Source organism: Paraniabella aurantiaca, from assembly GCF_050309965.1.
Lineage (GTDB): Bacteria > Bacteroidota > Bacteroidia > Chitinophagales > Chitinophagaceae > Niabella.
This window is the reverse complement of sequence record NZ_JBLOSY010000001.1, coordinates 115344-173014: the sequence shown is the minus strand read 5'-3', so window position 1 is coordinate 173014 and position 57671 is coordinate 115344. Positions and strand designations below refer to the sequence as shown.

The 57671-nt window shown below is 42.4% G+C and carries 49 protein-coding genes and 1 tRNA gene (2 of these 50 cut by a window edge); 34 read left to right on the top strand and 16 right to left on the bottom strand.

The annotated features are described in order from the left end of the window. Positions 1–500, top strand: the final stretch of a protein-coding gene (locus tag ACLOAU_RS00725) for a HigA family addiction module antitoxin (protein WP_427859897.1). 589 nt of this gene lie to the left of the window's left edge; the window shows 500 of its 1089 coding nt (coding positions 590–1089); its start codon lies beyond the left edge, outside the window; it ends in the stop codon at positions 498–500. 142 nt (positions 501–642) lie between these two features. Continuing rightward, positions 643–1974, top strand: a complete 1332-nt coding sequence (locus ACLOAU_RS00720) for a PIN domain-containing protein (protein ID WP_427859896.1) — start codon at positions 643–645, stop codon at positions 1972–1974. Between the two features lie 140 nt (positions 1975–2114). Here the strand turns inward: ACLOAU_RS00720 and ACLOAU_RS00715 are convergent, their stop codons facing one another. From ACLOAU_RS00715 to ACLOAU_RS00705, 3 genes are all read right to left on the bottom strand, one after another. Beyond that, complete coding sequence (locus ACLOAU_RS00715; protein ID WP_427859895.1) at positions 2115–2612, bottom strand: hypothetical protein; 498 nt, start codon at positions 2610–2612, stop codon at positions 2115–2117. Continuing rightward, entirely contained in the window at positions 2612–3931 is a 1320-nt protein-coding gene (locus tag ACLOAU_RS00710; RefSeq protein WP_427859894.1) for an AAA family ATPase, read from the bottom strand. Before ACLOAU_RS00710 ends, ACLOAU_RS00715 begins: the two co-directional genes overlap by 1 nt. A gap of 131 nt (positions 3932–4062) precedes the next feature. Beyond that, positions 4063–4335 carry a helix-turn-helix domain-containing protein gene (locus tag ACLOAU_RS00705; protein WP_427859893.1) on the bottom strand — a complete coding sequence of 91 codons (273 nt, stop codon included), beginning with the start codon at positions 4333–4335 and terminating at the stop codon, positions 4063–4065. A 322-nt stretch (positions 4336–4657) separates the two neighbouring features. On the opposite strand from ACLOAU_RS00705, the gene ACLOAU_RS00700 reads away from it, so the two are divergent. The 3 genes from ACLOAU_RS00700 to ACLOAU_RS00690 all read left to right on the top strand — a co-directional run bounded on the left by ACLOAU_RS00700 (position 4658) and on the right by ACLOAU_RS00690 (position 7343). After that, a complete protein-coding gene (locus ACLOAU_RS00700; RefSeq protein ID WP_427859892.1) occupies positions 4658–5440 on the top strand; it encodes a sigma-70 family RNA polymerase sigma factor in 783 nt (260 codons plus the stop codon). Positions 5441–5451: 11 nt separating this feature from the next. Then, complete coding sequence (locus ACLOAU_RS00695) at positions 5452–6564, top strand: hypothetical protein (RefSeq protein ID WP_427859891.1); 1113 nt, start codon at positions 5452–5454, stop codon at positions 6562–6564. Positions 6565–7169: 605 nt separating this feature from the next. Next, the gene (locus ACLOAU_RS00690; protein WP_427859890.1) at positions 7170–7343 is read left to right on the top strand and encodes a hypothetical protein; all 174 of its coding nucleotides are present in this window, start codon (positions 7170–7172) and stop codon (positions 7341–7343) included. Positions 7344–7360: 17 nt separating this feature from the next. On the opposite strand, the gene ACLOAU_RS00685 is transcribed toward ACLOAU_RS00690, so the two are convergent. After that, on the bottom strand, positions 7361–7522 hold the full coding sequence (locus tag ACLOAU_RS00685; protein ID WP_427859889.1) for a hypothetical protein: 162 nt from the start codon (positions 7520–7522) through the stop codon (positions 7361–7363). A 304-nt stretch (positions 7523–7826) separates the two neighbouring features. Between ACLOAU_RS00685 and ACLOAU_RS00680 the strand changes: the two genes are divergently transcribed. Continuing rightward, positions 7827–9500, top strand: coding sequence for a putative phage tail protein (locus tag ACLOAU_RS00680; protein ID WP_427859888.1), 1674 nt, complete (start codon positions 7827–7829; stop codon positions 9498–9500). A gap of 521 nt (positions 9501–10021) precedes the next feature. Here ACLOAU_RS00680 and ACLOAU_RS00675 read toward each other — a convergent pair. Together ACLOAU_RS00675 and ACLOAU_RS00670 are read right to left on the bottom strand one after the other, a co-directional pair. Further along, complete coding sequence (locus ACLOAU_RS00675) at positions 10022–10219, bottom strand: hypothetical protein (RefSeq protein ID WP_427859887.1); 198 nt, start codon at positions 10217–10219, stop codon at positions 10022–10024. A gap of 73 nt (positions 10220–10292) precedes the next feature. Beyond that, complete coding sequence (locus ACLOAU_RS00670) at positions 10293–11261, bottom strand: helix-turn-helix transcriptional regulator (protein ID WP_427859886.1); 969 nt, start codon at positions 11259–11261, stop codon at positions 10293–10295. 415 nt (positions 11262–11676) lie between these two features. Here ACLOAU_RS00670 and ACLOAU_RS00665 point away from each other — a divergent pair, with 415 nt between their 5' ends. The 4 genes from ACLOAU_RS00665 (at position 11677) to ACLOAU_RS00650 (ending at position 13920) form a co-directional block, all read left to right on the top strand. Next, positions 11677–12231: a helix-turn-helix transcriptional regulator gene (locus tag ACLOAU_RS00665; protein WP_427859885.1), complete on the top strand. Its 555-nt coding sequence runs from the start codon at positions 11677–11679 to the stop codon at positions 12229–12231. An 80-nt stretch (positions 12232–12311) separates the two neighbouring features. Next, complete coding sequence (locus ACLOAU_RS00660) at positions 12312–12725, top strand: hypothetical protein (RefSeq protein WP_427859884.1); 414 nt, start codon at positions 12312–12314, stop codon at positions 12723–12725. Between the two features lie 79 nt (positions 12726–12804). Beyond that, positions 12805–13371: a hypothetical protein gene (locus tag ACLOAU_RS00655; protein WP_427859883.1), complete on the top strand. Its 567-nt coding sequence runs from the start codon at positions 12805–12807 to the stop codon at positions 13369–13371. A gap of 81 nt (positions 13372–13452) precedes the next feature. Then, the gene (locus tag ACLOAU_RS00650; protein ID WP_427859882.1) at positions 13453–13920 is read left to right on the top strand and encodes a phage holin family protein; all 468 of its coding nucleotides are present in this window, start codon (positions 13453–13455) and stop codon (positions 13918–13920) included. Between the two features lie 72 nt (positions 13921–13992). On the opposite strand, the gene ACLOAU_RS00645 is transcribed toward ACLOAU_RS00650, so the two are convergent. Next, a complete protein-coding gene (locus ACLOAU_RS00645) occupies positions 13993–14178 on the bottom strand; it encodes a hypothetical protein (RefSeq protein WP_427859881.1) in 186 nt (61 codons plus the stop codon). 145 nt (positions 14179–14323) lie between these two features. Here ACLOAU_RS00645 and ACLOAU_RS00640 point away from each other — a divergent pair, with 145 nt between their 5' ends. The 4 genes from ACLOAU_RS00640 to ACLOAU_RS00625 all read left to right on the top strand — a co-directional run bounded on the left by ACLOAU_RS00640 (position 14324) and on the right by ACLOAU_RS00625 (position 20632). Then, positions 14324–15619: a nucleoside hydrolase-like domain-containing protein gene (locus ACLOAU_RS00640; RefSeq protein ID WP_427859880.1), complete on the top strand. Its 1296-nt coding sequence runs from the start codon at positions 14324–14326 to the stop codon at positions 15617–15619. A gap of 73 nt (positions 15620–15692) precedes the next feature. Continuing rightward, positions 15693–16064, top strand: a complete 372-nt coding sequence (locus ACLOAU_RS00635; protein WP_427859879.1) for a hypothetical protein — start codon at positions 15693–15695, stop codon at positions 16062–16064. Positions 16065–16670: 606 nt separating this feature from the next. Beyond that, positions 16671–17687 (top strand): TQO small subunit DoxD, encoded by a 1017-nt coding sequence (locus ACLOAU_RS00630; RefSeq protein WP_427859878.1) that lies wholly within the window; start codon positions 16671–16673, stop codon positions 17685–17687. 371 nt (positions 17688–18058) lie between these two features. Beyond that, positions 18059–20632 carry an RCC1 domain-containing protein gene (locus tag ACLOAU_RS00625; RefSeq protein ID WP_427859877.1) on the top strand — a complete coding sequence of 858 codons (2574 nt, stop codon included), beginning with the start codon at positions 18059–18061 and terminating at the stop codon, positions 20630–20632. 894 nt (positions 20633–21526) lie between these two features. Here ACLOAU_RS00625 and ACLOAU_RS00620 read toward each other — a convergent pair. Then, positions 21527–24700, bottom strand: a complete 3174-nt coding sequence (locus tag ACLOAU_RS00620; RefSeq protein WP_427859876.1) for a ligand-binding sensor domain-containing protein — start codon at positions 24698–24700, stop codon at positions 21527–21529. Between the two features lie 347 nt (positions 24701–25047). Between ACLOAU_RS00620 and ACLOAU_RS00615 the strand changes: the two genes are divergently transcribed. The 8 genes from ACLOAU_RS00615 to ACLOAU_RS00580 all read left to right on the top strand — a co-directional run bounded on the left by ACLOAU_RS00615 (position 25048) and on the right by ACLOAU_RS00580 (position 31459). Further along, positions 25048–25374, top strand: coding sequence for a helix-turn-helix domain-containing protein (locus ACLOAU_RS00615; RefSeq protein WP_427859875.1), 327 nt, complete (start codon positions 25048–25050; stop codon positions 25372–25374). 11 nt (positions 25375–25385) lie between these two features. Continuing rightward, positions 25386–26141, top strand: coding sequence for an SDR family oxidoreductase (locus ACLOAU_RS00610; protein WP_427859874.1), 756 nt, complete (start codon positions 25386–25388; stop codon positions 26139–26141). A 79-nt stretch (positions 26142–26220) separates the two neighbouring features. Further along, positions 26221–26571: a DoxX family protein gene (locus tag ACLOAU_RS00605; RefSeq protein ID WP_427859873.1), complete on the top strand. Its 351-nt coding sequence runs from the start codon at positions 26221–26223 to the stop codon at positions 26569–26571. Positions 26572–26602: 31 nt separating this feature from the next. Continuing rightward, the gene (locus ACLOAU_RS00600; RefSeq protein ID WP_427859872.1) at positions 26603–27037 is read left to right on the top strand and encodes a hypothetical protein; all 435 of its coding nucleotides are present in this window, start codon (positions 26603–26605) and stop codon (positions 27035–27037) included. Positions 27038–27153: 116 nt separating this feature from the next. Next, positions 27154–28527, top strand: a complete 1374-nt coding sequence (locus ACLOAU_RS00595; RefSeq protein ID WP_427859871.1) for an aldehyde dehydrogenase family protein — start codon at positions 27154–27156, stop codon at positions 28525–28527. A gap of 53 nt (positions 28528–28580) precedes the next feature. After that, positions 28581–29255 carry a hypothetical protein gene (locus tag ACLOAU_RS00590; RefSeq protein WP_427859870.1) on the top strand — a complete coding sequence of 225 codons (675 nt, stop codon included), beginning with the start codon at positions 28581–28583 and terminating at the stop codon, positions 29253–29255. Positions 29256–29308: 53 nt separating this feature from the next. Next, entirely contained in the window at positions 29309–29830 is a 522-nt protein-coding gene (locus ACLOAU_RS00585; protein ID WP_427859869.1) for a class I SAM-dependent methyltransferase, read from the top strand. 18 nt (positions 29831–29848) lie between these two features. Beyond that, entirely contained in the window at positions 29849–31459 is a 1611-nt protein-coding gene (locus tag ACLOAU_RS00580) for a Na+/H+ antiporter (RefSeq protein ID WP_427859868.1), read from the top strand. 67 nt (positions 31460–31526) lie between these two features. Here ACLOAU_RS00580 and ACLOAU_RS00575 read toward each other — a convergent pair whose 3' ends face one another. After that, positions 31527–32309 (bottom strand): response regulator, encoded by a 783-nt coding sequence (locus ACLOAU_RS00575; RefSeq protein WP_427859867.1) that lies wholly within the window; start codon positions 32307–32309, stop codon positions 31527–31529. A gap of 864 nt (positions 32310–33173) precedes the next feature. On the opposite strand from ACLOAU_RS00575, the gene ACLOAU_RS00570 reads away from it, so the two are divergent. Further along, positions 33174–33926 carry a response regulator transcription factor gene (locus tag ACLOAU_RS00570; RefSeq protein WP_427859866.1) on the top strand — a complete coding sequence of 251 codons (753 nt, stop codon included), beginning with the start codon at positions 33174–33176 and terminating at the stop codon, positions 33924–33926. A gap of 161 nt (positions 33927–34087) precedes the next feature. On the opposite strand, the gene ACLOAU_RS00565 is transcribed toward ACLOAU_RS00570, so the two are convergent. Beyond that, entirely contained in the window at positions 34088–35653 is a 1566-nt protein-coding gene (locus tag ACLOAU_RS00565; protein WP_427859865.1) for a BspA family leucine-rich repeat surface protein, read from the bottom strand. Between the two features lie 1239 nt (positions 35654–36892). Here ACLOAU_RS00565 and ACLOAU_RS00560 point away from each other — a divergent pair. The 3 genes from ACLOAU_RS00560 (at position 36893) to ACLOAU_RS00550 (ending at position 43074) form a co-directional block, all read left to right on the top strand. Next, the gene (locus tag ACLOAU_RS00560) at positions 36893–38107 is read left to right on the top strand and encodes a hypothetical protein (RefSeq protein WP_427859864.1); all 1215 of its coding nucleotides are present in this window, start codon (positions 36893–36895) and stop codon (positions 38105–38107) included. Positions 38108–39265: 1158 nt separating this feature from the next. After that, positions 39266–41767 (top strand): hypothetical protein, encoded by a 2502-nt coding sequence (locus tag ACLOAU_RS00555; protein ID WP_427859863.1) that lies wholly within the window; start codon positions 39266–39268, stop codon positions 41765–41767. A gap of 566 nt (positions 41768–42333) precedes the next feature. Continuing rightward, positions 42334–43074 (top strand): response regulator, encoded by a 741-nt coding sequence (locus tag ACLOAU_RS00550; protein WP_427859862.1) that lies wholly within the window; start codon positions 42334–42336, stop codon positions 43072–43074. Positions 43075–43801: 727 nt separating this feature from the next. Here the strand turns inward: ACLOAU_RS00550 and ACLOAU_RS00545 are convergent. Further along, complete coding sequence (locus ACLOAU_RS00545) at positions 43802–46375, bottom strand: hypothetical protein (protein ID WP_427859861.1); 2574 nt, start codon at positions 46373–46375, stop codon at positions 43802–43804. A 672-nt stretch (positions 46376–47047) separates the two neighbouring features. Here ACLOAU_RS00545 and ACLOAU_RS00540 point away from each other — a divergent pair. The 3 genes from ACLOAU_RS00540 to ACLOAU_RS00530 all read left to right on the top strand — a co-directional run bounded on the left by ACLOAU_RS00540 (position 47048) and on the right by ACLOAU_RS00530 (position 48982). Further along, complete coding sequence (locus ACLOAU_RS00540; protein WP_427859860.1) at positions 47048–47833, top strand: hypothetical protein; 786 nt, start codon at positions 47048–47050, stop codon at positions 47831–47833. 203 nt (positions 47834–48036) lie between these two features. Continuing rightward, complete coding sequence (locus ACLOAU_RS00535) at positions 48037–48510, top strand: 23S rRNA (pseudouridine(1915)-N(3))-methyltransferase RlmH (RefSeq protein ID WP_427859859.1); 474 nt, start codon at positions 48037–48039, stop codon at positions 48508–48510. A 94-nt stretch (positions 48511–48604) separates the two neighbouring features. Beyond that, positions 48605–48982: a hypothetical protein gene (locus tag ACLOAU_RS00530; RefSeq protein ID WP_427859858.1), complete on the top strand. Its 378-nt coding sequence runs from the start codon at positions 48605–48607 to the stop codon at positions 48980–48982. Positions 48983–49108: 126 nt separating this feature from the next. On the opposite strand, the gene ACLOAU_RS00525 is transcribed toward ACLOAU_RS00530, so the two are convergent. The 4 genes from ACLOAU_RS00525 to ACLOAU_RS00510 all read right to left on the bottom strand — a co-directional run bounded on the left by ACLOAU_RS00525 (position 49109) and on the right by ACLOAU_RS00510 (position 52476). Then, the gene (locus ACLOAU_RS00525) at positions 49109–49792 is read right to left on the bottom strand and encodes an MBL fold metallo-hydrolase (protein ID WP_427859857.1); all 684 of its coding nucleotides are present in this window, start codon (positions 49790–49792) and stop codon (positions 49109–49111) included. A 53-nt stretch (positions 49793–49845) separates the two neighbouring features. Beyond that, a complete protein-coding gene (locus tag ACLOAU_RS00520; RefSeq protein ID WP_427859856.1) occupies positions 49846–50433 on the bottom strand; it encodes a Crp/Fnr family transcriptional regulator in 588 nt (195 codons plus the stop codon). Between the two features lie 205 nt (positions 50434–50638). After that, positions 50639–51595: a nitrilase family protein gene (locus tag ACLOAU_RS00515; RefSeq protein ID WP_427859855.1), complete on the bottom strand. Its 957-nt coding sequence runs from the start codon at positions 51593–51595 to the stop codon at positions 50639–50641. A gap of 41 nt (positions 51596–51636) precedes the next feature. Continuing rightward, positions 51637–52476: a helix-turn-helix domain-containing protein gene (locus tag ACLOAU_RS00510; RefSeq protein ID WP_427859854.1), complete on the bottom strand. Its 840-nt coding sequence runs from the start codon at positions 52474–52476 to the stop codon at positions 51637–51639. 382 nt (positions 52477–52858) lie between these two features. Between ACLOAU_RS00510 and ACLOAU_RS00505 the strand changes: the two genes are divergently transcribed. Then, positions 52859–54976 (top strand): WG repeat-containing protein, encoded by a 2118-nt coding sequence (locus ACLOAU_RS00505; RefSeq protein ID WP_427859853.1) that lies wholly within the window; start codon positions 52859–52861, stop codon positions 54974–54976. 71 nt (positions 54977–55047) lie between these two features. Here the strand turns inward: ACLOAU_RS00505 and ACLOAU_RS00500 are convergent, their stop codons facing one another. Further along, positions 55048–55563, bottom strand: a complete 516-nt coding sequence (locus ACLOAU_RS00500; RefSeq protein ID WP_427859852.1) for a HEAT-like fold family protein — start codon at positions 55561–55563, stop codon at positions 55048–55050. 88 nt (positions 55564–55651) lie between these two features. Between ACLOAU_RS00500 and ACLOAU_RS00495 the strand changes: the two genes are divergently transcribed. From ACLOAU_RS00495 to ACLOAU_RS00480, 4 genes are all read left to right on the top strand, one after another. Then, positions 55652–55725, top strand: a tRNA-Asp gene (locus ACLOAU_RS00495). A 62-nt stretch (positions 55726–55787) separates the two neighbouring features. Further along, positions 55788–56057, top strand: coding sequence for a GIY-YIG nuclease family protein (locus ACLOAU_RS00490; RefSeq protein ID WP_427859850.1), 270 nt, complete (start codon positions 55788–55790; stop codon positions 56055–56057). Positions 56058–56321: 264 nt separating this feature from the next. After that, a complete protein-coding gene (locus ACLOAU_RS00485) occupies positions 56322–56591 on the top strand; it encodes a GIY-YIG nuclease family protein (RefSeq protein ID WP_427859849.1) in 270 nt (89 codons plus the stop codon). Positions 56592–56761: 170 nt separating this feature from the next. Next, positions 56762–57671, top strand: partial view of a serine hydrolase domain-containing protein gene (locus ACLOAU_RS00480; RefSeq protein WP_427859848.1) — the 5' portion only. The gene runs 539 nt beyond the window's last position; the window shows 910 of its 1449 coding nt (coding positions 1–910); the start codon lies at positions 56762–56764; its stop codon lies off the right edge, out of view.

The following is a 57671-nucleotide window of genomic DNA, read 5'->3' as shown; positions in this document are numbered from 1 at the left end:
AGTCAGTGATGGCGAAACACCCGGCAGATTTTTTTGCTCAACTACAACGTATTTGCCTGGCAGCCGGGGTGAAAGTAGTACACACCCCCTGCATTAAAAAAGCTCCCATTAGCGGCTCTACACGCTGGCTTAATGACACGCCGTTTATACAGCTTACCGGTAGATACAACCGAAACGATAGCTTTTGGTTTACTTTTTTTCACGAAGCGGGACATATCCTACTACATGGCAAAAAAGACATTTTTTTAGAGAAAGTGGAATACACAGATAAGGACTTACAGAAGGAAGCTGAAGCCGACGCATTTGCCTGTAAGTGGACATTGACCGAAAATGAGGAAATGGAAATATTAGCGTCTGCCCCGCTTAGTAAAGAGGACATCAGGCGTTTTGCTAAAAAATTCAACACTCATCCTGCCATTATTATAGGGCGCCTGCAGCATAAAAAATTAATACCTTATTCACTGGGGCGGGAGTATTTTGAACCGGTGGTATTTGAATAGGTATAACAAGTTTTAAGATGTCATGAAATTGAGAAGGTTGTTCGCCGGGTGGCACCTTATAAAGCTCAACAACATAGGCTATCAAAAAGAAACCTCTGACTGAAATACGTTTTATAATTACTTTCTAAGTGCTAATTTAAATATGACCTACCTGTTTCTTGACACAAATATTTTCCTCCATTTTCAGTATTTTGAAGAGATACCATGGAAAGAGATTGCAAACAGCCAAGATTTCAATATTGTAGTGGCTCCAATAGTACTTGATGAGCTAGACAAGCATAAGCGAAATCCAAAATCTAAAATTGCCACCAGGGCGAAAAAAGTATTGAGCAGAATAGAAGTGATTACACAAAATCCCGATAGCTATCCTTTACAATACTGGCCTATAAGACCGAGTAATGAAACTTTAGAAATAAATCAGTTGGACAGAAATGAGCAGGATGATCTTCTTATGGCAAGTATGATTGAGTTTTCTGCTAAAATGCAAAATGAAGCATTTTTAATAACTAATGATACAGGACCATTATTGAGAGCGAGATCGGTAAATTTAAAAGTGATAAAGATTAGCGATAAATATCTTACACCCATAGAGCAATCTGAGAAGGAAAAGGAATTAATTAAAGTCAAAAAAGAGCTTGAGTTGTTAAAAAATGTATTGCCCAAAACCGAGTTGACTTTTAAAGACAAAAATGAGTTTATTGAAGTCAAGTTACACCATATGGCCGAAACCATTGATGACTATGTAACCAGAAATTATACAGGCGAAGTAACCGAGCTACAACCACTGATTTACATTGATGCTAAAGAAAAAGAGCGCCAATTGAAACAGAAAATCGAAGAAGCTTCAACCAACCTTGAAAAGCTGAATTTAAAAATGAGGGAAGGATTAAGCTTTGGGGAATTGACTAAAGAACAAATTGAACAATATAATAATGAATTGAACGAATATAAGGTTGATTATGGGATGTTTGTTCGAAAAAAATACGCGTACGAACGTTTCATATCATTGTCATTTCCAGTAGAATTAATACTAAGCAACGTGGGAACTGCGCCAGCTAATGATATTGACATTTGGTTGCATTTTCCAGACGGCTTCAAACTTATTAACGAAGGTGATAGACCCGCGGAACCCCAACCACCGCGACCGCCATACAGACCAAAACATCGATTTGATATGGAAGGGTCACCGTTTTTTCCGGGCAATTTTAGGTTCCCCTCTGAACGAAGGTACCCAGAGTTACCATCGTTAAACTCAGACAAACCTAACATTCGTCAAACCAATAGCTACGAAGTTACCATACAGATAAACTCGCTAAAACATTATCAACTATATAACATAGATCCATTAATTGTAGTATTTGAAGGGCCCGAACAGATCTCAAATTTCGCAATCGATTATCGCGTTGTTATCGGAAACCTGCCCCAACCTGTTTCAGGTAAACTTCATGTAAAAGTTTCAAGCGGCCTTGGATAATAAAATACATTAACAGAACTCCATATGCGAAGACGCCTATAAACAACAATTACTTTTAAAAGAAGTTTTGGTAGACCGCTGAAATAGTGAGTTGCAATAACTCCGACATACTCTTTGTTTGTCTTAAGTATGGAGCAATATCAAAAAAAAGTAGCTTTAAGTTCGTCCAAATCCATTACAAGATATTCGTTTGGAATTTTTGGGTTCATGCGGAAAAAACGATTCCTTGCTTCCTGCTTTTTATCTTCGCGAAAGACAAATATATAATTAGCATATATCGGCAAATGCGAGCCTAAAGCAGCAATTGAGCCAAGTACCTTTTCATGCAATTTGTCCCTTCTCACATTGTTGGGATTTTGATAGTTTAGCCTGATTTCAACTAACACCATTAACTGGCATTCTTTTTTGAGATCTGAAATACCAAAAGCTAAATCCATAGATTTAGCTCTTTCAAGTCCGGCCGCCGCTGCGCAGGTTGCCTCTACACAATCTAAATTCAAAACAACTTCTCCCATATTAAACAATTGTTGAGAAGCAATGTAGCCTTCCGCACTCAACAAATCATTAAAATCATTGACACAGTGAGGACAAGACACTGATGTCGGATGAGTAGTTGTGGTTTCGCTGCAGTATTTCATCAAGAACCGTATTGGCTTATTCGATCTATTGCGATATTAAAGGATTGAAAAATAGGGTCTATTTCCTTTCCTAAATGAGTATAATCATAGGAGAATTTTTTATTTGCTTTTTCAGCTAGATAATAGTTTAACGTTTCGTTGGTTCCTTGTTTCTCTGAAATGTACTTTAAAGCACTGACCATATCTGGGTTATGGCTAGCTATAAAAAATCTAACACCTATCTCTTTACTTAGTAGAACAATCAATCTGGCATATTCAATAATCCATTGTGGATGTAAATGAGATTCAGGCTCATCCATAATAACTAGAGTCTTGTCAGTGAGGGACCCATTTTTGATAAGTAATTGCAGTATTGCAAAAGATTTGATTCCTGTTGCTACATCCAGCAAATTATAGATTGATCCATCCGATCTTTTAAAAGTAAAATCATCAGAGGCCAAAGTTCCTTCATCTACAGTCACATCTCCACTTATTATATCTCGGCTAATTATTTCTGAGAGGGCTGAAAAATTGGATTTACCTTTTTCCAATAGCAATTCGTTCAAATCGTCCCAATACTCGTTATCAGAAGACACAACTCCTAAACTCATAGGGGAATCAATATAAATTACATTTTGAATCAAATATGGTATAGATAAAGAAGATGTATTTATGGAAACTATTTGTTCTTCAAATTCAAATACCTCAAATTTTTCGGGAAGATTACCATCAGTAAAAACCGATGACAACTCATTTAAAAAAAGAGAGGTTGGCCGTGATTTCATTTTGCCAAAGGCCTCTGCAAAAATATCTCGAACTACCTTAATCAATAAATTAAATGGCAGAGTGTCAGGATCAATGCCAGGAATTAAATCGCCTAAAATATCCCTAATGATATATTTTAATCGATTACTAATTCTCGGATTAATTGGCTTGTCACCTTTAAATAGTGAAGGTTGCGAGTAATAATTGTTTGTAACCTTTTCAATAAAAGCTATCCATTTGTGCATCTCCTCCTCTGTGGGATCATCAATACCATGCCGTAAGCTTCTTAACTCTTCATATTCCTCACGCGTATTTCGTTGATTGGAAATTGAATGTATATCACTTACCATTATTTCTAAAAAACGCTCAATATCTCTCAACTTATATCTAAGTTCTCTACCAACAAGCTTATTATAATTGGATGCTGTTTTATAAAAAAAATAAAGCAATTTAGAAAGAGTGCTTTTCCCGGAGCCGTTTTCTCCAGCAACTACAGTTATCCCATCAATAACAATGTTCGCTTGCGAAATAGCTCTAAAATTTTCTGTTTTTATTCTTAATTGGTGAGTTACCATAATATAAAAATAATGCTATCAATTATAGGATTCGCAAAATAAACAATTTTATCACCAAAAAGGATGCTACTTACATTATTAAATCTAATGAAAAAATAATGCAAAGTGTGAAAAGTTGATATTATTTCTTTCTATTTGGCCGAGTTTGAAGTAGTACTTTTGAAAAAATCATCCCAATTTACATTAAGCGCTTGCAAGATTTTAAATAAGCTACTTAATCTCATATCCTCTGTTCCTTTCTCATACTTTCCATATTGCGCTCTGCCAATTCCTTTATCAAAGGCAAATTGCTCGTAGCTGGTATAGCCTGCTTTTTGCCGATAAGACCTTAACTTATTACCTACTTCAAGCAAAAATTCATCAAAATCCTCGCCCGATGTCTTTGTATTTTTCTTAGAAACCATGCGGAAAATAAATCAAAATGGATCATTCTAATTACTCCTAATTAAATACATCTATTTAATAGCTTTTTAGTATCTTTGAATTGTAAACATATATTTGCGATCACTTCATAAATAATTTGAAGCTTTCGCTTTGAGTCTTGCACAGAAACCTCGGAAATTTCAAGCCACAAGACAATAAGCAAAGGCTCACGTGAAAACCGTGGGCCTCCTTATTCGTGGCAGGTCTCCGAGGACCTCTGTGCGGTAAGTGAGGTTCCACGGTTTTGCATTTGCTAACCGCATTCATTTACTAAAGACTCATCCCAATATTAAAGCGATGAGTATGAAAACATCAGACTTTACCAATTTGACCACCAACCAATCAGAGTTATTGAATTTTGAAAACTTCAAACTCGGTAAGGAAGATGGCTTTACCTTTTTTTACACCAACTATTTTCCCTCCCTTGCAAAGGCAGGACTAAGATATTTAGATAACTACCTGGTGGTAGAAGAGCTATTAAACGATGCTTTTCTATATACCTGGAAGCTAAAACACTTAATTGAGTGCCCCAGGCATTTGTATTGCTTTACCCGGCTTCGGTTAAAATGGGCTTGCCTGCGTTATAGGCAGCAGCAAAAATTAGAGCGACGTTGTTGTTATCATATACAGCACCAATGGGAAAACGATGCATACCTTGACTTAACGCAGGAAACCAACGAAGAGCTGGAAGCCCTGGTGTATAAGGCCATACCCCTGCTCCCTCCCACCCGTCAAAATATACTAAAGCTGTATTTTAACTATGGGCTATCTCATAAACAAATTGCAGCAAGGTACTGCACATCGAACCAGCAAATAGCCAGGCAGCTCCAGGAAAGTATTTTGTTTTTAAAATCGGTGATCAATAAAAAGAAACAGCGAAGTAATACTACTGCGAAAGTTATAAAAATGACTAATCTTTCTCAATCAGTAACCAATACTGAAGATTTAAGAAAACAGGTGTTTGAGCTTCGATACAACAACCAATACTCATTTGCACAAATTGCCACGGCACTGGGCATTGATGAAAATACTGCCAGGGAGCATTATGTAACAGTACACCGTACCCGGCAGGTTGCCAACTATTAAAACTTACCGCTATGAAAAACGAACCATTGATACTTGTAAAAAGAATACAGCTGCACCTGGCTTGCAATGATAAAGACCAACGCGATGCATGTATGCAAATCCTTTACAGTTGGCAACGCATCTGTTTTCAGGCTGCCAACCTCATTTGCAGTCACCTGTTTGTACAAGACCGTATCAAAGATTTTTTTTACCTGGCCGAAGGCATCCGGTACAAATTAGCCGATCAAAATAAAGACTCCCTGGGTGTGTTTAATACATCGGGCATGAATACAGTTTACGCATTAATGGCAAAGAAGTTTAAAGGTCAAATACCAATGCGCATTATATCGGCCCTGAAGATGACGATCGCTAAAACTCACCACCAGGAGAAAGAAGAATATTACCAGGGTCAAAGATCGGTAAGAAATTACCGGATGGGCTTACCCATCCCCTTCCAGGCGACGGATATAACGCGTATTCAACCCTGCCCGTTACATAAAGAATTTCAATTTACTTTATTTCAAATACCCTTTCGCACCTACCTGCGCCGCGATAATGGAGATAAAAGAAACTGTATGGAAGCACTGGTATTAAACAGGTCTGTTTTAAAAACCAGCAGCATACAACTATTAAAAGGCAAGATTTATTTATTGGCTTCATTTGTGCAACAACCGCCCGCATTGACAGAGCATATACTAATAGCTGAAGCCGAACTAAGTATAGAAGTACCCATTATATTGACGATTCATAAAAAGCGTTTCACGATTGGTAGTAAAGAGGACTTTTATTATAAAAGGTTAGCCATACAAGCTGCGTATAGAAGGAAACAACAGGCGGTTTTATATAACCGTACCGGCAATGGCAAAAAGCGAAGAGAGAAAAGCCTGGACCATTATAAAGATAAAGAACACTGTTTTGTGACCCGCACACTGCATTTATATAGCGCCCGGCTGATCGAACTATGTATACAACACAGAGTAGGCACTTTGCTGCTTCGCAAAGCACCGGAACCAGACGCCAACCCTATTGATGAGGCCAGCGTTATGCGCAACCGCGTTGTACTAAGAAACTGGAGCTATTACTCCTTAACTGAAAAAATAAAATACAAAGCGTTGAAAGCAGGTATTGAACTAATAATAGAATAAACAATGTTGGAGGGTACTTGCATACCCGGAGGGTGAGGCCGAAGGCACTCACTGAATTCTTTGTTTTAAGAATATGCAACTGGGCTCTCTTATTTTACTGATACGATCTGATAATCTATCATAGAAAACCAGATAACTAAAAGTTGCAAGATTGAATTTTTCACAAATTATTCAAAGCAACCAATTTTAATCAAAGCCATAAAATATCCGCGATACAATGAGAAAATTGTACTTACTACTATTTTTTGTTATTTTTAGTTATCAATACTACTGTTATGAAAATAGCCATTTTAGCCCTTTCTATCGTTTTTGTTATAAGTGCTTGCACATCAAATACCAACAGTATTGGCGCAAGTGAGACTAGTAAAAATGACTCATTGAAGTTTTCTTCGCCGCTCGAAACTATAAGATCAAGATTTCTATTTGCAAAAGAAAACGGTCTGCTTGATCTATCCACCGAATCTGGCTACTTGTTAAACAAATATTCTACAGATGTAATAAATTCAATAAAGGTGGTAGATTCGACTGCAATAAAGGGCACAAACTTATACGCAGTTTTCTATTCGTATTCCATTAAGGCAAGCGTTAATAATGCCTTTTGCTATATGCGTAAAATAGACAACACCTGGCGCATACACGAAGGTTATTATTATTATTCGGAGTATTCCGACAAAGATCCATTCAAGAATGGTGATGGCAAGGCAGCCAAAGAGTTATTGGAAAAGAAAAGTAAATGGACAGAGGGAGACGAATTATTCTTTTTGAATATCGACAAGTAAAGCAACCTATATTTCAACTATATGTTTCGTCTGAAATTTAGGCCGAGGTTCAATTCAGTTCTCAATTCAAAAATGTAATTAAATTGCATCGTCACCGCCAGCCCGGCATCTGCACTATCATCATCAAATGCTTTAGCACGATCAAATATATTTTCAAGATTGTAAGCAGCTACTTTCATTTAGACTTTTATTTTATAAGAATTGGTATCGACGGATGTACAATATTGTTGGTGGCATGATTTAGCATTGGCAATTAAGTATAGCGGCATTGAGCGTTTTAGGCGCAAAAAATAACTCCACTATCTGCTGCAACCGCATTAAAAATACTGTCAATTCGCTTTAGAATTATTTTTTAAAACCATAACATTTTTATTTCAAATGCCAGTAATGTGAACAACTTAATTACTAAATATATTAGCAATTTCAAGAAAAAGCCGCATCTTTGAAAAGCAAATCAATTTTTAATGAAAAACAAGTAACACTATGCAATTAAACACAATTTCTGATTTAAAATTAACTGTAGGAACCGAGGCTAATCAATACGCAGACGTATTAGGATACTACACCATTGGCGACCAGGGCGGGGGAGCTTTTTATTGGGATGAATCATCGACTCAAACCGACAATGGGGGAACAATTATCCAGGTAACCGGTACAGCACTTGGAAGATGGAAACGAATATTTAACGATGCTCTGTATGGCAAATGGTTCGGGGCTAAAGGAGATGGAATTAACGATGACACGTTAGCCCTGCAAAGCGCCATTGACGAAGTTGGAGAAAAAAGTGGCACACTAATACTTCAACAGGGTATTTATAAGACTTCATCTACACTATACATAAGTAAAGAGAACTTAAGTATTGAAGGCCTGGGAAATCCTATAACATTTAGCCGGGAAGCTGAAATTACAGAAGGAGTCACCATAAGATACACTGGAACAGGAACAGCAATACAGGTTTGTAAGTCCCGCAGCCTCGACCCCATTACCGACGCTACTAATCCAGGATGGATGTTTAAAATATCCATTCAAAATATACGAATCGAAGTTTCTACAAATGCTAAAAGAGCTTTATGGGTATTTCAGTCAGTAAACTCCTACTTTGCAAATATAAGCATGTGGGGTAATGAGGGGCCCGGTAGCGAGTTATTGAAAGTTAGTGGCGGTGTTAACAATAGCTATTTCCTGATCGAAACCAATGGATCGGGCCGAACAGGTACATCACCAATACCTACTGCATTTGAGGATCCCCATACGGAGAAATGTGCAAATTTAGGCTTAGGGTGGGCAAACGATACGGCAACTACCACAACTTTTACCAAATGCTATTTTCATTATGGTATTATTGGCTTACAGACCTTATATTTTTTCAGATTTGTTGATTGTGTAATAGAGGGAAACTGGAGAGGGTTAAATGCAGATAATGACGCCATCGTTTCTTTTGACAAATGTTGGTTTGAGGCAAATAGTAACAGAGATGCATATTTTGGCAGAGGCTCGTTTACATTTACAGATTGTGTGGTAAATGCCTACGATGATAGAGCCGGATATAATAGAGAGCAAATATTTGACTGTGCGGGAGTTAACAGAATCGTATTCGACAACTGTTCAATAGGGTCAGATCATCCGGCTCCATACATATTTGGCTCAAACCCTTCTGGGAGCTATCTATTCAATGTAGCTGCAACAACATTAGGTGCAATAACATTTAACAATTGTACAATTGATCCCAAATTCAACATGGGACACATTTATAATTATGACAGGGGAATTATAGATATCAGCTCTGACCCGAAGAGAGTTCTTCAGTTTAAAGACACATTTATTGAAAGCACTGCTAAAGAGCTTTCAACATTGAACGATACCGGAACCGCATATATTATGCCCTATGACGGCTATGTTACGGCCATTCATTATTATTCAAAATTCAATTTATCAGCCGGTGAAGTCCTATTGATACTTGTTAAGAATCACACTGGATGGGTAGCGGGTGACACCGTGTCTTCATTACCTTTTGAGAAAAAGTGGGCTCCGAGGCTGCTTCGCTTTAGTAAAGGAGATCATATCGGAGTAACGATGGACACCAGTTTTGACTTCGCTCCCGGCAACACGATGGCGGCCGATATATATGTTTCCTTCTTTCAAAATAGTTCTATATAGAAAACAAAGTACAACTCTTTTATGCTTACCTGATGTTAGAGACCTTATCTTTCGCGCTTAGTGGGCAACTCGCCTTTAAACTTATAAAACGAGCAGTTGATTTTTTTATCACAATAGATGGTAAATCACCGTGCACTCTTATTAAGTTGATAAATGAGGCTGTCTCAAAAGCCCGAGACAGCCTCTTTTTATTCGGTAAGGTGATGGAGCGTGATCTCAAATACGCGATTCTCAGAGCCTTCAAAAACCTTTTGATACACGCTCATTTAAAATAATGGACCACCGATCTCGTGTATGTTTCTTTTAGAAGCTCCGCAAGTAGTCAGATTTATCAAAGGAATTTATTTTTCCATAGAAGGAATAATAATCGTGCTTTCACAGTTTTTAATGGGTGGTATCCACCACCGCTACAAACGCCCTAACTATAAGAAATAAATTGGCCAATGAAAAGATCCCAATATAAAAGGCCCGCCCTAAAAAGAACAGGCCTTGGCTAACCTATGAAAAACACCAACTTTCGTTTAGTGAACCTTTTGTTTATTGACGCTATCTATATTATGACTACTTAGCCATGCTCTGAAATCAGCTGCACAAGCCGGCTTATAATGGATAATTGCCCCACATTGAAGTAAAATGCTGAAAAGCCCTGAAGCTTCTATATACTTCTTTAAATCATAAGCCTCATGCTCAAAGCCAGGATAGGTAGCTTTAGGTGTCATTTTCAAGTTATTGCTGATACGAATATAATTAAACCACAATATAAAAACAAAATTATTAATCGTTGAATTCAGGCTAAGATCGCCTGACGGCACCCGGTGTTATACCAAAATGTTTCCTGTATGCAGCAATAAAATTGGTCACCTTTTGATAGCCAGCCAGCTGTGCAATCTCCTTCATGGGTTTGCGCGTGTCTTCAAGCATTTCTTTAGCGTTCATCATTTTTTGATGAAGCGCCCAACCAAATACACCTGTGTGAAAGAGTTGCCGGAAGCCTTTTTTCAACTTAAACTCATTAAGACCTACGGAACGCGACAGCTCCCGGATAGTAGGTGTTTTTTTATCTAAACTTTGTTCCAATAATTGCCGGGCCTCATAAATCCTGGCTACCTCATGTATCGTAAAATGGTGCTTGCTTTCAGATAAACTATGCTTCAGTATAAAAAGCAATAGCTCGCGTACTTTCATATCAAAGTATAAATGCTGCATAGCAGTATCATAAGGGCAATGGAGCAATTGCAGGCATATATCCCTTACCTGCGGCGGTGCCCAGTAGGTAGCCCGGCCACCCAGCCAGCTATTTCTATTTTCTTCAATGATCTTTTCCAATTGCGGAAAATAACTGCAAACCTGCTGTAACAGGTCGGGGGCATATATAATCTCCAATAATTCAAAAGGGCTCTCCTCCTCCATTGTACCACGGCAATCGGCCTTATTAATATATGAAACCAGGTAATGATCTTTACGCAGATGTGCTTTCCCCAGGTCAGAAATGTCTTTGCGTATGCCATTCTTCAGCATAAAGCTACTACATAGCCCGGCAGAAGCCTGCCAGCCGGTTACTAATAGCTGCCTGAGTTTATACCCACTACTATAACGAATTTGGAAACCCGGGTATTGAATTTGCTGCATCACTACCTCAACCGTATCACTTAGTATACTTTCAATAGTACCATTCCTTACAATTGGGCCGTTATAATGCCCTGGTAATTCGTTCCCATAGCATAGGCCTGGTGCTTGCGGTGCATTAATTTGAATGTTCATAAGGCTAGAATATTAGCATTCAACAATACATAAATATACACTACTTAGTATATTAAAAAATTCACAATTTATTTTAAGAATAAAAATCCCGATCGCATATAAAATCAGCTTTTTAGAATTACGATCAAAACCGAAAATTGTATTGCCAAACCAACCCATTGATACACCCTACTAATATTGATGCTATGAAATGTAAACGATCCCGTCACCGATTATGATCCGATAGCACCTATCGTGGATCATTGTAGCCAGCAGTAAAAACTTTCCTTTAAACAGGACAGGTTAACTAAACCCCATACAGAAAGGGCAATGATAAGCGGTGCTATCAACGTGACTTTTTTTTTGTGACATTTCCGGAATGTCACACCCAACTTGTCACCAAGTTATTTTTTTAACCTGCTAAAAAAGATCAGAAATGAAAGAGATTAGAAAAGATTTAAACCTAACGCAGCAGGAAATGGCCTCGCTGTTAAATGTATCGCGTAGCGCGATTGCCATGTATGAAAAAGGTATGCGCGAGCTGCCGGCTGCGGCATCATTAGCTTACAATAAGCTTATGCTGTTCTGGCAACAAAGTATGGGGCGGCAAAGAACGCTGCGCCCCATCAATAGCCCCTTCTTACAGGTGGAACAAACACAGTGTGTGGCCAGGCTAAAGGCTTGCCAGGAAAGAGCCGCCGCAACTATAGTACACATTACGCAACAGCTTTCGGCAATGGAACAAAAGCACCAGAAACTGAGCCAGCAGCTACATGTTTTACAATCGCTGATGCAGGATGCCAGGCCAGGCACTTTGCAGATGAGCCTGTTAAAAAACCGGGAACAAATGGTTTTGATAAGGCTTTCGAAATGCAGCCCCGAAAGGCGGCAGATGCTGCAGTTCAGACTACAGGTATTAACAGCGCGACAAAAAGCAGCGCTGTCTGGCAATGTTATTTTACAACAACAGGCAGCTGTTAATAATACTTAAAAACAGCAGATCCCTATTGGAAAAGGCATGCAGGCAATGCTAGGTTTGGCTTATTGTTTCACCTTTTAAAATTTTATGTTATGCCCAATTATCCATTAGTACAACTTACAACAGTTGCCGATTGCGATGCTGCATTAGACATTGCAAGAAATGAGCAAAAAGACCTGGAATGGAAAAAGCTCAGTTTTGAAAGACAGCAGGAGCAGTATGGAAAAAACTCCGTAAGCATTGAAGCCGAACTGCTGGGAAAGCAGTTTGAAAGAGACTCCCTAAAAACTGTAATTGCTGCTTTACCCGATGGTCCGATGAAAACAGAGAACATTAACCGGTTGACGAAGATTGAGTACAGCATTCTTCTTTTGCAAACCCGGAAAACCAACTATGGTAGTGTAGCTCTGATGGAGAAGCATTATGAAATCCAACGCGTTCAGCGCGAACTGGAAGAAACGGCCTCATTCATTTCGGAAATTGAAGAGCACAAATCAACTCTTTGAGCACTCAGGCCCTACCAGCAAGCCGCCCCGTAAGGCGGCTTGTTTAAACCCACTTTTTAAACTCTAAAAAATAATCAATATGAAAAAATCATTTGAAGCAATACCACTAAATATTTCTGAGCAGGCCAAAATTCTGGGTGTCACAAAACTTGAGTTGGTTACTTACCAGTTGGGATATGACTTGCAAAATACAACCATACAAAAACGACTGGATTGTTTTTACAACTTTGCCGAAGAACAGCTTTGTGAATGTATTGAAATATTTTTTTTAAGTCCTGACAAGTTAAAAATTGCTGCTCCTTTTGTCAGGAGACTTCGCTTAGAGATTAATGTACTTGAAGCCCATTTAATCAGGAACAAGTTAAAACTAAAAGCTATGGAGCGTGATTATAGGGATAAGCGACCAAAGTTTCAATTATTAAATGCGCTGAGACATGCAAAAGTCGATATCATATACGATCCTGATGAACTAATACCGCTCAAAACCAGAATAAACAAAGAAGTAGCAAAAATTGATCGGTATGAACAACTCCTATTAGAGTACAGGATAACCAGGTATAATAACGACCTTGCTGCAAAAAAAAATCTTCTCAAAGAATTAACTACTATACTCCCCGAAATACATGATGAAGATACCATTAGCTGAGATTATGCTTGTATTTATCCTTCGGATTATACGGTAGCTCAAAAAATATATGATGAATTTAAAATCATTTAAAAATAAGTTATGAGTTCATTTATACAATACTCGCCAGACGCAAGATTGTTAACCTGGCTGCTCATAGTGTTCATTCTTGATTTTATTTTTGGCCTGCTTAAAGCATCCTTTAACGGCATACCCCGTACCTCGAGAGGATTACGAAAGTCGGTAATTAAATTACTCCAATATGGCGGCTGTATTATTGTGTCAACAGTGATCCTGAATATTCTTTACGGCTCCGGCGAAAATTTCGGGCAACAATTTGCCTGGATATTTGGTGACATGATGCTGTACTTTATGATCTATATAGAAGTGGTTTCAGTTATGGAAAACATGGAAGCCATGGCCCCTGCCAGCTTCTTTGTGAGGCTATTTGTAAGGCCGGTACGACGGATCATCACCTTCCGGTTGAAGAATCTTTTCCAGGAAAATACAGGCACAAGGGTTACTCACCCTCCGGAAAAGGATATTTTTAAAACCCCGCCTGAAAAATAATGTTTTAATAAACACCTCATGCCATGATACTTTTAATATACCACCAGCTTAAGTTACTCCAATGCTTTTAGTTCAGGCTGCATCTTTTGTATTTTTTACCAACCCGATGCCCGAGAAGAAAAAGATCAACCCGATAACACCCACCACAATCAACGAGGTATAACTGGTGCTCTTATTGATGAGCTCGTAGCCTGTGTAAATAAGGCCTGTAATCCCTAAGATAGTCAACACGGTTCCGAAAATGCGTTTCACATTCATAATCCTGGTTTTTAAGAGTAGCTACGCAATATCTATGCCTTAATATGCGCAATGCTGTCCAACTGGCGCATACGAGCTTTACCACTACCAGCTATTTGGCAAAAAAGAAATATCTTACAACCGATTGCAACAATACCCTCCGATTATGATTCTTAAGCTGTTTTATAGTGCCTTGTTTCTTCTTATAACAACTAACTTATTCGCACAACAACCCCCACCCGGGAAGCCGCGTATATTGATCAGCTCAGATATTGGCGGCACCGACCCGGATGACAACCAGTCGCTGATACACTTGCTGATGTACAGCGAAAAATTCAGGTTGGAGGGATTGGTTTCCTCCCCCTCTTTTGGCGAAGGCAGCAAAGAAGAAATTTTGAAAACCATTGATCTCTACGAAAAGGATTTGCCCCAACTGAGCAGGTATCAAGAAGGACTGGCCGATCCAGAGTTCCTGAGATCCATCACCAAACAAGGCCGCAAAGGTGCGGCGCCGTTTAAAGGTTATAGCCAGCCCACAGAGGGTTCTGACTGGATTATTACATGTGCCATGAAGCAGGAAAAGGAACCCCTATGGATATTGGTTTGGGGCGGACTGGAAGATGTGGCGCAGGCCCTGCATGATGCACCGGGCATACAGGATAAGATCCGTATTTACTGGATCGGCGGACCCAATAAAAAATGGAGTGCCAATGCTTACGCTTATATAGCGGCCAACTTCCCCAGGCTTTGGTTTATTGAAAACAACTCCTCCTACTATGGCTTCTTTTCTCACAGCGATGAGCCTGACAGTGTAACTGCTTCCAGCTACTATGATCAATATATAAAGGGAAATAGTTTTATGGGTAAAGACTTCATCAATTACTACAAAGGCGAGATCAAAATGGGAGATACTCCGTCTTTGCTTTATATGATGGATGGCAACCCCAAAGATCCTACCCGTGAAAGCTGGGGAGGCAGCTTTGCAAAGATCAGCTATAGTCCCAGAACAATACTCGAACATACCACCACTAACAAGGACACTGTTGCCTACTGTTCTATTTTAGAGTTCAGGTTCACCGTTCCAAACACAAAAGCCGTTAAAGATTCGGTTTATTTTTGGATGGAAGTGCCTTATGGCAATACAGTGCAGAAATGGCCGGGCTATTATACAGGCAACGGCGTATTTTCTTTAAGATATATTCCTAAAAAAGCGGAAACACTCCATTACACTTTTACTTCTGATATTAAAGAGCTCGATGGCAAAAAAGGTACTATAGTGGTAGCTAATCTCTGGCCGGGAAAAAGAGGCGCTGCAGACTATCGGCTGGGCAACCACTGGTACTCCGACAAACCTGATACCGGTCTTTACTTTGGCAAACTACAGGGTGGAAAAACAATTTCAAAATGGAGAAATGCCATTCTTACGGATTGGGCCGGCAGATGGGCATGGCTGAATGAATAGAAGCCTGTAGTTTTAACCTGTTTTTACCATTCCCGATTCCATCTGTGCCGGCAGTAATGCTATATTTGAAATCGTGCGAAAAGCAATCCTTTATACCAGAAAACATAAACAACTCCTATTGGTAGGGTTGCTGGTATTTGCATTGGCGCCCTGCACGGTAAAAGAAGCCTGGTTCTCGCTCGCTGGTTTGGATTACACTAAACCGCTCAATGGATCTAAAACCACCACTTCGGGTCAGCAATGCCAGTATAGCTATTTAAGTGCGCAAAAGATGGCCGTTCAGCAAAAGACACGTGCTAACAAAAAACTCCTTTCCAGCTATCTCCCGTACCAAACTTACACGACAACAGCAGCCGAAATCTGCTCCCGGGATTCTGTCTATTCCAGGGCCAATAGCCCACCCATCTACATTTTATATAAACGTTTGAAGCTGGGTATGGTGTAGCATAGGTGCCATTCATATTTTCGCTATAGTCATGCCCGCCCGTGCCGTCCCTGCCCGCCTGACCGGACGGGCAGGGACGGGGAGGCATCTCCTGAATAGCAGCGGTTTTCCCGTGGCGAACGCATCTGTCATTAATAATAAACAGGTATCAAAATTATTATTACATGTAGTTTACCCTCCCCTTCCAGCCAGTGAGGACACTGGCCAGGGCTATGCCGAGGTTGGTGTCTCACAAACCAGTCGGATGCATTTCAATACAATTGATGCCGGTTAGTCATAATATATCGCTGCCATGCAGCTCTACCGCCTTTATGACTATTCTTTTACTAGTTTATCGCAGCTACGCTGCTTTTATCATTGTGATCATTGCCGCATAGCGGCATCGCATTCATAGAGGCCATCATAATTCGTTAGTTACCGGAGCTGCGCAGCAGTGATCTATGTTGTTTCAAACCAAGAGGAATGGATGCGGTTGCCCCGGAGATGCCCCACAGGCTCAAAAGGACCTGCAAAACGAAGTATAGCACAAAGCTAAAATTTGAATGGCACCCTGTAGTATTTACCAACTGCAATTTATCTTTTTACGTTTAATAAAATATCAGTTACATGAAATTGACTTACAAGGAAGCGGCGGCTAATCCTGCCGGGCTTTTTACATTAGCCCTGCGCTGGGTTATCGGCTGGACCTATTTTTCAGCGTTCTGGAGGCGACTTATACTCGAAAACAAGCTTATTCCCGGGGAGGCCGGGTATATCGGCGAAAAATTCAACCACTTTCTTCCTAATGCATTAGGCATTCAACCCATTATTAAATACCTGGTTACCCACCCGGAAGCCCTGCAGCTTTCTATGATTGCTTTTACCATCATTGAAGCCATTGTGGGCCTTTGCCTGATACTGGGATTATTGACCAGGCTGATGAGCCTGGGCGTGATGCTGCTGGCAACCGGCATACTGCTGGGTTCGGGCTGGCTGGGTACCACCTGCCTCGATGAGTGGCAAATTGGTGTGCTGGGCATTGCGGGAGGGTTCACCCTCTTCTTAAGCGGCAGCAGTGCTTTCTCCCTGGATCATTACCTGGCCAAAATCAATCACCCGGTAAGTAGCAAAAAATGGTTTCCCCTCCTGGGATCAGGAGCATTCCCGGTTCATAACCACCCCCGTTTGATTTTAAGTATATCGCTGCTGATAGCGGCAATCACTTTGTTCACCAACCAGTATTTCCACGGCGGCGTTTGGGGCACACTGCATAATAAATCGGTTCGCCCCCAGGTAGAGATCTCCGATATCCGCTATCAGGCCGGGGAGCTGAGTGTGCAGGTTTTCAGAACAGAGGGCGCTGACGTGTACGGTTCTTTTTTGATCGGCATAGACATACTCAATGAACAGGGAGAGATCATCCGGTCATTAGGCCCGAAAGAGTTGTCGCAATTTTCAACAGGAAAAATCCGTAATCATTATGTTGCCAAAATAAAACCGGGAAAGCATAGTTTAATTTTGCCCCTGGGCGCCAAAGCAGACCTGTTGATTCCCCTGAAAGGCTTGAATGTTCATCAACAATATATACTCAGGTTAACCGACATTAATGGGGTAACCTGGGAAGCAGGTTTTACAGCCGTTTAACCGGTTTATTAATAAAAGAACAAGGCCCGCGGGTCTTGTTCTTTTTATCAGGTAACACGGATGACTGCTAAACCAGAGAACCGGCGCTGACCTTATTGAAATCCTCCGGGCCGGGTATGTTTCAAATATTTTTGCCAGGCTTTGCCCATACTGCTGTCATAAATACGAAATAGTTCTTACACCTCAATTTCCATGCAAGCCCCCAAATGAAACAAATGAACAATAAACAGGCACTCTAAAGAAAGACAAATTTCAACTTTTGTAGAACCTTTGCTGCATCTCTAAAACGCGATCCTTTAAACTATTTACGCATAGAAATAATATGATCGACTTTTAAATTCTGATACCTAAAACCAGTAAACCAATCAATCATGCAAAAAACAAAAAACAAGTATTTTATACCAGTTGCTGCTGTGTATGCCCTTATCATGCTGATACAGCTGGCCTTAATGCCCGCCTCAGCGCAGGCACAAAATTGTTTCGCCAATTCGGGTTGCCAGGACTATACCAACTATGGTATTAATTCCACAACCGCTGCCACCCTGGAATACGATAATATAGTAACGGGCGCCGGCCAAACAATAGCCAGAAACGCTAAGGGAGAATTAGTGATTTTTGGGCGCTATGCTGCAAACGATGGCGTCAGAAACATACTATCGCCCATGCCCATTAACAATATTTTATTTCCGGGCCTTACCGGCACTCCTTTAAAAGCGGGTATTGGCTCTTTTGGAAGCGATGCACAGGTAATATTATTAACAACTGACGGGCTTTGGGCCTGGGGTGTTTTAAATTCTGCGATCAGCAGCACGCTGGTGCCCAACAGGAAATTGACTAAAGTGCCGCTGGGCCTGCCTGCCGGCGTAACTCCTGCTGATGTGAAAATGATGTTTGTTACTTACAAATCCATTGCCATTACTACCTGTGCAGGAAACGTACATGTACTTACCAATAGTAATAGTCCGTCGAATGCTGTTTTACGGGGTGATGGAACTACCGGTACACCTGCAGGCTGGAACACCACCTGGTCAACGGTACTTAAAACAGACGGCACTCCTCTTACAAACGTGGTGGCCACAAGAGGCGGATGGGGTATGTTTTATGCGCTAACCAGCAGCGGTGAGTTATATACCTGGGGCAGCTATACCTGGTTGGGTACCGGCACCACTGAGACTTCAACTCAAATCAGGTCTCGTGCTACCTTAATGACACTTCCACCTGCTGATGCAGCTGACGGACCGATTAAAATGATTGGTCTTACCGCTGATGACTTTATACCCCCTACTTATTATGTGCTATATCAAAGCGGTAAATTATTTGCTATGGGTGCCAGTGGTGCCAGGAACCGGGGATATTACACACTAACGAACGGCTCATGGAATGTACCGGAGTACCCCAGTGCGGGTAATCCTAACGCTGCGGGTCCTTTGATGACTGATATTAAATGGATCTCGCCCAATGAGACCGACCCGGCTTACCCCTCGATCAATGTAATTAACAGCGCTGGCAGATTATACAATTTCGGAGAAGAGGTTTATGGTAATTTAGGAAGAGGCGCCGGTGACGCTTTACGTTACCCGGGCCAGTCGCCAACCCTTACCGGTACCGATGTCCTGGCAGCAGAAGCAAGCGGTTATAATACTGTAGTTATTACAAAATGTCAACCCAATTTTGGTATTGCCGGCGACAACTTTGATGGCAGCCGGGGAAGTGGAATTGCCTCTACCATTATCGACGACGATTTTACCTTTAATACAGCGGGCCTTAAAGTATGTGGTATTTCAACGCCCACTATGCCGGAAATTAACATACTCGGCGCTCCCTCCATCAATGATGTAGGTGAATACTGTAATGGCACAACGGTAGAACTCGACCTGGTACCTGCAGGCGGTACGCTGGCCATCAGAAGCGGTACAGCCAACCTAAACACTACCGATAATACCATTAGCTTTACCACTGCCGGTTTGGTAACCATCGGCTATACGGTAACTGTACCGGATTGCGGACCGGTTGAAGTCATTCGTGTGTTCAACGTAAACGGAGGCTGTACCCCTAATATTACTTTAACTGGTAGCGTATGGAGAGATAATGGCGATGCTGTGATCAACGGTGGAGAGCCCAACTACGCCAACAATATGTGGGCAAATCTTACAGGACCTAACGGCGAAGTAATCAGTTCTGTAAGAGTGACAACCAGCGGAGTAAACCTGGGCAATTATAGTTTCTTAGTAAGCAAAGCCATTATTAACCAAATTGGAGCCGGCAATTATGCTGTAATTCTAACCAATGCCAGCAAAAGACAGGGAGCTATTCTTACCGCTGCCGATATACCTGCAAACGGTTATGGGTACACCGGCACCAACAACAACGGTACTGCTAATCCCAGTAACAGAACCGGCAAACTTGATGTAGGTGACCTCATGGCAGCGACCGATAACAGCACACTGCCTAATTTATCCTTTGGTATCAGCAACGATCCTTTGGTATTACCGGTAAATTTCGGCTCAATCACGGCAAAAATAATAAATGGCCAGCTGCTTGTTGAATGGAACACCCTCAAAGAAAGCAATAATGACCATTTCGAAATTGAAGCATCTGTTGATGGGGTTAATTTCACTAAAATAGGAACCGTACAATCGAAAGCGCTAAATGGAAACTCTGAGCAGGCTTTGCAATACCAGTTCCAGAAAGATGCTGCAGATAGTAGTTCATTACTGTTGAGCCTTGGTATACTGGCACTGGGTGTGGCCGGTATAGGTACAGCACGCAAATTCAGGCTGGTATTCGGCTTCCTGCTATTGCTGGGCGTTACCGGTTTTGTTGCAGGATGTAAAAAAGTAAACCAGGATGGATTGGAAGATGGAAAACTGTTTATTCGCATTGTGCAAGTAGATAAAGATGGTAGTAAAACACAGTCTAAAGCAATAGCTGTTACCAAAAACTAAACCCTATCTGCATTTATAAATGAAGCCGGGAAGGCTGTCTCAAGGTACTTGAGGCCGCCTTCTTTTTCTTAATATACCTATCCAAAACAGCTTAAATATAACTTCTCATGCTATGGCACTTAATAAGTACCGGCAATGGCTTATTTACACAGGGTGAAACCGGGCGCCCGGGGCCGCCGGAGTTTATGCGGGTTGATAAAAAAATTAAGCAGGTAGCAAGGAGCTGACCTTTTGGGTCGGCCCTTTTATTGGGCGGTATGCATGGCGCCCAATAAACAGCCCCCGGGTAGACACCCGGGGGCTTATCTAATCTAACCTAAACTCCAATAAACATTACCATCTGCTTAAAACCGCTCCGTTCAAGTTGCGATTTCTTATTCGCTTATCATAAGGACTAAAAAACCGGGGGAGGGTGCTTAATAAAATCTTTCCTATCTTCTTTTGGCAGTTAGAGTATCCTGGTTATTGCAACATGTATTCTTTATAATTTTGTTGTTCAGGTATCCGCCCATCGCTCTAAAAAAATATACCGACCTCTTGCGTACCTGAATCCCTCTATACCTGCCGCAGCCGGTTTCTTTGAAAACAACTCCAGGCCATTCTCAATCAATTACAGAACTTCCTCCGGCAGGTAATGAGCCTGCATTGCAAACTCATGTTATTATTTGAAAAGCTACCCTGGCTCCCAATTTCAGCCGCAACTGTTTTGCAGGCAATAAATTATTGTTGCGAAGTTCACCCCGAAGCAATTAAAAGCATTTCCTTAGCATGCCAATTTTTAGCTAATTCATATCAGGCAGGCTAACGGCCTCATCCCCTCTTTACAGGTTGTTAGCTCAAAAAGCAGTTAACTACGAATATTGCAATGATGCGGCTAGCCCGGAAGCCGCCAGGTCATAACTCAGGTTGAGCCGGCAATGTAAGTACAAAAACATTAAGGTCCCCGGCCGTTTCAAGAGTCAAAGTACCCCTGTGCAACAGTGCAAGCGACCTGGAAAGCGCCAAACCAATACCGGTGCCCGGTTGATTGTTATTTTGCTTTAAACGGGTAAAGGTTTCAAATACTTTTTCACGGTCTGCCGGTGCAATCAACGGCCCATTACTAGCTACACTGATTTGTATAGTATTGGCGCCCCTGCCGTGCGTTGCCGATAGGTTTACTATGCCTTCGCCATACTTAATGGCATTGTCGAGCAGGTTGGTAATGATCTTGGTAAGCGCCTCGCGGTCTGCATATACCTGCGTCAGTCCCTTTTCTATCTCTGATTTAAACACTATTCCCTTTTCCTTTATAAGCGGATCAAAAATAAAATAGATAGACTCGAGCAAAGGTGATAGTTCTATTAACTCAGGCTGTAATTGCACCTGGGCACTTTCCGTTTTTTTCAAGGTAAGCAACTGGTTAATGAGCTGTATAGCCCTTTGAACCCCCTCTTCCATGATGGTAAGATACTTTTGCGTGCGCGGCAGGTCCTTACTATCATTCTTAGCCATTTCAAGTGGTGCTTTTAACAAGGTTACCGGTGCCCTTATCTCGTGAATAACATGGGTAAAGAATTCTGTTTTCGATGCATAGATCTCTTTCTCTTTTTCAATTTCATATAACATCGTCATTCTTTTCTGTTTTTCGGCTAAGCGGTTTTTATAGATCCTAAAGGCCAGCAATACTAAAAGAGCAAGCGATAATGTATACAATAAATAAGCCCAGATGGTTGTATAAAAGGGGCCGTCAATCCTGATCTTAAGTTTTCTTTCATTTTGCTGCCAGATGCCGCGGCTGTTGGTAGATTTAACTTTAAAAACATAATTGCCGGGAGGCAAACCGGTGAAGCTTACATTGTCCCGGCTTTTGATATAATGCCAATCATTATCCAAACCTTCCATCATATAAGCGTACCTCACCCCCTCCGGAGCCGCATAAGTAAGAGCGGCAAAGTTGATATCGAAAGAAGACTGCCGGTAGCTGAAAGTAATAGCTTCTGTGATAGTAGCAGAACGTTTTAACGGACCGTTTTCCTTATCAATCGCAAGAGGTTTGTTTTGCATTGAAATGCTGGTTATATAAACAGGAGGCGTAAAATTTGCCTGGCGTATCATTCCCGGTTTCACTCTTATCAAACTACCCTGGGTAGCGATGTAAATATCCCCGTTCCGGGCCTTATAAGAGGTAACATAAGAAAACTGGCTTCCGAAGAACCCTTTTATCTGGCGATAATTAGTAACAGTTTGAGAACCAGGGTTAAAAAATACCACCCCCCCTGTTGTAGTTACCCAAAGGCCTCCGTCATTATCCTCCGCAATGCCGGTTACAATATTGGAAGGCAAGCCATGCCTTGTAGTATAAATACGCACCCCGGTATTTTTAGTATTTACGTGTATCAGGCCGTTACCTGTACCCAGCCAAAAACTGCCGTCTTTTGCTATAAGAAGGGCCGAATTGATACCCGTAGGTAAAATGTTCTCCCCGTCTACCATTACCTTCAATTCTCCCTTCAGGTTTTTCCGGGCGTTATAGAAAAACAAACCATGGCATAGTCCCCAAACGGTACCATCGGCTGACTGGGCAATGGCGTTGTAAGGTGTGAGCTGTGGAAAAGAAGTAGCTGTTGTAAATGCCCCGGTTCTTTTATTATACCGCGATATTCCGTCTGTTGCGCCTATCCACACGGTTTGGCTATCAACATCCGGGTAAATAGACATAATACGATTACTTTTCAAACCCGACTTCCCGGGTCCCTCTGTAAAACGGGCTGTTATCGTCTCCTTATCAACATCCATTACATCTATTCCATATCTCCAGGCGCCTATCCATAGCCGGTTCCCGTCACAGGCCAGCCCCAGCAAATCGGGACCGGAAAGACGCCCCTTTTTACTCTGGGGAGAATAGGTTACAAACTGCCGGGTTGCTATGTTAAACTTATTAAGACCATTATCACCGGCTATCCATATATCTCCTCCGGGATCTTCTGTAATATTGGTAAAGGCTTTCCCGCTTATACTATTACCGGCGCCCATAGCCGGCATATATATTTCGAAAGCGCTGCTTACCGGCGCATAATAGCTAATTCCGCTTTGATAGGTAGCGCACCAAATACCGCCTTCCGTATCCTTGAAAAGGCCCTGCACATCATTTGCCGCGAGGGAATTACGGCTCAGGCTGTTTTCACCGATCTTACTTTTGAACCGCCCCAAGCTATCCAGGATATAAATTCCCCTCTTAGTAGCCATCCAGTATTCATTAACGTTGACCTGAACAAAATCGCGTACGGTAACACTCGAAGACAGATCAATGCCCATTTGCAAAGTCCTTACCTGGTGCGATTGCGCGTTGAATGCTTTAACCCCCTGCATCACTCCTACCCATAATTTACCGTTTCCTTTATCAAAAATTTTAAGGATCCTCCGGGTACTGGCGGGCTGCTGCTCAGTATTTACCGGGTAGAATATAAAACGACGCTGGTCAGGTAACCATAACCCGAGCTCGCCGCTCTCGGTTCCTACCCACATTTGCCTGTTATTGGTTACAAAAACATCGGTGTACAGGCGCCGTTCGGGATTGGCATATCGTTTTGCCTCGCGGTTTGCCGGATCACATTCGTACATATCATTACGAAGTGAGAGCCACACTTTCCCGCCAGGATCTTCTGCCATGCCATACACCGTACCATCAGGTACATTTTTAACCTGCAGTAGTTGTTCAGTTGTATCGTTGAAAACAAAAATGCCTTTATTAGTTGATAGCCATAGAGCGCCGCTGCTATGCACCAGCATATCCCATACATAGAGCGTTCCCACAACCTTTGCGTTATTAGAAAAATTACGAAATACTTTAAAATCCTTACCGTCAAAACGGTTCAGGCCATCCGCAGTACCCATCCATATAAATCCCTTTTTGCCCTGCGCTACGCAGAAAGTGGTATTGTTGCTAAGACCGTTCGTAATATCAAAATTGGTAAGGACATGGAGCTGCCCGTTAGCGGCAGGCGTATTCAGCAAGTAAACGATAGCGTAAACTATCATTATAACACGCGCCCTTTGCAACAGCATAAAATTTGAAAAAGCAGCCATGGATAAAGTCTACAATGTTTAGAACTAGTTAGATCATTCAAATTTAGGGCAATCCACCCGACTACGCTAATAAGGTCAAAAAATGAGACGCTTGAACAAGTAGTTTCTACACTGACTACCGTACCCACATCCTGATACAAATAACAAAGAAATTGGAACCTATGGTAAATTAATTTCATTTGTTTTTCTCCAACTTTAATATAGCGACAGGTGCTTAATCACATTTCGCAGATCAGGTATTGGATATTGAAGGCTTATAAGAAGAATGCTTAACAAAGAATCAAATATTTAATCTAACGATTGACGAATCCGGGCCTGGATGGCAAACAGTTGAACAGAAAAAAAAGATGGCAAACTTTCACCCCCATATTACAACTGAAAACAATAACGCTGCCATCAACAAGCCATACCTGCATTTTTATGATCAAAAGATTACAGCAAGAGCAGATGAGCTTATTAATCTTACTGGCTTGTCGGTTGCCGAGATCATTTTAACATGTACATCCCCCCCCTCTAACTTTTCTGAATTTTTCCGGGAACAGACAATTTTTACTCCGGGAATATTAAGAAAGCATTACCAGCAGAATATTCTAAATTATAAAAAAACCGAAAAGTTCACCATAGTCAGCCCGTTTACCGGGCAGACCTTTGTGCAACATTCACTTAAAAATTAAATTTAAAAATCATGGCAAGAAACGATGCAAGAGACAAAGTAGTGGTAATAGCCGGAGGGGGCAAAAACCTGGGTGGCCTATTAAGCAAAGATTTTGCAGCCAAAGGCTCAAAACTGGTGATCCATTACAACAGCGAAAGCTCTAAAGCCGAGTCGGAGCAAACTTTGCAGGAAGTGCAGGCCGCAGGCGCCGAAGCAATTTTGGTACAGGCGGATTTAACTAACGTTGAAAATATTACCAAATTATTCGATGCAGCCATTGAAAAATTCGGTGGTGTTGACATCGCTATTAATACCGTGGGAAAAGTATTGAAAAAACCATTTGGTGATACTACGGAGGCTGAGTATGATAGCATGAGCGACATTAACTCTAAAGTGGCTTATTTCTTTATACAGGAAGCCGGAAAAAAACTGAACGATAACGGTAAGATCTGTACGATTGTTACATCCCTGCTGGCGGCTTATACCGGGTTGTATTCTACTTACGCCGGAATGAAAGCGCCTGTGGAGCATTTCACCAGGGCCGCTTCAAAAGAATTCGGTGGTCGTGGCATTTCTGTTACCGCTGTTGCTCCTGGCCCGATGGATACGCCTTTCTTCTACGGACAGGAAGCCGACGATGCAGTAGCTTATCATAAATCTGCCGCAGCATTAGGCGGACTTACCGATATTAAAGACATCGCTCCATTGGTGGAGTTCCTGGTAACTGATGGCTGGTGGATTACGGGTCAAACCATTTTCGCCAACGGCGGTTATACTACCCGATAATTTATTCAAAACCCTTGAAAAGATAATTGAAGGCCTTAACCGCTTTCAGTTATCTTTTTTTAATCACGCTACAAAAGCTATGGTACTAAAAATCATTAACGCAGCACTGATACTGGTTGCGGTTTTTATGGGTTTAAAGCAGGGCTACGCCATGTTTTCAGGAAAACCCGAGATGCTGGACATGTTTGGTAAATGGGGATTTAATAAATCCGGATTGATGATCAACGGCGCTATTACCATAATAGCAGCGTTGTTCATATTAATTCCAAAAACATTTGTGTGGGGCAACTTCTTAATGGCCGCAGGCATATTACTGATTATTTGCTTTCACCTGCTGGATAAGGATTTTAAAGGCGTACTGGTAGAACTTCCGTTTCTCTTACTCAACCTGGTTATCATCTATCTGCAACACCCTTTAAAAAAGGCATAACACCACATCGCTTCTGGTAAAAAACAAGCTCATGAAAATCGTTTATGTTATCACCTTATTAATGCTGGGCGTTTCATTTACAGCCTGTGGGCAAAATAAAAACCGCTCTGGTAAAACAACCCAACAATCAACTAAAAAAGAAACTACTATGGATTTTTCAAAAATCACGAACGACAAAGTAAAACAAGCTATAGAAGCGTTAGATGCAGGCGATAGAAGCTGGTATGCCTTCTTCACGGCAAATCCTGAAATGACGGATGATGGCAATACAGTCGATTTCAAAAGCTTTTTCGAAAAAGCACTAGGTAATGAAAAATTCTTAACCATCGATAAAGTAGAAAATGAAGGGAAGCATGTATATGGCAATTTTAAAGCCGGTCAGTGGGGAACTTTCAAAGTATTTTTTAAGTTCCATTTAAATGCCGATGGAAAATTTGACCGCCTGGATATCGGGCAGTCCCATTAATGAGCAGTAGCAGGAAAAACCAATAATCAGCAGCGGCTTTTTCCAAACAGGGAACCAGGCTATCTTTTCTACCTGCGGTAACAGTATCCATTAATAACAAGGATCATCTTTCAGTTATGAATAAATTTCAGCACCTACTCGATACTCAAAGGGAACATTTTTATACCGATATCACTAAAACATACGAATGGCGTATGGACCAGCTACAGCGCATGGAAAGGTTTCTGACCGAAAACCAGGACGCTTTTTGTGATGCACTACACAAAGATTTTGGGAAACCGACCTTTGAGCAATTGTTTGAAATTACCGTACCATTGGGTGTTATCAAATACTACAAAGAAAACCTGGTTAGCCTGATGAAACCGGAGCCGGTTGAAATTCCAAAGGGACTGGAAGCAACCGGGAACAGTGGTATTATTTACAAAGAGCCTTACGGGGTAACACTGGTAATAGGTCCGTTTAACGCACCGGTTTTATTGCTACTAGACCCGGCTATAGCCGCATTGGCCGCCGGCAACCCGGTTATATTAAAGCCTGCAAATACCACGCCCGCCGTTGCCGCTTTATTTGCCGAACTCGTTCCGCGATATTTTAACCCCGAGGCAGCCACGGTAGTTACAGGTGGCAGGGAAGAGATCACCGAACTACTGCAATTACCTTTTGATTTTATATTCTTTACGGGAAGTTCCAATGTGGGTAAGGTGGTGATGCGTGCAGCAGCCGAAAACCTGACTCCGGTGATCCTCGAATTAGGAGGACAAAATCCTACTATCGTGGATGAAACAGCCAACCTGGATATTGCTGTTGACCGTATTGCATGGGGACATAATGCCATATCCGGTCAATGGTGCATTGCCCCGGGTTATGTATATGTTCATGAATCCATAGCTGAAACATTTATCGAAAAGCTAAAAGCTTCAATTAAAAAAATGTACGGCGATGATCCGCAACAAAGCCCGGACCTGGCCAGGATGATCAGCGAGCACGATGCGGAAAGAGTGGCTTCTTATATCATACCGGAGAAAGTGGTAATTGGCGGCAGGTACGATGTAAAAGCAAGATATGTGGAACCCACTGTTTTATATCCCAGCACCTGGGAGGACCCAGCTTTGCAGCAGGAAGTTTTCGGTCCCGTGCTTCCAGTGCTGGTGTATTCAGATCTGAAAGAGATCGCCCAGATCATTAAACGAAAACCCAAGTCGCTGGCTGCCTATATCTTCAGTAAAAACCAGGCTAATATCGACTACTTCCTGAATGCGGTTTCATTTGGTGGTGGATGCATTAATCAAACTAATCTGCATTGCTGGATCGATAGTCTTCCATTTGGAGGTGTAGGCTATGCCGGCATGGGCAAATACTATGGTAAGGCAGGCTTTGACGCTTTAAGCAATACCAAAGCGATGCTGGTGGGTAACCCCGACCTGGAGCTGGATGTATTTCCACCCTATGCCGGTAAAGATATCGGAGCCTCCTTAAGCTTGTTCGGCTAATGCTGTACAAAGCCCGACCAACCACCTAACAGTCACTTAAAACATTCTTTGCAATGCAAAAACTACTGCTCGTTGTATTAACGATCTTCGGAGCCATTCCTATTACGTACGCGCAAGCGCCACAACAACAGCCCGCGCCGCAACCGGCCATTCCTATTGAGTTTGTGCCGGGATCAGACCGGTTTTATTTCCAGGCCATCCTGGTAAGAGACATTCCACTTACAAAAAATAAAGTACGGTTTATTTCGGTAACCAACTATGCTACAGAATACAGAAACAGTAACGCCGCAGCCAACGACTTTGTATCAGTCAATATCGTTAGTTACAAGCTTACCAAAAATATAGGAGTCGGACCATCGGCAGCCAATGTGGCCGGGCTGGGATGGATCCCAAGCCTCGGTTTCCAGTTTGGCTGGCGCAAACCTTCATGGGCGCTTATTTTCAATCCGGCCATCAGCATCAATAAAAACACCAATACCAATAATGTGCTGGTTGCTGAATATTTCCCCGCTTTATCGAAAAACCAAAACTGGCGTTTATATACCCGGTTACAGGGAATTTACATACACGACCTTAAACAGGGCGATCACTCCCGTAGCCAATACTTTGGAAGACTGGGTCTTTCTTACAAGCAATACACAGTGGGCGCTGCAGCCAATTTAGATTATTATGGAGCTGCTAAAAAAGAAAAACAAAACTACGGCCCTTTCTTACGTGTTGCACTGTAAGCCTAAATAGCATTTACAGGTATATTCTGTTATATTTATCAGGCAATTCAACCATGACAAAATCAGAGGCGGTAATATTAATCAGAGAAGGAATCACCCCATATGATCAGCCCCAACATTGGGCCGACCTGGGTTGCGGCACGGGTTTGTTTACCGAAGCTTTAGCAGAACTGCTTCCGGCTCAAAGCCATATTATTGCGGTGGATGTTAATCAGCAATATTTACCCGATCAAATGGGAAACCAGGTTACCGTTCAATTTCAAAAAGCGGACTTTGTAGCTACCGATATCGCTGCCGCTTCACTAGATGGTATATTGATGGCCAATGCCCTGCATTTTGTAAAGGATAAAAAAGCGCTGATCCAAAAGCTGGAGCAACAAATTATTGACAGTGCGCGGTTTCTTATCATTGAATACGATCATTCAACACCCAATCAATGGGAGCCCTATCCCCTGCCTTTTGCAGCAATGGAAAAGTTGTTTCATCAACTGGGTTATCAAAAAATAGAAAAAATCGGCGAACGCCAGTCCCTATACGGCGGTAAAATGTTTGCCGCTGTTATTTCCAAAAACTAACTAAAACCAAATTATCGTATGCATCACAATCTACTCCTGATCCTGGGTCTTTTATTTGCGGTAATGCTGCTGGTATTACTTGCCAGGCGTATTAAAATAGCCTATCCTATCTTCCTGGTATTGGCAGGCCTGGGTATTGCTTTTATACCCGGGATGCCCCGGCTGCACCTGGATCCCGACCTGATCTTCCTGATCTTTTTACCGCCCCTCCTATATGAAGCAGCCTGGTATACATCCTGGAACGATTTCTGGAAATGGAAACGCCCTATCGCATTACTCGCATTCGGACTGGTATTTTTTACGTCTACCGTTATAGCTTACACCTCTTCATCCATGATCCCCGGGTTTACCCTGGCCCTGGGCTTTCTATTAGGAGGTATTGTTTCTCCGCCTGATGCAGTGGCTGCCGCAACTGTGCTAAAAGGTATGAGCGTGCCCAAAAGGCTTTTAACCATACTGGAAGGGGAAAGCCTGGTAAACGATGCTTCGTCTCTTATTGTATTCAAATTTGCGCTGGTTGCCGTGCTTACTGGTTCCTTCTCCATGCAGGAAGCCACAGGCCAGTTCTTCCTGGTAGCGGGCATGGGTATTGTTGTAGGTATTGCAGGGGCGCATGTAATGTATGTGATCCATCGCTTTCTGCCTACCACTCCCGCTATCGATGCGGCGCTAACCGTAATGACTCCTTACCTGCTGTTCCTGGCAGCGGAGCAATTTCATTTCTCGGGTGTGATGGCAGTGGTGAGCGGCGGCCTTTTTATGTCCTATCGTTCACACGAGGTTTTCCAAACAGGCAGCACCAGGTTAAATATGCTGGGCGTATGGACTACGATGATCTTTGTGATGAATACCGTGGTATTTGTATTGATTGGCCTGGCATTACCGGATATTGTTGATGGATTGGGCGAGTATTCAGTTATGGATGGCATTAAGTATGGGCTTTTAGTCAGCATCATTACCATTGCCCTGCGTTTTCTTTGGGTATATCCTGCGGCCCATCTGCCACGCTGGATCAGCGCCAGGGTGCGTAGAGACCCCTCACCCGGCTGGAAAGGTCCGCTGGTAATTAGTTGGGCAGGTATGCGTGGGGTGGTTTCTTTGGCTACGGCCCTCTCTATTCCCCTGCTAATGAAGGATGGTTCTGCCTTCCCGCAACGGAACCTGATCATCTTTATCACCTTTGTTGTCATCTTTATAACCCTTGTTTTCCAGGGCCTTACTTTGCCCTTTATCATCAAAATGATCAGGCTGAAGGAGATTGACACTATCGCCGCTGAGGATGAGCAACAAGCTGGCATACAAATAAGACTGGACAAAGCCGCTTTAACACTGGTGCAGGACCAATACGCCAATGCTATCGGGAGTAATAAGCTCATTGGCTTGTATAAAGCCAACCTGGAAGACCAGATCAGTCATACCGATAAACGGCTACAGTCCCTGTCGCATGAAGATACCGGGCGTGAAGAGACAGAAGCTTATCATCATATGTTGATGGACGTGTACCGCCATCAACGGAAGGAACTATTCAAGTTAAGAAAAGAAAAATATTTCAGCGATGAAGAGATCCGTAAGACCGAGTTACAGTTAGATCTCAATGAACTTAAAATTACCGGGGCCGGCCATGGTTAGTAAAAAGTAGTTCTCTTAAAGTATTGTACCATTTTTATTGACTATCTTCTATTAACTATGGACCATCCTATCCATTCCCCGAGTTTCTCCTTTTCAGGTAGTCCCTGAGATAGCCCAGTGGCGCTTTGCCAAACTTTCGTTTAAAGCTCTTGGTGAATTGCGAGGGCGACGAGAAACCCGTTAAAATGGCTATTTCATTGATCTTATACCTGCCTTCATGCATCAATGCAGCAGCCCTTTTCAACCTTACCTGTTCTATAATTTCGTAGGGGGAATAGCTGGAAGTAGCTCTTATTCTCCTGTAAAGAGAGGAGCGGCTCATATGCAATTGTTCAGCCAAAAATTCAATACTCAGCAAAGCACTTCCAATATGCGTTTCAATAAGCAGGTGCAGGCTGGCTAAAAACTGTTGATCACTAAGGGTTGAAACAGCGTCGTTGCCGGTTTCGATATTCCTTTCAAATCGTTCTTTCAGTTTCAAGCGGTTTTGTAAAATACTAAAAACCTGCGCATCCAGGTAAGCAGGCGAAAACGGCTTTTCGATATATACGTCGGCCCCATTTTGCAAGCCTGACACTTTATCTTCGAGTTCACTTTTAGCACTCAGGATGATGATCGGAATATGTCCAAACTCCCGGTTCATTTTAATCGAAGAACAAAGTTGAAAACCATCAGTGTCTGGTAAAATAATGTCGATGATGATCAAATCAACCGGCACAGTCCTCAAAATTTCCCAGGCTTCTGCCCCGTTATAAGCCGACACAACGCTATAATTACTACCCAGGATATCTGTTAACAAATCCACGAGCACCCGATCGTCGTCTACAATAAGAATAGCCGGTACTCTCATGCTATATACCTGAATTAACGGTAAACCAATGGCATTTGTTCCTGCAAAACAAGCATACGTTAGCGGATCCTGATATTTTTTTAATTTGGTTGCAAACCAGATTAAAATAGCTGTAATAGAGCGTATTCATCTTTATTCAAACCTTGTGCTGAATTATGTTTTTAATGTATAAAGCATATTTTGAGAGAACCATTCGCTTTAAACAATTATCCAGCGGGTAACAGGCTCCTGCCATCACTCAACAGCTGTACAATTGCACCTGCGGCCTGAAATATATCATTGTAACAATGAATGTTTCAAAGAGAGCCCTCCAAAAACACCAGCTCATAAGAGATCGGTTATATTGGTATGAGTCTATTACACATACCAAAAAACAACCCATAAAAGTTTATATAACCAAAAATAATTGTTTTGATCACCGGAAATAAAAACTTCACCAGATTGACACTCACAAACAATACAATGACACGCAACGGCAATTTATTGCATCTACACCTGGCTATATGCTATCCTAATAAATAAAAAACTATTTACAATTGTTATTACAATACAAAATTTTACATTTGATACTCAATAGCGAAAACGACTCATTCTTAAGACATCCTCCTTCTAAAGCAAAAAATATGATTACTAATGCAATGATGCTTGATACTGGCCAGGCCAATCGTCAAAAAGAAGACTTTTATATCAGTTGTATACCTCCCCGGGCCAGATTGGCAAAAAAAGCATAACTTAACCGGCATATATCTTAAAAACTTACTAAACACGAGCAGCCCTACAATCCTCCCTTTTGCCCGCTTACCGAAACGGCAACTTCTGCTATGAAGGCAGGTTAAAAAAAGTGCTTATACCCAATAATTACTCATGGAAAAGCAAACTATACTGGTAGTAGATGATGAAAAGTTAGTGATAGAATTATTGACAGACTTGTTAGAAACAGAGTTTGAAGTAATTGCCGCAGACAATGGAGAACAGGCGATCCAGCAATTAAAGAAGTACCCGGTATCTATGGTAATTTCGGATGTGGCGATGCCGGGTATGGATGGCTTTGAGCTTTGCGGGTTCATCAAAAGAACCGGCAGCTTAAGTCACATACCGGTGATATTGCTTACCGCGAAAGCAGAGCTCGAAAACAAAATACAGGGATTGCATTGGGGAGCAGATGTATACGTAGAAAAACCTTTCTCCCCCGATTTCTTAAAGGCCCAGGTGGTAAGCACCCTCCAAAATCGCACGCGGGTTCAGGACTACCTGATACTGGAAAAACAGAATAGCGATGCCGGAGAAACCGGGGAAAAAAGCTTTATCAGCCAGTTGCATCTTATTATAGATGAATATATCAACGATCCGCTGCTCGACCTGGAATTTCTGGCAAAGCACCTGCACATGAGCCGGGCTTCATTGTACCGCAAAATAAAAACATTAACACCCCTAACCCCTTATGAAATTGTAGAGCAACGTCGTTTAAGACGAGCCACCGATCTGATACAAAAAAGCCAGTACAAAATGAATGAAATAGCCATTATGAGTGGCTATAACTCCGCTTCCCAGTTTACCAAAAGCTTTAAGCGAAAATTCGGACAATCGCCCCTGCATTACGCCCGTAACCGGAAATAAGGAGAGGTGCAAGAGACCAGATACTAGATACCAGACACTAGATACCGGACACTAGACACTAGATAATAGAAGCCGGATACCGGATGATAGAAAACGGGGACTATGGTCCAATATCCCGCATCCAGCATCCAGTACCTGGCATCCCTTATCCACATCCCTCTCTAGCGTTGCACGGCTTTTACCACTTTACTATATTTAAAAACGCCGTCTTTATCAACCTGCTTAATACGAACATATAATTCGTTATTTCCTTCGCTTTTCACGGGTTCGTTATCTTTATTACAGGCTACCGCAAGCAATAATACCATACCTGCCATCAGCCAGGTTCCAATCTTTCTTCTTTTACCCGCTGCAACAAAACCTGATACAACCAGTGTTGCTATGGTAAAGCCCAGCAAACCCGTAGCTGCCGATGCCTCTTTAGTGAAACTATAACTTAGCACTCCCTCTGCATTACCATCTTTTGCCTGGGTTTTAAGCTCACCTATAGCAATAAACTCAGCACCATCAGCAGAGACTTCAATTTCAAAATGATCATTGTTATGTTCAGATAGTGTAGTCCAGTCAACCTGCAGGTTATTATTTTTAGTTACTGCTGTAATATCGCCAAACAGAACAGGAAGCACAACGTTACAGCCGGGGTTGTAAGTATCACCAGAAATGGTCCAGCCCTGGCTGATCAACTGGTTACGGTAAGGCACCGCAGCAGGTCCGTAAAAGCGACCATTTCCGCCTATAGATCTGTTTAGTACTGTAGGGTTATTTTCTGCCCACCCTTTTAACGTAAGGCTGTAATTGGAGCAGTCTACAGCTGTTGTATGAAAGCTCAACCCAGTCGCATTAGGATTCAACACCCAATCTCCCAGGTTTTGGTTAAATGACGTGGCATTTACAAACATATTACCGTAATTAGTAACATTGCTCACATTCCAGCTACCAATAGGCTGGTTGAAAGCAAAAGCCTGGTGAAACATATACGCCATTATGGTAACGCTACTGGTATTCCACATATTCAGGGGCTGATTAAATGAACCCGCGCTATAAAATAGATTAGTCATATCAGTAACCTTACCGGTATTCCAGGTGTCAAGCGGCTGATTAAAAGCGGTAGCTTCATAAAACATACCCGACATACTGGTTACATTGCTCACATTCCAGCCATTAATGGGTTGGTTAAAAGATGTGGCGCGGTTAAACACAAGGCTCATATTGGTTACAGCAGACGTATTCCAGCTGCCGATATTGGCCGGGCCATTTAAGGAAGAACAGCCACTGAACATTTCAGTCATATTGGTTACATTGGAAAGATTGGGTACGTCGGTAGCCGAAATATTTAAATTAGGCGCACCGGCAAAAGCGACCTGCATGGTGCTCCAGGGTACGGCTCCCCATTGGGAAATATCTCTAAGTCCATCCCGGCTACCAGCAGAATTCCTAATAAAAAACCGTCTGAAATTAGCGGGCTCTATCCGCAGGGTTAACTCGGTATTAGCCGGGAGGTTGATGCCAGAAATGGTTACCCCACCAAAAGCACCCGCGTCAAAGCTTCCACTCCCGCTACTGGCTCCATGGGTCCATGTATAGTTAACTACTCCCGCTGTTCCAGCAACAAAATCTATTTGCGTAGTAGCAGCTGTAAACCTCCATTTGGTGATAAAATCCTGTGCGGATGTAAAGTTGGTAAATAACAGGGCTCCTACTAAAAGCAGGAATGTACTTTTTCTCATAATGTTTTAGATTTTTAGATTTTATTCTTTGTTATTAGTGTACTCCTTTTAGACGTATCCGGCATATCCGGTAACTTGAGACATCTATAAACCTCCCCAGGGCCGCACAGCAGTCAATGGCCTGTCCGGTTATCACAAATACAAGCTTCCTTTAATAAACTTATTAAAAGCACTGACCGGCCTATACGAAATCAATTATTTGACCGATTTTCCTACAATTTTTTCTTTTAAGTGAGACAGTTTTAAAACATCCAACCACCTTTATAACAGGGCCTTATAAATGGCTGGTAATTTTGGGTACTCAAAAATACCTGTTTTGATAAGCGAAAATAAACGCTTCCCCAGATTGACACGACAAAGCAAAACAATGACACACAAAAGAAATACAACAGCCGCTTCAAACAGCCTCCCTATTAGTATTTGTTTTTCACGAAGAGCGCACAAAGAAGCAGAAGCCAGAGATAGGGATGATAGGTAATAGATCATGGATCATAGCCGACATATCATTGAATATCGAACATTGAACACTGAACATTGAGTATTAAACATCGAACATCCTCCCGGCAGTATTTTGTTTCTCGCAATGGTACAATCTATTGGATATCCCGAACATTAAACATTGAATTTTGAATATCGAACATTAAGTATTCGACATCCTCCTGTCAACCGTCATCTGCCTGCAAATCTTCACCGCACGCAATGATACATCTCTGTACGATGTATGCTATACGATGTACGTCGGTCGATTGACCATTGACTATTGACCATGTCCCCATCCTGTTGTCTGCCTCTGGCACAAATACACAAGAAAATGACACCTCCGGGAAACTACTTTGTTTTATCCCTGTTTATCTTACATCCCGTTGTGAAATTGATAACTGAGGGCCTATTTTCTGAGCTAATGATAAATCAAAACGACATTACCACAAGCCGGTTTTCAGCCAGTAACGGAAACAATCATTACGTAGGAGGAATAGCACTTACCGCGATCAGTGCGGCGTAGCGGGAACTAACATTAGTAGTAAGACCAGATTTACAGTATTGCATTAGAGCATCCTCATTGAAACAGCTATCCTGATTGAATTATCATGGTCCTTCAGCTTTCAGCAGGAAGAAATATGATATTTTATTTCAAAGCAAATCCCATATTGGAAGCCGGCTTTCGCAGGTTTTTTTTGATAAACACAGCATCAATATATCTTCTAATATTAAAATCCATTAAAAATTATGTATTTATCCATGTTTCGAAAAACCAATTTCGTGGCTATTGCCGCATTACTGTCAGGCTATGTTGCCCACGCACAGGTAATCAGCAACCCTGGTTTCGAAACCTATAGTTCCTGCCCCAATAACGTAAGTCAACTAAACAGGGCTACGCCATGGGTTAACGCTCTGGGTGGAACTGCGGGTACACCCGATTTCTTCAACTGCAGCTACAATATTACAGCAGCTGACTACGAAGGCATCACTGCTCAAAGCGGTACTGGTTTTATAGGCGGCTATGCAGAGTTCAACAGCAGCAACGGAGGGTTTAGCAATTACAAGGAATACTTCACCACCCAGCTTTCGACCGCGCTGGTAGCCGGTAAAACCTATACCTTTTCATTTTATGTAGCCCACTTATATGGATCAACTACGCCCGCAACCAACTTTGTCGCAGGCGTTACATATGTCGATCTACCAGATGATGAGCGGGGCTTTTTAGGTGCAGCTTTTTCTACGGCGGCGCCTGTTGCCGCCAATACAGAAGGTAATGTAACGCCCAGGTGGACCTCTATCAAAAGCGATTTCGGCCTGGGCAGGGTTTTAATACCGTCAACCAATATCGCAGTATATGGCAACACCTCCCGTAATACCTGGGTGCCGGTTACCTTACAATATACCGCTGTAGGTGGCGAAACCTATATGACCTTAGGCCAGTTCAGGCCCGGTAATACCAGCCTGCCGGCTAACAATGGAGCTTATTTCCTGTTTGACGGCTTTTCTTCGCAACTAACCGCGCTACCGGTAAGTTTTGGAAATGTACAAGCCACTGTTAACAACAACCAGCTCACTGTAAACTGGCAAACCATTAAAGAAACCAATAACGATCATTTTGTTATTGAAGCGTCGGCCGATGGCATCAGCTTTACTCCCATAGGTGAGCTGGCTACCCGTGCTGCCAACGGCAATTCAGATACCAGCATCAGCTACACCTTTTCCAGGTCGGCGAATGAAGTAGCGCTGGGTGCCGGCTTGGTGGTGATGTTGCTGGGAGGTACTATCGTACGCCGCAGAAGAACCGTAGCTTTATTATTGATGGGCCTGGGTTGCACCGCAGTGCTTTACTCTTGTTCGAAAGGTACCGGCGAGGGCATGAGCGACCCCGATGGCAAATACTTTATCCGCGTTGCACAGGTGGATAAAGATGGAACGACTTCGTACTCCAAAACTATCAGCGTAGTGAAAAAATAAAACCAATCATCAACCTTAACTTCTGGCATTTGAGACAGACCGTTTCAAATGCCGGTTTTTTTTATTGTAATAGAGGCATAAGAAAATTTGATTAATAAATCACCAACTACCTGCACCTTAACTATTGACTACTGATCATTCCCCACACACTCTTATCCGCCATTTACCATTCCCTACTGACTACTGATCATTGCCCACTCACCATTGACTATTGACCATTACCCCTCCTATCATCCATGTATCCGTGGCATTCTTCTATTTCTTTACTTAGGCATCTGGCATCACGAAGTGGGATTGGGCTTCCCGTAGAGATTTCTCTTCACCCTCCTTCGTCGGGCTTATCGAAATGACGGGCATTAATAGCCCTCATCCATTGATTATTGAACATTGACTATTGATTATTGAACATTACTCTCTTCTATCATCTGTTCATCCGTGGCATTTACTGCCTGTGCAGGTGTTTTTCACCTGAAAACCTGCGTAGCCATCAGCACCCATCCGTTTGGCAAAAACACCAAACAGGGCGAGAATGAGTAATGACGAAAATGATCGTCACCTTGAGTTACCAAAGTGTGGCCAAAACCAATATAGCGATGACATGATACTTATGCTACAGTCCCCTATGACACACCACTGCTTATAGCATGGTTGTACTGTTCGCCATCATGTTCTGTAAGAGCCACCTGTTGCAGCCGGGTATTTGTCAGGAAGAGCACATTAAAGCCACCCTAGCTAAAAGCACTAACACAAGCAATATAGTATACGTGTCAAAAGCTGACACAAATATACCAGAAACAGAGACATAAAGACAACAACCTGAATGCTACTCGTTTTACCTTTGATTTCAGGTTGTTATAAGATGAACCCGTAGCGCCATGCTGTGAGAACGTAGTTAAAGATCGCAAGACTTTTTTAAAGAGGTCAACCGAAGGGAACGTTAAGAGTTGTAGTGGTTGAGCTTCGAATTGAGTGCGCCCAAAATATCATTTTTTTAATAATTAATCCCGGCCCCCTTACAATAGTTAAAAGCTGTTGTAGCTGGTGCTGCCCGTTTTTGAAAAAAAGTTGAACAATTCACTTTAAACAAAACACTAATAAATCGTAACTATTCAGTATCTAATATCTATCATCTAATATCTAAAAAAAACCTAAACAACAATGACAACAATGCGAACCCTCAAAGCCATGGTACTGACGCTGATCGTCAGCCTGTGGTCTGTTTCTTACGCCTACAGCCAGGCCTGCTATGGCGCCGGCGGCTGCCAGGATTTTGCCAACTTTGGCTTTAACTCTACCACGGCAGCTACCCTGGAGTACGATAACTATGTATCCGCCTTTCACCAAACTGTAGTAAGAGACCTGGATGGCTCTTTAAAAATATGGGGCGAACGCACCAAATCCGACGGCAACGGTAGTTGGCTGGTACCAACCACTATTAACGCGGGTAACTACCCCGGGTTAACGGGTACCCCATTAAAAGTGGCTATCGGTAGTTCCGGCGTCACCCAACCACAATTTGTCTTACTTACCTCCGACAACAAGCTTTGGGCCTGGGGCAAAGAGAGCTTCCTGGTGGCTGACGCGCTTACTTCCAGCACGGCCTTTCAGCAACTAAGTATAGGTTTGCCAACAGGCGTTACTGCTACCGATGTAAAAATGTTTTTTGGTACCCATGAAGCACTCATATTAACCACCTGTGGTGGCGATGTTTATGTATTGGCACCAGGAAGCGCTATGCGTGGTGCCGGTGGAGCAGGCTCTGCGACAGCCTGGTCGCATGTTGAAAAGCAAACTGGAGGATTTCTTACCGGCATCGTGGCAGCAAGGGGGTGCGAAGAGAGCGCTATTGCGCTGGACGCATCTGGTAATCTTTGGGTATGGGGTGAAAGTTGGAATGGAATTAGCACTTCCGCCAGCCTCAACCGAGCCACGCCCCTTGTTAAACCTACAGGGGCCAGCGGCGCTATTAAAATGATCGGCGCTACCTATTCTGCCTACACCTTTCTTCCCAGCTATTATGTTTTATACACCAGCGGCGAGCTTTATGCCCTGGGGAATAACGACTATGGTCAGCTAGGTAACTGGAATACAACCAACCAGAATAACTGGGTTCGGCCTACTTACACAGCTGGAGGAACACCAATGAACGACATCAAATGGATATCACCCAACGAGCATGACCGAGGTTATGCGGCCATCAATGTACTAACCAATAGTAAAGTAATCTATAACTGGGGATCTGAAAGCGGCAATATGATCGGGCGGGGCTCCAACAATTCTGGCCCAAGCATCGTAAATCCGGGCCAGCCTGGTAATTTCCAGACAGGCTACAGTAATACTAATGTTATTGCCATAGAAAGCGGTGGGCATACCACTATGCTCTTACGGGAGTGCACCAATACTTTTGGCTATGTGGGTCACAGAACAGAAGGCAGTATGGGCGATAACGCTACATCCGACTCTTACGACCCTGTTTATCATTTTAATACTAATGCCATACAGGTTTGCGGCGCCCAAACGGTAAGCGCCAGCATCCAAACTTCGTATAACGGCCCTTACAATGTAGGCAATAACCTGCAGCTAAGCGGCACGCCATCAGGAGGTACTTTTGCTATCGATCCATCCAGCACGGCTTCTGCAACTTTATCGGGCAGCAACCAGCTTACCTTTAACACTGCAGGAACCTTGAGGATAAACTATACAGTAACCGCAGGATCTTGTGGTAGTGTTACCATTCAAAAAGTTTTCGCAGTTGTAAATCCTGCCAGCACCTTTACCCTACCCGGTAACATCTGGAACGATGCCAACGGCAACGCGGTAACAGATGGCGGCGAAGCCGGTATTGCCAACGGCCTCTGGGCTAACCTGGTGGCGCCTAACGGTACTGTTATTGCTTCGGTACAGGTTAATTCCAACGGTACTTATTCCTTTAGACTGGCCCAGGGCTCACTGACGGCTACCGGTAACTACTCTATCGTATTAACCAACAGCATCAAACAAGTGGGTGATCCTTTGGCTACAGCTGATACACCTGCCGGCGGCTATGGATATACAGGCGTAAACCGTGGCGCTACAGGAACAGACAACACTAACCGTACCGGTAAATTAAATATCGGCGATATTAGCGGCACTACAGGCGGCACTACGCTTAACCCGGCCAACTTTGGTATCAGCAACGATCCTTTAGTATTACCGGTACAGTTTGCCAACCTCTCTGCTACAGTAAGAGGCGGCGTATTGTTTGTAAACTGGACTACCTCTTCTGAGAAAAACAACAGGAGCTTTGCAATAGAAGCATCTACAGACGGTGTTCATTTTACTGCCATCGGTACCGCAGATTCTAAAGCATTGAATGGTAACTCTGATACGGCATTAAGCTACGAATTTTCAGCCGACCTGTCGGGTGTAGCAATGGCTAGTTCGGGCTTTTTGGTTGCATTACTGGCATTAGGTGGTTTAACCATGGGCTTGCAACGCAGGAGGAAACTGTTATTCGCAGGGCTGATGCTGGCGGGTATCTCTGTAGGTACTATTGGTTGCCAGAAAAAAGGTTCAGAGCCTCTTGCTGATGGTAAAAATGCTTATATCCGCATTGCTCAAATTGACCAGAACGGTAGCAAAACCTACTCAAAAATCGTAAAAGTGGTGAACAACAATTAATCCGTACACTTCGATTATACAGAAAGCCTGCCCGGGAAACCGGGCGGGCTTTTTTTTAATAGGTTATACCTGTTTTCGCATTTCATATAGAAATAGCAGCACTCATTTGCTGCGCGGGCATACCATTTCTTCAATTTATACCTGAATGAAACAAATCCGCCATTTATAGACACTCAAATGCAACCCTTTGACTAAAACCCGTTTTATATTTGTCACGTTTTGGTTTATAACCTATAAGCCCTAAACTATTAGCCTCAATGAAAAGGATTTGAGCACTACTATCTGGCGACTGGTTGAGTGTGCCGTTAGTGACAACTTGCTCAATGAATTTGCTTGGGTTAACCAGGAAATAAAAATCTATCATTTAGAAAGTATTCAAACAATCATGCGACCTTTCTTACCAGTTAACGCCCTCTATAGGAATAAAGAGCTAGTTGTGCTACCACATATTTACCGTGCAATGGCATGGAGCAGGAAGACTCACGAAAACCATATAGCTCTACAGGCCATACACTGTTAAAGCCTACAGTGCTACCGGTAGATAACAAAACCGCTGTATAAAAAACGTGAAGCTAACGCACACCCTCAAACAATACAAATCAGAAAGACTCAACCAGATGCATAACTTAATGAGCGAAAAAGCTGCAACTTATAATTCGATTTTGGTGATAGATCAACACAAAATGGTAACGAATGGTATGCGGCTCATTGCCGGTTCATTATTTAAACAGTTTCATGTTGCCCACGATGGAGCTGCCGCCTTGAGTAAAGCCCTCCAGTACGTTCCAGAGCTGATCATTATTGATTTTTTCCTGCCTGACATCCAGGGCGATGCTTTGGTACGTCAATTAAAATACAAACTACCTTCCACCAAAATACTGGCCTACTCATTTTCTTATACTCCTGATACTATAATTAAAATGCTTAAATGCGGTGTCAATGGCTATGTTATAAAGAAAGATGAAGACGAAGAATTTATTAACGCTATTCACTTGCTCATGCAGGACCGGGATTATTTTTGTAAAGAGGCCAGGCTGCATATTATAAACCGCTTCACCACATCAACCGACGATTATGCAATCAAACATATTATTGCCAACAGTCAATTCTCGGGAAAAGAGTTAGAGTTGATCAGGTTGCTGTGCAAACAAATGAATTCTAAAGAAATCAGCACTCATTTGCACCTTTCTGAACGTACCGTTGAACAATACAGGAGCAATATCATGCGAAAAGTAAAAGCTAAAAACCTGGCGGGTGTTATCAAATTTGCTATTCAAAATGGCGTTCTAATGCTGGAAGACCTATAAACGTCCGGGGCTTTTTGCAACATTTAGTTAGCAACGAATTCTAACGCTCCGTTTGGAATAATTGGCAGCTACAAGTAAGAGTGCTTAACCGCCGAGACCAAGAGAAACAGAGTTTACGCAGAGTTGTTTGTGTACCTATTCCAGTTTTACTTCATCAAAACAGGGCTATATCCCTGCGTATCCTTTGCGTCCTCATTTCTCTGCGGTCAAGAGATTTACCGCTGAGAAAGGGAGAAACAGAGTTAATGCGGAGTTGTTGGTGTACCTGTTCCAGTTTTACTTCATCAGAACCGGATTATACCTCTGCGTATCCTCTGCGCTCTCATTTCTCTGCGGTCAAGAGATTTACCGCTGAGAAAGGGAGAAACAGAATTAATGCGGAGTTGTTGGTGTACCTGTTCCAGTTTTACTTCATCAGAACCGGATTATACCTCTGCGTATCCTCTGCGCTCTCATTTCTCTGCGGTCAAGAAATCTACTGCAGAACAAAAGAAACAGAGTTAACGCGGAGTTTTTTGCATTACATGGTCCAGGTTAATTTATCAGAACCGGGCTATATCTCTGCGTATCCTTTGCGTCCTCGTTTCTTTGCGCCTGCCCGACTGCAGCAGGCGGGGTTAAGAGAACTTATAGCGAGCACGGATATGTTCTTCTCAACATTTGCCAAACGAAAGAGGCCGTCTTTTAAAGACAGCCTCTTTTTGTATTAAATAATCTTTTGCTGCGGTTATTCTTTTACCACGTTAATTATTTTGGAGTAAGACTTACTACCGTCTTTGTCGACTTGCGCAATTCTTATAAATACTTTTCCATTAGTATCAGTAGAGTCATATGCTTTTTTGCAACCCAAAGAGAAAACCAACAGGCCGCCGGCAACAACAGATAAAAACTGAGTGCGGAATTTCCGGCTTTTGAAAGCCCCCAGGCCACCGGTAAGCAATAAAGCCATACCCAATACCACTGCAAGACTTTCGGTAGATATTCCTTTTGTAAAATTATACTTGATAGTAGTATCTGAATTGCCGTTTTCTGCTTCTGACTTTACAGTTCCAATAGTAGTGAAATGAACACCGTCCGCCGAAGCCTCAATATCGAAATGATCATTATTCTTTTCGCTTTCGGTAACCCAGTTCAACACCAGGCTATTGCCTAACAATTTAGCAGAAATAGCGCCAAACGTAACAGGCAATACAGCCGGATCATTGGAAATTCCCACGTTAACGGCATTGGTAGTACTATTGTTGGGCGCTGTGCTTAAATCACCCAGGGATACAACACCAGTGCGGTTAGCCGGGTCTGCTGTTGCGCCCGAACCGCGGTTCACCCCGGTATAGCCATATCCGTTGGCCGGAGTTTCAGCGCTCGTAAGACCGGCTCCCTGTGTTTGAGGCGTATTGGTGAATATTAAAGAATAGTCACCCGATGCAGATAATAAACTTTTGCTTATAATAAAATCAAAGGTTCCGTCACTGTTTACTTTTACCGAGGTGATTACTTTACCATCGGGCGCTACTAAATTAGCCCACATATTATTGGATAGGGTTGTTTCCCCGGAGCCCTGTGCGGCGTTACCGTTGGCGTCGTTAAAAATACTTCCGGGGATGGTAACAGTGGGGGTACATACAACCGACAGGAAGCGCCGGCTTTCCGTAACCGTTCCGCAGGACGGGGTTGATACCGTATAGCTTACTATAACCGGGGTATTGGCAGGAGTAGCAGCTGTAAAGCGAAGCTCATTGCCGGTAAGCGTGGCATAAGCGCCGCCGCTGGTAATGGAAAGCGTTCCTCCTGCTGGTGTCGGATTCAGTAATACGGATGTACCTACACAAATCTGCCCCTCGTCGTCGATAGACGGTGAACCCGCAATGTTGATTTTAGGCGCCTGTGTGGCCAGGCCGCAAAGACTTAAAATATTGGATTCGAAAGAGAAGTTGCTGGTAAAAAGACTGGCATTGGTACCATCTCCCATGCTTCCGGTTGTTTTGTGCCCTGCATAACCAAAGCTGGAGCGGCAGGCGCTTACTACTAAAGTAGTGTGCCCACCTGTTTCTATTGCTTCAATATCGGTGGTGGCTAAATCTGTAGGTTGACCAGGGTTCAGGTTTCCGTCTGTTCTTCCCAGCATACCGCCATTCTGCGTTCCCCAGGAAAAAACCTGGTGGCCTTGATTATTGATCACGTTAATGGCTGGGTATCTAGGGTCGTGCTCATTGGGTGATAGCCAAAGAACATCATTCATAGGGTTGCCTGCCACGGCTGGATTGCCTGCTGAGGGGTAGAGTGGTTGTACCCATGAAGTACGGATTGTGGTGGTAAAATCGCCTAACTGCCTGTTCGCATTATCACCCATCGAAAAAAGCTTGCCGTTTTCATAGAGTACATAATAAGATATGGCAGTAGTTGAACTCGCTGTAACGCCAATCATTTTTATAGCACCTTCAGAAGTAGAAGGGGCAGTCATTAAAGTAGCGCGGTTCCTCGTAGTTTGTGCGGTGGTTCCATCGCCCAGGTAGGTACGTTGGCCCCAGGTGTAAAGCTCCCCGGTATTGGTAAGTGCAAAAAAAGCACCCGCAGCCCCCCTGGTGGCTACTACTCCCGTTAGATTACTGCCATCGGTTTTTGTTACTCTTGCCCAGGTTGTGAACCCGGTACCCGCATCTCCACGCATATTGGCGTTTGAGTTAGTGAGCACCCATACATCTCCGCTGCAGGTAGTGATAGCCAGGTTTTCGTAAGTAGCAAAAAGCATTTTTACATCAAGCGGGCTTACCCCTGAAGGAAGGCCGAGGGCTATTTTGCCAAAGGCTGCGGTGTTTTTTAAGCCGGTATTTATAACCTGGCCCGCAACGCCCCAGGCCCACAGGCCATCGGTGGTCAATAATATGATTTGGGGGGCCGTAGTGTAGTCTCCTGCCAAAGTAGCCTTTAGAGGGGTACCCGTAAGCCCGGGAAAATTGATACTATTGATAGCGGTGGGCGTTAACAGGTTGCCGCTTCCATCATATTTTGACCTTGCGCCCCATACTTTCAGTTCTCCGGTTGCTTCGCGTGCAGCAGATGTGTGAAAAGCAGACACAAAGTTGTCGTACTCAAGGGTGGCTGCCCCTGTAGCATTAACACCATAGTTAGCATAGTTGGTGCCTGCACAGCCAACGCCATTAAAGCTACATTGAGCGCTTGCGACGCCAGATAAAAACGGAGATAGCGTGAGGCTTAGCAATACGATAAATATGCCAAACCGGTGCTTTAAAAGTAAGTTGCTATTTTTATATAGCAAGTGTCTGTAACCTTTGAGTTTCATGCTTGTTTTGTTTAATGATTGAGGTTTGTTGAATAATTAAGTCTCTGTCAATGGTTTTAATTCCGATAAAAATTTTTAACTTCAAGGGCCATTGACATCGGAGTTAGTATTTTTCAGTTAGCAAAGGGCTTTCTGCTTAAAATACAATAGCGCTGCAATTTAGTGGCTGTTAAAAATTATTTAAAATAATACCGTAGAATCTCAATTCAATTAAAGAGGAAATAGCTATGCCGTTGATAAACATCAGCCTGCAGTATATAAAGCAAGTGTTTAAGAATTGGGGGCATTTAATATAAATCTCGCCTGGCTTCTACCGGCGGCGTGTCACTGCTGGCTTATGAAACAGATAAGCCATTTAAAGACATCTAATGACAACAGTTTGAAAGAGGACGGTTCTACCTTTGAATTCTAATTGCCACAGGGCACAATGTTCGATACAACCAGAGCAATGAGATCATAAGAGATAAACCGGAAGCCAGTGCCACGGAACCAACAAAGGGTATAAAGGCAATAGCATGCCGGCTTGCGAGAGCGAAGACCATACTATTTAGTTTTGATGAATTCCAGACCCGGGCAATAGAATCAAAAAACCTTGATAGCTGGTAGTGCCGGAGGTTGGCAGCATGGAAATAGCAGATATCTAAAACCATTCGATAACTAATCTTCAACTACATGACAAAGAGACAATACAGCACCGGCCTAATATTTACGCTCATCATCATGTTATGGTACCTCCATCATTCTTATGAGCCGGCCGGTAATTCTGTACTGCCGGCCAGCAATTACACTGAAGCTGCCGGCCAATGCACGGTTGTATCACGCCGCATGGCTAAACAGCCAGAGGCTCTAACTCCTACTGCAAATGCATCCACTAATGCAAATAAATACAACGGCTCAGACTGTGGCAGCAACAAAGGTTCTGATTCTTATCATGGAGGCCGGTTGAGTTATACTAAAGCAACAATAACAGGCAATGTTAATACTGCAGCTGTACAATTTGCCACTTTATCGGCTAAGGTAGACGGCAATATTCTTTTTGTAAACTGGTCTACTGCGTCCGAAAAAAACAACAAAAGCTTTGATGTTGAAGCATCATCAGATAAGACGCATTTTATTACCATAGGAGAAGTACAATCGCTGGACGAAGACGGCAATTCTTCTTCTGCATTAAGCTATGAGTTCAGCGCCGACCTTTCAGGCGTGGCCATGGCTACATCGGGTATTGGCTTAATATTGCTGGTATTAGGTGGCCTGGCGACGGGATTACAGCGTAACAGAAAACTATTGTTTGCGGGCTTAATGCTTAGCGGTCTTTTCTTAGGCGCGGTAGGTTGCCAGAAAAAAAATATTGATCCTAATGACCCGGGCAATATAAATGCCTATATCCGTATCGCGCAGATCGACACCCACGGCGATAAAACATACTCTAAAATTGTAGAAGTGCTGAACAACAATTAGGCCGTGCCCTTCAACATAAAAGCCGGCCAGGGAAATCTTTTTTTTGTTTACCAATTTACCGGGTCATCAAACCCTCCGGCTATCTTCCTTGAAACCCGGATACTCTTCTTATCTAAGGTTCATCAGGTGAAGCCCCTAACTTTGCCAACCAGGAGGTTGGGTATGCGAAATAATCAACCTCTAATCAATGAATCATTATCAATATGAAAATTTCTTTCTGGTCCGTCGGTAAAGCGCATGAGCCTTATGTAAAAGCAGGCATTGAAGATTTTTCCAAAAGGATCAATAACTATTTTAAGCTGGACTGGGAGATTATTGCACCGTTGAAGAATGCTGCTAAAATGAGTATCGATGATATCAGGAAAAATGAAGGAGAATTAATTCTTTCTAAAATTCAGAAAGATGATTTTTTAATTGCCCTGGATGAGCGGGGCACGCAACTCAGCTCTGAAGGACTGGCCCAACAAATACAGTTATGCGCCAACAACTCCAGTAAAAGAGTGATCTTTTTAATTGGAGGCGCTTTTGGCATACATGAAGCGGTATGGAACCGGGCCAATTTTAAATGGAGCCTTTCCAAACTGGTTTTTCCACATCAGCTGGTAAGATTGATATTAGCCGAACAGGTTTACCGGGCCTGTACTATTTTAAAGAATGAGAAATATCACCACCAATAGTCACCTGTTAGCGCATATAAAATCATTGCAGCCGGATCTTAAACAAGATTGTTCTTAAACGAATAAAATATTTATTTTTCCGCTTTAAGGTAATATGAAGTATCGTATCATTATTTTATTGAGCTTTCTTGCGGGCTGCCTTATTTCACTGGCAAGTCTTATCATCATCAGGGAGCAGCAGCCTCAACCCATCAGGCCTCATCCGGGTAATGATATGGTTGGTGTTGCATATGGCCTGGCAGTGGGATTTAACATAGTGCTGGCAGTTTGCTCCTTACCATCTTTATTAGTGCGTGGCAACTTCCAGAAGAAGATATGGCTGAATGTTCTGTTGCTATTTGGCTTACCGTTGTGTTTTACCTTATATAGCGGTATTCAGCTGGATGCTTATGTATTGCTCTACTGCCTGCCTTACCTGCTGGTGAGCGCTATTTTGCTCGTTATTCGGATCAGAAGAGATAAGCGCTTATAATCGCCCTTCATCATAACACATTATTTCAAAAACTAAAAGCTTCGATATTACTTATAACATCTTTAGCGCCGACGCAAAGCAGGAACCATTTGTAGTTACCGATTTTGAGACACAAAAAATACATCATTAAATAGCTTCGCTACATTTTCGTACAAAATGCTCAAACCTACTGTCTGTATTGCGCATAACCGGTCCGTGACCAAAGCAAATAATGGCCGGATTCAGTTCTGCTAACTTTTGGAGCGACTGGATATTGCGCTGCTGATCTGAGGTGAATATGCTTGGCGGGAGCCGCAAACCGGTAGCTGTAGTAAGCAGGTTCATATGAGTCGCCACATCTCCAATTATGAGTACACCATCCCGCTCACGGAATAAAGAAATATGCCCTGCCGAATGCCCGGGCGTTTCTATTACCCTAAAGTTTCCGATTGTATCGTTTTCAACGATGGTCCGATCAACCTTATGTCCCTGCCCGGCCCAATACTTTTGCTGAAGCCTTGCTATACAATGTTGTGGCCTTGGATAGTCATTAGTCACCATACCCGTTTCGGTCCTGAAAATCTCGTTCTGATGACAGCTTAAGGGTAGCGCAAACTCAACGCATATCTGGTCGCTACAGCCCTGGTGATCTGCATGCGCATGCGTCAACACATGTTGATCCACAGGGATTTCCCGGAGCGCTTTCTTTACAGTATTATACGAACTCCGTATTCCGGAGTCTACCAATACACCTTCGATAATATAGCAGTTGATACTGTTTCGTGGCATCAGTGGAATATGGAACACCTCAGGAGCTATTTGATGTAGCATTATTTTTTGTGCAAATGTAGATAGCTGGCCCAACCTGCTTAAGGACATTTGTCCTATAATGTTTTGGGGCTTTGTATTTGCCCTTTTGCCCGTGTAAGCGATCTTTGTGTAATGCCCAGGTAAGATGCCAGATCCTGCGTAGCTATACGCTGTAAAAGATTCGGCTCAACAGACAAGACCTGAAGGTATTTATCCACTGCAGACTTATTATTGTAATTCAGCAAATAACGTTCCTTTTGGTTATACTCTTGCTCCAATACAGATTTTACAATCCCGTTCCAGCTGGTCACCTGACTGAGCAGATACTGATAGTCCGGGTAGCTTATCCTATAAATTACGCAAGGTTCTACAGTCCTGATACTCCGTCTCGATTTTTCCTGTGCCACAAACTCCGGAAATGAGGAGGCAAATTCTTTTTCAAATTTGAAGCAGGTTATGTTTTCATTTCCGTCTTTGTCGGTAGCGTATGCCTTTACTGCTCCACTGGCGATAAACCCGATATGACGGCAGGTTTCATCTTCCCGAATAAAAAAATCACCCTTTTTTAAACGGATTGGTTTGAAGAACTGTACAGAAAAATGTATTTCCCCGACTGAGAGTGCTCCTGTTGAGGACAGGTAATTTATTAATACATCAGTCATTGCGCTTTTTGTTCGTTTGCTTTTCCCCCTGGATTACATACAAAATCAGGCACCCAAAAATAACATTTATAGTACACTTAAAGAAGATTGAATCTGCTGCCTTTTTGTGGTTCACTTTATAGGTCCATACACATACCCCCAGGTATGAATTTTAAAATTGAAAGCGTTGAAGCGTTGTTGAAAGCAGGGTTGCGGCTTAACTAAATTAACTATTATCAGGGTGTAACCAGACTACTTTTTGAATTGATTCATGTTCTTGCCCGAGAATATCACGATAGAGGTTGGGTCGTCGCGCGTTGATATAGCGATATCCACCGGCTTGTATTAGTTTTTCGTGTGTAATGGTTGTCATAACAAAACTATCTTCGAATGTGCGGCATTCGGCAAGAATATCTCCGAATGGATCTATAACCATGGAACAACCATTTTTCAATTGATCATCATCCATGCCAATCGGGTTTGAGAAAACAACATAAACTGCATTGTCATAGGCCCGGGCCGGCAACCATTTCATCAGCCAGGTGCGCCCCTTCATTCCGTCAAATTCCAGGCGCAGTGACGTGGGATCATTTTCCCGGTTTTGCCACAGCTGTGGATCTACAAAACCTGCTCCAGGCCTGGAAGAAGGTGTACACATGGTTACGTGTGGCATAAAGATGATATCAGCTCCCAATAATTTTGTCGCACGGACATTCTCAATAACATTATTGTCATAACAAATTAAAATACCACATTTCCAGCCCTTAATTTCAAATATTGTATAGTCCTGACCTGGCGTTAAATGCGGATTTATAAAGGGATGTAGCTTGCGATGTTTTGCTATAAGACCATTTTTGTCTACACAGATATAAGGCTTATATAAATTATCGCTTTCATCTTTCTCAAATAAGCCAGCAAGAATGGTGATATTATATTTGGCTGCTATTGCGATCAGCTGCCGGGTACTTTCACCGTCCGGAACCATTTCGGCGATAGCAAGCATTTGTTGCTTATCTAAATTTCGTGCAAAGGTATACCCTGTAATGGAGCATTCATGAAAGGCAATCACCTCTGCCCCCTGGGCAGCAGCTTTCCTCGCTAACTGTTCAATAATCGCCAGATTATACGCTTTATCCGCACTTTTATGCTCAAATTGTGCAGTAGCTATTTTTAATTTGTCCATTGTTTCTTGATTTATATATGGACAAAGCTAATTCTAAGTGGTTAGTCCAAATTGTACAAACCCGACATAGGATCAGGTCTGTCTTTAAATTCTATAAAATTGACAGCGAGTCTATTGGTTTGGTTTAGATATTGGGAAGGCGTGATACCTGTGTATTTTTTAAACGCCCTGATAAGGTGGGATTGATCGAAATATCCACTTTCATAACTGACGGAAGTCAAACTAATTTCAACAGGTTTATCGCGAAGTAACTTTAGAAAGGAATGGAGTTGGACGATATTACCATATTGTTTGGGGCTTATTCCAACCTGCTGGGCAAAAACTCTTTCAATATGCCGCTCGGTATAACCAGTATAGTGTACCAATTGCTCAACCGTTACAAGACCTTTTTGCTGAGCGATATGTCTTAATACCGTAGGAAGTAAGGTTTGCCCCGGAGATCTGCGATGGATGGCTAATTCGTAAAAGAAGGAATTTAATGCCCGTACTTTTTCTGTTGAATGTGAGAGCTGAAAAAGGGTTTCGTAGAGCTTTCTTACTGGCGTTCCAAAAACGTCCTGCGCAGTAACGATCTGATCTTTTAATTCACTGGCGGATATACCCAGCAATTTGTAGAGTCCATCGGGTTGGAATACAATAATAATAAAGAAAGTTGGATCGACCGACGCAAGATCCTGATAGTGACGCACCTGACCATACAAAAATGATGGGGGGAGATCCTGGGTCTGATTGATGGATAAACGGCCTTGATCGAGAAGAAATACCATTCCTGTATTACCGTCGGAAAATAAACGTAGTGATTTCTGCCGACTTTCTCCGCTTTCTAAAAACAGATAGTGTTTGATGTATGGAGACAAAACTTCAGGTGGGAGTATTTGCATGATCTGATCCGTGAATTGACTTATTTCAAATATACTAATTTCACAATGTATGTAATAGGAGTAAATTTATCAGGCAAAAAGCGCTATTAAAAATATTGAACTCTTTATAAAATTATCTCTGAGGTATCTTGCTTCGCTTTGTTCATCATAGCGCTATCCAACCGGATGCTTATGCATTATGCTACTGCCTGCCTCACCTGCTGGTGAGCATTATTTTGCTCGTCATTCGCATCAGAAGAGATAAGCGTTTATCATTATCACTACGAATATTAAATGAAAGGCCACAAATTGTAAATTCCCCAACCGGCCACGGGATTTTTTATTTCAATTGCATAGAAATCGACGCCCATACTAGGCATGGGTAAATCATCTAATTTTTATAATGAAAAAATATATCACAGTTATAGTACTTTCCTTGTATATGTGCACCATCCAGGCACAAACCAAACAGGATCTTTTAAATACCATCGATAAGGATATTACCAGCCTTAAAACCTTACTCAAAGTAGCTGATATGCGTATTGAATTAACAGCAGGCACCAGCAAGGAGTTCGACGCCAGCGACGGATTTAATTTTGAGCAGCAATCATTAGCAAAATCTGCTGCTGATAAGGATGCATTAAATAAATTCTTCAGCCAGCTAAAAGTACACAGCAAACTATTTTATCCTTACAATATTGTATCCATTGGCAAAGATGAATTTGATTTACTAAAACTGTTGGGGCGGGATAATTTTCATTTCTCCCACAACCCGGATAAGGAACCGACCTACACTCCCACCCGTATTACATTTTTAGATGGCACCGAAATATCAGAAAATTTGCCGATCGTATCTAAAAAAAGCATTGCCGCTAAACATGCAACTACAGAGAAGGAAGACGGTAAAACCTACGAATATGTAGACGAGGAAAAAATGACAGCACTGGAAAAGGCGATTTGGGAAAGCAGCAGCTTTGATGAAACCATAGCTTTGCAGTCATCAAAACCCATAAAAAGCATTAGTTATCATATTGAGTTGCCTGTTTCTTCAAAAAAACTATACGAATTTAATACGCAGCAGAAAACAGTCCATACTATTTATGGAGCTATTACATTGGAAGGTGTTGCCGGCACCAAAGTATACTGTACCGTTCCGGAAACAGATCGCGATGGCGATATTCAGATAGAAGCTTATTATAAAAACGGGAAAGTTTTAAGGCAAAAAGGCAGCAATAGTAATACGGTTGTCACTGACAGCAAAAGGAAGGTATACCAGGAATGGATTACTACTTTAGAAAAAGCGAAAGAACGGGTAAACAAAAATGAGATCAAATCTGATAAAGACCTGAAAGATTTTCTTACAGCTCATCCTGTTCAGATGAGTGACGAGGACAAGAAAAAATACAAGAGCAGTGTTTACACTTTTTCGGGGCCGGTGAGCAAAGTAGTATTCATAGTTACGGACAGTGTGTCAAAAACTGAAAGCTTCGACCTTGCGTATGACTCCTATAACGCCAACACAAAGGAAGAGCCATTTGTAGCTACCGATTTTGAGACAGGTAGAAACGGTTTATTGAATAAAGCCGGGCAGTGGGTGGTAAAACCCCGGTTTAGCGAAGACTTCCGGCCGGTTACCCGTTTCTTTTACCGGGACCAGTTGGACGACATAGACACAACCTACCATTATGATCCTTCTGCTAAAGCTATTCAAAAGGTCGACTATACAATAGACGATCCCGAAATTTATGACGGCAAATATGTGAAGATTATACATCGTGTAAACGGGCCTAAAGGTATAGCAAATGTTACTACCGGTAAAGTTATTGTGCCGGTTGAATATGACTACATCTTCTTTAGGGACGATCAATTCTGGGTGTTGGACAAAAATGGTCAATCAGGTGTAATGGATCGCAATTTTAAAATAGTTTTACCTATAGCATACAAGGGGGTTGATGCCGAAGGTGGCTATATTTCTGTAAGAGAAGGAGGCTCAAAAAAAGATATATACGATGCCCGGGGTAAAAATATAACCAATGGAAAATACGATGATATTAAAGGCACCTTTAGTGACGGGCTATTGCTGGTGGGTAAACGCTATACCAACAAAGAAGGATATATCAACACGAAAAATTATTTTATAGACACTTTGTGCAATGTAAAGATTGACCTGACAGCTAAAGGGTATGAGGATGCTGAAGCGTTCAGCGCCGGCCTGGCTGTGGTAAGAAACAGTACCAGGAATTATGGCTACATTAATACCAGGGGCGAACTTATAATTCCCTGCCAATATAAATATGCCAGGCATTTTTATCCGACTTCTCAACTGGCATTGGTACAACTAAAAGATGATAGTTATGTAATGATTGATAAGAAGGGCAATATTGTAAAAAAGCTCTCCGGATCCTATTCAAAAAGCAAATTTGAAAAGGCCGATCGTGCCTCACGAATTCTGATGACGGACCAACGATCTTTTAATGAATATGGTGAAGAGCTGGAGTATAACGCTAATGATTATTGGTAAGCTGGCTAAAGTGCTCGTCCCTGATGGTTTTGACTTGTAACCGGAACATGCCGTCTTCTCAGGCAAGCCTCCTACTTTCTCTTTAAGATCTTTTTACCCCGTGATCTGAATGCAGGCGCGGCATTCAGCATCCTCACTTCAATTACAGTCTTTAACTCCGGCAATATTTCGGGGTAGATATTCGTTAGTTTGTCCAGTATGCCCAATGCATAAGCCTGCGCTGCAATGGTTTCATCCGGGTCGGCTATATATTCAAAACAGCGATCCATGAGCACACCATGATAATCTTCCGGTATTTCGGGCAGCTGATCGAATATGCGTAATATATTTCTTCTCACCGCAGCTGGCTGACCCGGAACATCGAGGTGCTTTACAATCTTCTTATAATGCTTATCTATCAACTGTGGTTGATGAATAGCAGCGTAACTTAAGGGCCAGGCTGCTCTTTGAACAATACGGTAGTCTTTATGGGTGAGAAAGACTTTTAGCAGTTCATCAAAATGCTTTGGGTTGTTGCCAACCCAATTCACCACTTCATCTGCTTGCTCCTTTGAGTAGCCCTTTTGTAATTGTAGTTCCAGGTTCATGGCACCAAAATAAAAAAAAGTAGATTTTTTTTTAAAAATTGTTTGGCTATTAATTTTTCCGCTCCTATATTTGCACTCCCAATTAAAAGGATCGGTAGTTCAGTTGGTTAGAATGCCGCCCTGTCACGGCGGAGGTCGCGGGTTCGAGTCCCGTCCGGTCCGCAAAAAGGCTCTGAGAAATCAGAGCCTTTTGCTTTTATAACCCTTAAAAAAACACGCCAACCATGCCGAACTATGTTTACATTATCAAAAGTTTGAAAGACGGCACTTACTATAAAGGATATACAGAAGATTTTGAACGCAGGATTATTGAGCACAATGAAGGCCTATCGCAGTTCACATCAGCAAAATGTCCATGGATACTCGTTTATGTTGAATTCCATCCGGATAAAAGATCAGCACTCATTAGGGAGCGGAAATTGAAAAAATGCAAGAAGGATTATTTTGAATGGCTCATATTGCAACCTTCCAATCTAATTAGAAATGAGCCCTGACACGGTCCCGGCTCAGCCGGGACGGGTTCGAGTCCCGTCCGGTCCGCAAAAAGGCTCTGAGAAATCAGAGCCTTTTGCTTTATGCCCCTTAAAAAAACATCCCACCCATGCCGCAGTATGTTTACATTATCAGAAGTTTGGGATCAGGTTGAAAAGTTGGGGGCTGTAGGGTTCAGGCATAGATTTTAGCTAATCGAAAAAGAAAGAAATTGATATCTCTGACACCTCTTGCAGAGGCCCTGAAGGCTTTAAAACAACCCACCCATGCCGCACTATGTTTACATTATCAAAAGTTTGAAAGACAGCATTTACTCTAAAGGATATACAGAAGATTTTGAGCGCAGGATTATTGAGCAGAATGAAGGCCTATCACAGTTCACATCAGCAAAATGTCCATGGATACTCGTTTATGTTGAACTCCATCCGGATAAAAGATCAGCACTCATCAGGGAGCGGAAATTGAAAAAATGTAAGAAGGAGTATTTTGAATGGCTCATATTGCAACCTTCCAATCTGATGAGACATGAGCCCTGACACGGTCCCGGCTCAGCCGGGACGGGTTCGAGTCCCGTCCGGTCCGCAAAAACGCTCTGAGAAATCAGAGCCTTTTGCTTTTATAGCTTGTTAAAATCACGAAATATTTATTCAGATAGGGTAATTAAAAAATCGATACAATTACATTTGCAAGCTTAAAAGAATGAACGTTGAGAAGATTTTTAGTTTTCCTTAGCCTGGCTTTAGTGTTTGTTGCCTGTAAATCAGGTTCTTCCAGTCCCACCCTGACCCAGGGAGACTCAGCTTACCAGGGTATTATACTCCCCACTCCTGAAAAATTAAAAGAGGGTGAACTGGCAATGTATCAGACCCGGTTGAATGAGCTCTTTGATAAACACCTAATCAACCGTAATTTCAACGGGGGTATATTGGTTGCAAAAGGTGGCAATATTGTTTATGAAAAGTATGTAGGCTTTACCGATCCGAAAGCAAAAACCACTCCTATTACTGACAGCTCTTCTTTTCACCTGGCCTCCACCAGCAAACCCTTTACCGGCGTCACTATTTTAAAATTAGTACAGCAGGGAAAAGTACATTTAACTGATGACCTTACACAATATTTCCCCGGCTTTCCTTACGCGGGTGTAACAGTTAAAGACCTGCTTAGTCATCGCAGCGGCCTTCCCAACTACTTATATTTTATGGAGGACAAGGAAAAATGGCCGGCCCAACAGATGGTCACCAACAACGATGTCCTCAACTTCTTAATTCAATACAAACCTGACCTCAGTTATAGAACCGGCAGCCGGTTTAGTTACTGTAACACCAATTATGTGCTCCTGGCTCTTATTATCGAAAAAGTAACAGGTACTCCTTACCCGCAATATCTTAGCGAAACGATCTTCAAGCCATTAGGTATGGAGCATACATTTGTTTATACGCCAACGGATAGCGGCCGCGTCATGATGTCTTATAAGCCATCGGGCCAATTGTGGGACCAGGATATATTTGATCATACCTATGGTGATAAAAATATTTACAGCACCCCGCGTGATATGATGAAATGGGATGCCGCTTTATACAATGATGCATTCATAAGGCAAAGCCTCCTCGACTCTG

Bases quoted from the DNA above. Each gene is read 5' to 3' on its own strand.
- ACLOAU_RS00720 (WP_427859896.1), top strand. From the start codon at position 643: ATGACCTACCTGTTTCTTGACACAAATATTTTCCTCCATTTTCAGTAT.
- ACLOAU_RS00715 (WP_427859895.1), bottom strand. From the start codon at position 2,612: ATGAAATACTGCAGCGAAACCACAACTACTCATCCGACATCAGTGTCT.
- ACLOAU_RS00710 (WP_427859894.1), bottom strand. From the start codon at position 3,931: ATGGTAACTCACCAATTAAGAATAAAAACAGAAAATTTTAGAGCTATT.
- ACLOAU_RS00705 (WP_427859893.1), bottom strand. From the start codon at position 4,335: ATGGTTTCTAAGAAAAATACAAAGACATCGGGCGAGGATTTTGATGAA.
- ACLOAU_RS00700 (WP_427859892.1), top strand. From the start codon at position 4,658: ATGAAAACATCAGACTTTACCAATTTGACCACCAACCAATCAGAGTTA.
- ACLOAU_RS00695 (WP_427859891.1), top strand. From the start codon at position 5,452: ATGAAAAACGAACCATTGATACTTGTAAAAAGAATACAGCTGCACCTG.
- ACLOAU_RS00690 (WP_427859890.1), top strand. From the start codon at position 7,170: ATGCGTAAAATAGACAACACCTGGCGCATACACGAAGGTTATTATTAT.
- ACLOAU_RS00685 (WP_427859889.1), bottom strand. From the start codon at position 7,522: ATGAAAGTAGCTGCTTACAATCTTGAAAATATATTTGATCGTGCTAAA.
- ACLOAU_RS00680 (WP_427859888.1), top strand. From the start codon at position 7,827: ATGCAATTAAACACAATTTCTGATTTAAAATTAACTGTAGGAACCGAG.
- ACLOAU_RS00675 (WP_427859887.1), bottom strand. From the start codon at position 10,219: ATGACACCTAAAGCTACCTATCCTGGCTTTGAGCATGAGGCTTATGAT.
- ACLOAU_RS00670 (WP_427859886.1), bottom strand. From the start codon at position 11,261: ATGAACATTCAAATTAATGCACCGCAAGCACCAGGCCTATGCTATGGG.
- ACLOAU_RS00665 (WP_427859885.1), top strand. From the start codon at position 11,677: ATGAAAGAGATTAGAAAAGATTTAAACCTAACGCAGCAGGAAATGGCC.
- ACLOAU_RS00660 (WP_427859884.1), top strand. From the start codon at position 12,312: ATGCCCAATTATCCATTAGTACAACTTACAACAGTTGCCGATTGCGAT.
- ACLOAU_RS00655 (WP_427859883.1), top strand. From the start codon at position 12,805: ATGAAAAAATCATTTGAAGCAATACCACTAAATATTTCTGAGCAGGCC.
- ACLOAU_RS00650 (WP_427859882.1), top strand. From the start codon at position 13,453: ATGAGTTCATTTATACAATACTCGCCAGACGCAAGATTGTTAACCTGG.
- ACLOAU_RS00645 (WP_427859881.1), bottom strand. From the start codon at position 14,178: ATGAATGTGAAACGCATTTTCGGAACCGTGTTGACTATCTTAGGGATT.
- ACLOAU_RS00640 (WP_427859880.1), top strand. From the start codon at position 14,324: ATGATTCTTAAGCTGTTTTATAGTGCCTTGTTTCTTCTTATAACAACT.
- ACLOAU_RS00630 (WP_427859878.1), top strand. From the start codon at position 16,671: ATGAAATTGACTTACAAGGAAGCGGCGGCTAATCCTGCCGGGCTTTTT.
- ACLOAU_RS00625 (WP_427859877.1), top strand. From the start codon at position 18,059: ATGCAAAAAACAAAAAACAAGTATTTTATACCAGTTGCTGCTGTGTAT.
- ACLOAU_RS00620 (WP_427859876.1), bottom strand. From the start codon at position 24,700: ATGGCTGCTTTTTCAAATTTTATGCTGTTGCAAAGGGCGCGTGTTATA.
- ACLOAU_RS00615 (WP_427859875.1), top strand. From the start codon at position 25,048: ATGGCAAACTTTCACCCCCATATTACAACTGAAAACAATAACGCTGCC.
- ACLOAU_RS00610 (WP_427859874.1), top strand. From the start codon at position 25,386: ATGGCAAGAAACGATGCAAGAGACAAAGTAGTGGTAATAGCCGGAGGG.
- ACLOAU_RS00605 (WP_427859873.1), top strand. From the start codon at position 26,221: ATGGTACTAAAAATCATTAACGCAGCACTGATACTGGTTGCGGTTTTT.
- ACLOAU_RS00600 (WP_427859872.1), top strand. From the start codon at position 26,603: ATGAAAATCGTTTATGTTATCACCTTATTAATGCTGGGCGTTTCATTT.
- ACLOAU_RS00595 (WP_427859871.1), top strand. From the start codon at position 27,154: ATGAATAAATTTCAGCACCTACTCGATACTCAAAGGGAACATTTTTAT.
- ACLOAU_RS00590 (WP_427859870.1), top strand. From the start codon at position 28,581: ATGCAAAAACTACTGCTCGTTGTATTAACGATCTTCGGAGCCATTCCT.
- ACLOAU_RS00585 (WP_427859869.1), top strand. From the start codon at position 29,309: ATGACAAAATCAGAGGCGGTAATATTAATCAGAGAAGGAATCACCCCA.
- ACLOAU_RS00580 (WP_427859868.1), top strand. From the start codon at position 29,849: ATGCATCACAATCTACTCCTGATCCTGGGTCTTTTATTTGCGGTAATG.
- ACLOAU_RS00575 (WP_427859867.1), bottom strand. From the start codon at position 32,309: ATGAGAGTACCGGCTATTCTTATTGTAGACGACGATCGGGTGCTCGTG.
- ACLOAU_RS00570 (WP_427859866.1), top strand. From the start codon at position 33,174: ATGGAAAAGCAAACTATACTGGTAGTAGATGATGAAAAGTTAGTGATA.
- ACLOAU_RS00565 (WP_427859865.1), bottom strand. From the start codon at position 35,653: ATGAGAAAAAGTACATTCCTGCTTTTAGTAGGAGCCCTGTTATTTACC.
- ACLOAU_RS00560 (WP_427859864.1), top strand. From the start codon at position 36,893: ATGTTTCGAAAAACCAATTTCGTGGCTATTGCCGCATTACTGTCAGGC.
- ACLOAU_RS00555 (WP_427859863.1), top strand. From the start codon at position 39,266: ATGACAACAATGCGAACCCTCAAAGCCATGGTACTGACGCTGATCGTC.
- ACLOAU_RS00545 (WP_427859861.1), bottom strand. From the start codon at position 46,375: ATGAAACTCAAAGGTTACAGACACTTGCTATATAAAAATAGCAACTTA.
- ACLOAU_RS00540 (WP_427859860.1), top strand. From the start codon at position 47,048: ATGACAAAGAGACAATACAGCACCGGCCTAATATTTACGCTCATCATC.
- ACLOAU_RS00535 (WP_427859859.1), top strand. From the start codon at position 48,037: ATGAAAATTTCTTTCTGGTCCGTCGGTAAAGCGCATGAGCCTTATGTA.
- ACLOAU_RS00530 (WP_427859858.1), top strand. From the start codon at position 48,605: ATGAAGTATCGTATCATTATTTTATTGAGCTTTCTTGCGGGCTGCCTT.
- ACLOAU_RS00525 (WP_427859857.1), bottom strand. From the start codon at position 49,792: ATGCTACATCAAATAGCTCCTGAGGTGTTCCATATTCCACTGATGCCA.
- ACLOAU_RS00520 (WP_427859856.1), bottom strand. From the start codon at position 50,433: ATGACTGATGTATTAATAAATTACCTGTCCTCAACAGGAGCACTCTCA.
- ACLOAU_RS00515 (WP_427859855.1), bottom strand. From the start codon at position 51,595: ATGGACAAATTAAAAATAGCTACTGCACAATTTGAGCATAAAAGTGCG.
- ACLOAU_RS00510 (WP_427859854.1), bottom strand. From the start codon at position 52,476: ATGCAAATACTCCCACCTGAAGTTTTGTCTCCATACATCAAACACTAT.
- ACLOAU_RS00505 (WP_427859853.1), top strand. From the start codon at position 52,859: ATGAAAAAATATATCACAGTTATAGTACTTTCCTTGTATATGTGCACC.
- ACLOAU_RS00500 (WP_427859852.1), bottom strand. From the start codon at position 55,563: ATGAACCTGGAACTACAATTACAAAAGGGCTACTCAAAGGAGCAAGCA.
- ACLOAU_RS00490 (WP_427859850.1), top strand. From the start codon at position 55,788: ATGCCGAACTATGTTTACATTATCAAAAGTTTGAAAGACGGCACTTAC.
- ACLOAU_RS00485 (WP_427859849.1), top strand. From the start codon at position 56,322: ATGCCGCACTATGTTTACATTATCAAAAGTTTGAAAGACAGCATTTAC.